At 64.9% G+C, this 56,079-nt stretch carries 54 protein-coding genes (1 of these 54 running past the window's edge); 21 read left to right on the top strand and 33 right to left on the bottom strand.

The features are described from left to right. Positions 1–103 precede the first annotated feature (103 nt). Both ACYVGE_RS07730 and ACYVGE_RS07725 read right to left on the bottom strand, forming a co-directional pair. Positions 104–358, bottom strand: coding sequence for a hypothetical protein (locus ACYVGE_RS07730; RefSeq protein WP_310055311.1), 255 nt, complete (start codon positions 356–358; stop codon positions 104–106). Further along, a complete protein-coding gene (locus ACYVGE_RS07725; RefSeq protein WP_460728677.1) occupies positions 355–1,476 on the bottom strand; it encodes an MBL fold metallo-hydrolase in 1,122 nt (373 codons plus the stop codon). The genes ACYVGE_RS07730 and ACYVGE_RS07725 overlap by 4 nt, the downstream gene beginning before the upstream one ends. A 148-nt stretch (positions 1,477–1,624) precedes the next feature. Here ACYVGE_RS07725 and ACYVGE_RS07720 point away from each other — a divergent pair, with 148 nt between their 5' ends. Continuing rightward, positions 1,625–2,251: a TetR/AcrR family transcriptional regulator gene (locus ACYVGE_RS07720; protein ID WP_460728676.1), complete on the top strand. Its 627-nt coding sequence runs from the start codon at positions 1,625–1,627 to the stop codon at positions 2,249–2,251. A 9-nt stretch (positions 2,252–2,260) separates the two neighbouring features. On the opposite strand, the gene ACYVGE_RS07715 is transcribed toward ACYVGE_RS07720, so the two are convergent. After that, a complete protein-coding gene (locus tag ACYVGE_RS07715; RefSeq protein WP_460728674.1) occupies positions 2,261–2,647 on the bottom strand; it encodes a YajD family HNH nuclease in 387 nt (128 codons plus the stop codon). Between the two features lie 107 nt (positions 2,648–2,754). Here ACYVGE_RS07715 and ACYVGE_RS07710 point away from each other — a divergent pair, with 107 nt between their 5' ends. The 3 genes from ACYVGE_RS07710 to ACYVGE_RS07700 all read left to right on the top strand — a co-directional run bounded on the left by ACYVGE_RS07710 (position 2,755) and on the right by ACYVGE_RS07700 (position 6,076). Next, positions 2,755–3,453, top strand: a complete 699-nt coding sequence (locus tag ACYVGE_RS07710) for a glycosyltransferase (protein WP_460728673.1) — start codon at positions 2,755–2,757, stop codon at positions 3,451–3,453. 292 nt (positions 3,454–3,745) lie between these two features. Continuing rightward, positions 3,746–5,341 (top strand): murein biosynthesis integral membrane protein MurJ, encoded by a 1,596-nt coding sequence (gene murJ, locus ACYVGE_RS07705; RefSeq protein WP_460729111.1) that lies wholly within the window; start codon positions 3,746–3,748, stop codon positions 5,339–5,341. Between the two features lie 273 nt (positions 5,342–5,614). Further along, positions 5,615–6,076 (top strand): fasciclin domain-containing protein, encoded by a 462-nt coding sequence (locus ACYVGE_RS07700; RefSeq protein WP_460728671.1) that lies wholly within the window; start codon positions 5,615–5,617, stop codon positions 6,074–6,076. Positions 6,077–6,127: 51 nt separating this feature from the next. Here the strand turns inward: ACYVGE_RS07700 and ACYVGE_RS07695 are convergent, their stop codons facing one another. The 4 genes from ACYVGE_RS07695 to ACYVGE_RS07680 form a co-directional block, all read right to left on the bottom strand. Next, a complete protein-coding gene (locus ACYVGE_RS07695) occupies positions 6,128–6,526 on the bottom strand; it encodes a DUF1801 domain-containing protein (RefSeq protein ID WP_460728669.1) in 399 nt (132 codons plus the stop codon). A gap of 147 nt (positions 6,527–6,673) precedes the next feature. After that, the gene (locus tag ACYVGE_RS07690) at positions 6,674–7,195 is read right to left on the bottom strand and encodes a hypothetical protein (protein ID WP_460728667.1); all 522 of its coding nucleotides are present in this window, start codon (positions 7,193–7,195) and stop codon (positions 6,674–6,676) included. A 4-nt stretch (positions 7,196–7,199) separates the two neighbouring features. Continuing rightward, positions 7,200–8,021: an MbnB/TglH/ChrH family RiPP precursor modification enzyme gene (locus ACYVGE_RS07685; protein ID WP_460728665.1), complete on the bottom strand. Its 822-nt coding sequence runs from the start codon at positions 8,019–8,021 to the stop codon at positions 7,200–7,202. An 81-nt stretch (positions 8,022–8,102) separates the two neighbouring features. Next, entirely contained in the window at positions 8,103–8,351 is a 249-nt protein-coding gene (locus ACYVGE_RS07680; RefSeq protein WP_460728663.1) for a hypothetical protein, read from the bottom strand. 255 nt (positions 8,352–8,606) lie between these two features. On the opposite strand from ACYVGE_RS07680, the gene ACYVGE_RS07675 reads away from it, so the two are divergent. Next, positions 8,607–8,999, top strand: coding sequence for a helix-turn-helix domain-containing protein (locus ACYVGE_RS07675; protein WP_460728661.1), 393 nt, complete (start codon positions 8,607–8,609; stop codon positions 8,997–8,999). Positions 9,000–9,089: 90 nt separating this feature from the next. Here the strand turns inward: ACYVGE_RS07675 and ACYVGE_RS07670 are convergent, their stop codons facing one another. The 8 genes from ACYVGE_RS07670 to ACYVGE_RS07635 all read right to left on the bottom strand — a co-directional run bounded on the left by ACYVGE_RS07670 (position 9,090) and on the right by ACYVGE_RS07635 (position 17,376). Continuing rightward, a complete protein-coding gene (locus tag ACYVGE_RS07670) occupies positions 9,090–10,859 on the bottom strand; it encodes a TIR domain-containing protein (protein ID WP_460728659.1) in 1,770 nt (589 codons plus the stop codon). Positions 10,860–11,262: 403 nt separating this feature from the next. Next, a complete protein-coding gene (locus tag ACYVGE_RS07665) occupies positions 11,263–11,919 on the bottom strand; it encodes a hypothetical protein (RefSeq protein WP_460728657.1) in 657 nt (218 codons plus the stop codon). Between the two features lie 497 nt (positions 11,920–12,416). After that, complete coding sequence (locus tag ACYVGE_RS07660; protein WP_460728655.1) at positions 12,417–13,247, bottom strand: hypothetical protein; 831 nt, start codon at positions 13,245–13,247, stop codon at positions 12,417–12,419. 104 nt (positions 13,248–13,351) lie between these two features. Beyond that, positions 13,352–13,807, bottom strand: a complete 456-nt coding sequence (locus tag ACYVGE_RS07655) for a hypothetical protein (RefSeq protein ID WP_460728653.1) — start codon at positions 13,805–13,807, stop codon at positions 13,352–13,354. Then, positions 13,807–14,676 carry an FAD:protein FMN transferase gene (locus tag ACYVGE_RS07650; RefSeq protein WP_460728651.1) on the bottom strand — a complete coding sequence of 290 codons (870 nt, stop codon included), beginning with the start codon at positions 14,674–14,676 and terminating at the stop codon, positions 13,807–13,809. Before ACYVGE_RS07650 ends, ACYVGE_RS07655 begins: the two co-directional genes overlap by 1 nt. Before the next feature lie 5 nt (positions 14,677–14,681). Next, the gene (locus ACYVGE_RS07645) at positions 14,682–15,221 is read right to left on the bottom strand and encodes an FMN-binding protein (RefSeq protein ID WP_460728649.1); all 540 of its coding nucleotides are present in this window, start codon (positions 15,219–15,221) and stop codon (positions 14,682–14,684) included. Between the two features lie 18 nt (positions 15,222–15,239). Next, complete coding sequence (locus ACYVGE_RS07640) at positions 15,240–16,103, bottom strand: DUF6662 family protein (protein ID WP_460728646.1); 864 nt, start codon at positions 16,101–16,103, stop codon at positions 15,240–15,242. A gap of 145 nt (positions 16,104–16,248) precedes the next feature. Continuing rightward, a complete protein-coding gene (locus tag ACYVGE_RS07635; RefSeq protein ID WP_460728644.1) occupies positions 16,249–17,376 on the bottom strand; it encodes an RCC1 domain-containing protein in 1,128 nt (375 codons plus the stop codon). A 720-nt stretch (positions 17,377–18,096) separates the two neighbouring features. Between ACYVGE_RS07635 and ACYVGE_RS07630 the strand changes: the two genes are divergently transcribed. Continuing rightward, on the top strand, positions 18,097–18,708 hold the full coding sequence (locus ACYVGE_RS07630) for a hypothetical protein (protein WP_460728642.1): 612 nt from the start codon (positions 18,097–18,099) through the stop codon (positions 18,706–18,708). Positions 18,709–18,808: 100 nt separating this feature from the next. On the opposite strand, the gene ACYVGE_RS07625 is transcribed toward ACYVGE_RS07630, so the two are convergent. The 8 genes from ACYVGE_RS07625 to ACYVGE_RS07590 all read right to left on the bottom strand — a co-directional run bounded on the left by ACYVGE_RS07625 (position 18,809) and on the right by ACYVGE_RS07590 (position 24,139). Continuing rightward, positions 18,809–19,861: a serine hydrolase domain-containing protein gene (locus ACYVGE_RS07625; protein WP_460728640.1), complete on the bottom strand. Its 1,053-nt coding sequence runs from the start codon at positions 19,859–19,861 to the stop codon at positions 18,809–18,811. Between the two features lie 82 nt (positions 19,862–19,943). Then, entirely contained in the window at positions 19,944–20,789 is an 846-nt protein-coding gene (locus tag ACYVGE_RS07620) for a helix-turn-helix transcriptional regulator (RefSeq protein WP_460728638.1), read from the bottom strand. Then, complete coding sequence (locus ACYVGE_RS07615) at positions 20,786–21,016, bottom strand: hypothetical protein (RefSeq protein ID WP_460728636.1); 231 nt, start codon at positions 21,014–21,016, stop codon at positions 20,786–20,788. Before ACYVGE_RS07615 ends, ACYVGE_RS07620 begins: the two co-directional genes overlap by 4 nt. Before the next feature lie 166 nt (positions 21,017–21,182). Further along, entirely contained in the window at positions 21,183–21,581 is a 399-nt protein-coding gene (locus ACYVGE_RS07610; protein ID WP_460728634.1) for an MmcQ/YjbR family DNA-binding protein, read from the bottom strand. A gap of 67 nt (positions 21,582–21,648) precedes the next feature. Then, positions 21,649–22,374, bottom strand: coding sequence for a hypothetical protein (locus ACYVGE_RS07605; protein ID WP_460728632.1), 726 nt, complete (start codon positions 22,372–22,374; stop codon positions 21,649–21,651). A gap of 129 nt (positions 22,375–22,503) precedes the next feature. Then, positions 22,504–22,674, bottom strand: coding sequence for a hypothetical protein (locus tag ACYVGE_RS07600; RefSeq protein ID WP_460728630.1), 171 nt, complete (start codon positions 22,672–22,674; stop codon positions 22,504–22,506). Between the two features lie 42 nt (positions 22,675–22,716). Continuing rightward, positions 22,717–22,896: a hypothetical protein gene (locus ACYVGE_RS07595; protein WP_460728628.1), complete on the bottom strand. Its 180-nt coding sequence runs from the start codon at positions 22,894–22,896 to the stop codon at positions 22,717–22,719. Positions 22,897–23,149: 253 nt separating this feature from the next. Beyond that, positions 23,150–24,139, bottom strand: a complete 990-nt coding sequence (locus tag ACYVGE_RS07590; RefSeq protein ID WP_460728626.1) for a patatin-like phospholipase family protein — start codon at positions 24,137–24,139, stop codon at positions 23,150–23,152. Between the two features lie 233 nt (positions 24,140–24,372). On the opposite strand from ACYVGE_RS07590, the gene ACYVGE_RS07585 reads away from it, so the two are divergent. Then, positions 24,373–24,558 (top strand): hypothetical protein, encoded by a 186-nt coding sequence (locus ACYVGE_RS07585; RefSeq protein ID WP_460728624.1) that lies wholly within the window; start codon positions 24,373–24,375, stop codon positions 24,556–24,558. Positions 24,559–24,683: 125 nt separating this feature from the next. On the opposite strand, the gene ACYVGE_RS07580 is transcribed toward ACYVGE_RS07585, so the two are convergent. After that, positions 24,684–24,815, bottom strand: a complete 132-nt coding sequence (locus ACYVGE_RS07580) for a hypothetical protein (RefSeq protein ID WP_460728622.1) — start codon at positions 24,813–24,815, stop codon at positions 24,684–24,686. A 33-nt stretch (positions 24,816–24,848) separates the two neighbouring features. Next, positions 24,849–25,088 (bottom strand): hypothetical protein, encoded by a 240-nt coding sequence (locus ACYVGE_RS07575; RefSeq protein ID WP_460728620.1) that lies wholly within the window; start codon positions 25,086–25,088, stop codon positions 24,849–24,851. A 114-nt stretch (positions 25,089–25,202) separates the two neighbouring features. On the opposite strand from ACYVGE_RS07575, the gene ACYVGE_RS07570 reads away from it, so the two are divergent. The 6 genes from ACYVGE_RS07570 (at position 25,203) to ACYVGE_RS07545 (ending at position 33,308) form a co-directional block, all read left to right on the top strand. Continuing rightward, positions 25,203–25,559 (top strand): helix-turn-helix domain-containing protein, encoded by a 357-nt coding sequence (locus ACYVGE_RS07570; protein ID WP_460728618.1) that lies wholly within the window; start codon positions 25,203–25,205, stop codon positions 25,557–25,559. Between the two features lie 197 nt (positions 25,560–25,756). Then, positions 25,757–27,787 carry a DUF2075 domain-containing protein gene (locus tag ACYVGE_RS07565; RefSeq protein ID WP_460728616.1) on the top strand — a complete coding sequence of 677 codons (2,031 nt, stop codon included), beginning with the start codon at positions 25,757–25,759 and terminating at the stop codon, positions 27,785–27,787. Positions 27,788–27,806: 19 nt separating this feature from the next. Next, positions 27,807–28,706: a nuclease-related domain-containing protein gene (locus tag ACYVGE_RS07560; protein ID WP_460728614.1), complete on the top strand. Its 900-nt coding sequence runs from the start codon at positions 27,807–27,809 to the stop codon at positions 28,704–28,706. Positions 28,707–28,808: 102 nt separating this feature from the next. After that, the gene (locus tag ACYVGE_RS07555; RefSeq protein ID WP_460728612.1) at positions 28,809–29,774 is read left to right on the top strand and encodes a hypothetical protein; all 966 of its coding nucleotides are present in this window, start codon (positions 28,809–28,811) and stop codon (positions 29,772–29,774) included. Between the two features lie 152 nt (positions 29,775–29,926). Further along, positions 29,927–31,246, top strand: coding sequence for an SIR2 family protein (locus tag ACYVGE_RS07550; protein ID WP_460728610.1), 1,320 nt, complete (start codon positions 29,927–29,929; stop codon positions 31,244–31,246). Then, positions 31,236–33,308 carry an ATP-binding protein gene (locus ACYVGE_RS07545; RefSeq protein WP_460728608.1) on the top strand — a complete coding sequence of 691 codons (2,073 nt, stop codon included), beginning with the start codon at positions 31,236–31,238 and terminating at the stop codon, positions 33,306–33,308. Before ACYVGE_RS07550 ends, ACYVGE_RS07545 begins: the two co-directional genes overlap by 11 nt. Positions 33,309–33,475: 167 nt before the next feature. Here the strand turns inward: ACYVGE_RS07545 and ACYVGE_RS07540 are convergent, their stop codons facing one another. Beyond that, complete coding sequence (locus ACYVGE_RS07540; RefSeq protein ID WP_460728606.1) at positions 33,476–35,353, bottom strand: S8 family peptidase; 1,878 nt, start codon at positions 35,351–35,353, stop codon at positions 33,476–33,478. A 76-nt stretch (positions 35,354–35,429) separates the two neighbouring features. Then, entirely contained in the window at positions 35,430–37,505 is a 2,076-nt protein-coding gene (locus ACYVGE_RS07535) for a YadA-like family protein (protein ID WP_460728604.1), read from the bottom strand. Positions 37,506–37,739: 234 nt separating this feature from the next. Between ACYVGE_RS07535 and ACYVGE_RS07530 the strand changes: the two genes are divergently transcribed. Then, complete coding sequence (locus ACYVGE_RS07530) at positions 37,740–39,113, top strand: sensor histidine kinase (protein WP_460728601.1); 1,374 nt, start codon at positions 37,740–37,742, stop codon at positions 39,111–39,113. A 9-nt stretch (positions 39,114–39,122) separates the two neighbouring features. On the opposite strand, the gene ACYVGE_RS07525 is transcribed toward ACYVGE_RS07530, so the two are convergent. Both ACYVGE_RS07525 and aceE read right to left on the bottom strand, forming a co-directional pair. After that, complete coding sequence (locus ACYVGE_RS07525; protein WP_460729109.1) at positions 39,123–39,815, bottom strand: response regulator transcription factor; 693 nt, start codon at positions 39,813–39,815, stop codon at positions 39,123–39,125. Positions 39,816–39,853: 38 nt separating this feature from the next. After that, positions 39,854–42,544: a pyruvate dehydrogenase (acetyl-transferring), homodimeric type gene (aceE, locus tag ACYVGE_RS07520; RefSeq protein WP_460728599.1), complete on the bottom strand. Its 2,691-nt coding sequence runs from the start codon at positions 42,542–42,544 to the stop codon at positions 39,854–39,856. 328 nt (positions 42,545–42,872) lie between these two features. On the opposite strand from aceE, the gene ACYVGE_RS07515 reads away from it, so the two are divergent. The 4 genes from ACYVGE_RS07515 to ACYVGE_RS07500 all read left to right on the top strand — a co-directional run bounded on the left by ACYVGE_RS07515 (position 42,873) and on the right by ACYVGE_RS07500 (position 47,423). Next, positions 42,873–44,039, top strand: a complete 1,167-nt coding sequence (locus tag ACYVGE_RS07515; RefSeq protein WP_460728597.1) for an O-antigen ligase family protein — start codon at positions 42,873–42,875, stop codon at positions 44,037–44,039. Positions 44,040–44,402: 363 nt separating this feature from the next. Continuing rightward, entirely contained in the window at positions 44,403–45,347 is a 945-nt protein-coding gene (locus tag ACYVGE_RS07510; RefSeq protein ID WP_460728595.1) for a UDP-glucuronic acid decarboxylase family protein, read from the top strand. After that, a complete protein-coding gene (locus ACYVGE_RS07505; RefSeq protein ID WP_460728593.1) occupies positions 45,344–46,243 on the top strand; it encodes a glycosyltransferase family 2 protein in 900 nt (299 codons plus the stop codon). Before ACYVGE_RS07510 ends, ACYVGE_RS07505 begins: the two co-directional genes overlap by 4 nt. 43 nt (positions 46,244–46,286) lie before the next feature. Next, positions 46,287–47,423: a glycosyltransferase family 4 protein gene (locus ACYVGE_RS07500; protein WP_460728590.1), complete on the top strand. Its 1,137-nt coding sequence runs from the start codon at positions 46,287–46,289 to the stop codon at positions 47,421–47,423. Between the two features lie 128 nt (positions 47,424–47,551). Here ACYVGE_RS07500 and ACYVGE_RS07495 read toward each other — a convergent pair whose 3' ends face one another. The 4 genes from ACYVGE_RS07495 to rsgA form a co-directional block, all read right to left on the bottom strand. Then, on the bottom strand, positions 47,552–48,529 hold the full coding sequence (locus tag ACYVGE_RS07495; protein WP_460728588.1) for a polysaccharide pyruvyl transferase family protein: 978 nt from the start codon (positions 48,527–48,529) through the stop codon (positions 47,552–47,554). A gap of 45 nt (positions 48,530–48,574) precedes the next feature. After that, the gene (locus ACYVGE_RS07490) at positions 48,575–50,848 is read right to left on the bottom strand and encodes an NADP-dependent malic enzyme (RefSeq protein ID WP_460728586.1); all 2,274 of its coding nucleotides are present in this window, start codon (positions 50,846–50,848) and stop codon (positions 48,575–48,577) included. Between the two features lie 94 nt (positions 50,849–50,942). Beyond that, on the bottom strand, positions 50,943–52,211 hold the full coding sequence (locus tag ACYVGE_RS07485) for a flavohemoglobin expression-modulating QEGLA motif protein (protein WP_460728584.1): 1,269 nt from the start codon (positions 52,209–52,211) through the stop codon (positions 50,943–50,945). 87 nt (positions 52,212–52,298) lie between these two features. After that, positions 52,299–53,432 carry a ribosome small subunit-dependent GTPase A gene (gene rsgA, locus ACYVGE_RS07480; RefSeq protein ID WP_460729107.1) on the bottom strand — a complete coding sequence of 378 codons (1,134 nt, stop codon included), beginning with the start codon at positions 53,430–53,432 and terminating at the stop codon, positions 52,299–52,301. Positions 53,433–53,616: 184 nt separating this feature from the next. Between rsgA and ACYVGE_RS07475 the strand changes: the two genes are divergently transcribed. From ACYVGE_RS07475 to ACYVGE_RS07465, 3 genes are all read left to right on the top strand, one after another. Beyond that, a complete protein-coding gene (locus ACYVGE_RS07475) occupies positions 53,617–54,867 on the top strand; it encodes an aminotransferase class I/II-fold pyridoxal phosphate-dependent enzyme (RefSeq protein ID WP_460728582.1) in 1,251 nt (416 codons plus the stop codon). A gap of 202 nt (positions 54,868–55,069) precedes the next feature. Then, positions 55,070–55,702: an SGNH/GDSL hydrolase family protein gene (locus ACYVGE_RS07470; protein WP_460728579.1), complete on the top strand. Its 633-nt coding sequence runs from the start codon at positions 55,070–55,072 to the stop codon at positions 55,700–55,702. After that, a protein-coding gene (locus ACYVGE_RS07465; RefSeq protein ID WP_460728578.1) for a methyltransferase domain-containing protein crosses the window boundary here: on the top strand, positions 55,699–56,079 show its 5' portion. 318 nt of this gene lie beyond the right edge of the window; 381 of the gene's 699 nt are visible here — the first part of the coding sequence; the start codon lies at positions 55,699–55,701; its stop codon lies off the right edge, out of view. The genes ACYVGE_RS07470 and ACYVGE_RS07465 overlap by 4 nt, the downstream gene beginning before the upstream one ends.

Raw genomic sequence — 56,079 nt, 5'->3', positions numbered from 1 at the left:
TCTCCACGCCCAACCGCAGTGACAAGGCCCGGCGAGTGTTGCCACTCGCCGGGCCTTCTGCATGTTGGCATTGGCAACCGCGCGTGGGTGGCGATGCCGGCCTTCAGAACGCGAGGACTTCGCGCCGCGAAGGCCGCGACACCGCGTCGACGAGCGTGCTGTCCACCACCGAGGCCACTTGGTAGCCACCGCGCGCGATCGCCGCCTTGGCATCGGCCAGGGTGTAGCGTCCTTCGATGCGCACCAGCTGCGCGTCGAGGTCGAAGTTGATGCGGCCGCCGATATCCACCTGCAGCAGCGCGTGGGTGATGCGGCGGATGCCGTCGTGGTCCTGGAGGCCCTGCAGGCGCAGCTTCATCGTTCTGGTCCCCAGTCGGCCCCGGCTAATGCGGCATCCGAGGGTTCGGCGGCGCCATCCGACTCGCGCCACCATCGCGCCGCCGGATGTGGCGCGGACAGGTCCAGGCGTTCGCCCATGCGCGGCGTGGTCAGCGCGATGCCCTGCTGCGCGCTCAGCGTGGACACGCGCTCGAACGGTTCGGTCCAGGCGTGCATCGCCAGGTCGAAGGTGCCGTTGTGGATCGGCAGCAGCCAGCGGCCACGCAGGTCCAGGTGGGCCTGCACCGTATGCTCGGGTTGCATGTGCACGTATGGCCATTGCGCGTCGTAGGCGCCGGTCTCCATCAGGGTCACGTCGAAGGGGCCGAAGCGGCGGCCGATTTCCTTGAAGCCGTCGAAGTAGCCGCTGTCGCCGCTGAAGAACACCCGCAGCGTGTCGGCCGGCGCGTTCGCATCTCCAGCGGCATCCACGATCGTCCAAGACGCCCAAAGCGTCTTGTTGCCGTCGAACATCCCGCGCCCGGAGAAGTGCTGCGCCGGCGTCGCGGTGAACTGCACGCCATCGACGGTCGTGCCCTGCCACCAGTCGAATTGCCGAACCTTGTCCGCGTCCACGCCCCAGGCGATCAGGCGGTCACCCACGCCGAGCGGGGTGAGGAAGACGTCGGTGGTCTGCGCCAACTGCATCACCGTGTCGCGGTCGAGGTGATCGTAGTGGTCGTGCGAGAGGATCACGCCGCGCAGCGGCGGCAGGTCCTCCAGCGCGATCGGCGGCGCGTGGAAACGCTTCGGCCCCATCCATTGCACCGGCGATGCGCGCTCGGCGAACACCGGGTCGGTGATCCAGAAGCCGCCGCGCAATTTGATCAGCATCGTCGAGTGCCCGAGCCGGAACAGGCTCCTGTCGGGCGCGGCTTCCAACTGCGCGCGGGTCAACGCGAGTACGGGCGGCGCAGCCGCGGGCACCGCATCGGCTGGCTTGTTGAGCAGGACGTTCCAGATGATCCCCAGCGTCTTCAGCAGGCTGTCGGCCGGTTTGGGCACGGGGTTGCGGAACACGCCGTCGACGAATTGCGGCGAGTCGGCATGGGGGCCGAGGGGACGGGGCTTGGCGGCGGACAGCAGGCAGGCACTCATGATCGGGGCAGCTCCGGACAGGGCGGCGAGGCGAAGCGGGCGGGGAAAACAGGCCCGGGCACCGCGCATTGGGGGGGCAAAGGAAGTACACGACACAGTGTAGTTTCTGTTCGAGCGAAAAGTAAACCCCTCGGTGTAAACTTTCCGCATGAGCAGCCTGCCCGCCCCCGCCCCCGCCCGCCTGACCGACCGCAAGCGCGCGGCCATCCTCGATGCCGCCGTAGCCGAGTTCCGCCAGTCCGGGTACGAGGCCACCAGCATGGATCGCATCGCCGCGAGCGCCGGCGTGTCCAAGCGCACCGTGTACAACCACTTCCCCAGCAAGGAGGCGTTGTTCGCGCAGATCCTCCAGCAGCTGTGGGAGCGCAGCATGGACGGGCTCGACCTCGCCTACCGCAGCGACCGCCCGTTGCGCGCGCAGCTGCTGGAACTGGTGAAGCAGAAACTGAGCCTGCTGCAGGACGCCAACTTCTTCGACCTGGCACGCGTCGCGATCGCCGCCAGCATCCACTCGCCGGAACGCGCGCAGGAGATGGTCGCGCGCATGGGCGACCGCGAAGAAGGCCTCACCACCTGGATCCGCGCCGCCGCCGCCGACGGCCGCCTGAAGACCGACGACCCGCTGTTCGTCTCGATGCAGCTGCAGGGCCTGGTGAAGGGTTTCGCGTTCTGGCCGCAGATCACGCTTGGCCAGCCACCGCTGAGCGCCGCGCAGCAGGACCGCGTGGCGGAAGCGACGGTGGACATGTTCCTCGCGTATTACGGCCAGGCGTAACCAGGCCGATCAGTCGTCGCGTTCGCGCTTCAGCAACGCCTTCAGGTTGGCGAACGGATTGCCGGTCGCCGCGGCCGGCGCGTCCCCTGCGGACAACGCCGAACCGGCGGCATGGTCGATATGGCGCGAGTGCTCGTTGTCGTGGCAGTACACGCACAACAACTCCCAATTGCTGCCGTCGGGCGGGTTGTAGTCGTGGTCGTGGTTGCGGTGGTGCACGGTCAGCTCGCGCAGGTTCGCGCGGGTGAATTCGCGCCCGCAGCGCCCGCACACCCACGGATACATCTTCAGCGCCCGCTCGCGATAACCCTGCTCGCGCTGCTCGGCATCGCGCCGTGCCTCGGCTACGACGCGATCGAGTCTGGCGTTGTCCAGCGTCGGTTTGCGGGTTGCCATCTGCAGTCTCGTCAGGCGCGGTTGCGTTGCGTCGACACTATCGCAAATCCGCGTCGCGTCGCGCCACATTGCCATCGCCCTCGCCCCGGTTCTGCGATGATCGTGCGGTGATTTCCTTCATCATTCCCGCCCACGACGAGGCGCGCCTCATTGGCGCCACGCTCGTGTCGATCCAGGCGGCGGCCGGTGCGCTGGGGCTCGCCCATGAATGCATCGTGGTCGACGACGCCTCCGGCGACGACACCGCCGCGATTGCCCGCGACCTGGGCGCGCGCGTGGTCCGTGTCGAGTACCGCCACATTGCGGCCACCCGCAACGCCGGCGCGCGTGCCGCGCGCGGCCAGCGATTGTTCTTTGTCGATGCGGATACGCAGGTCGATGCCGAGCTCCTTCGCGCCGCCTTGCAGGCGCTGGATGCGGGCGCGGTCGGCGGTGGCTGCACCGTGCGGCTGCATGGTCCGCTGGCGTGGCACGAACGCCTCGCGGCGGCCGCAGCCGTGGCTGCGCTTCGCCTCGCGCGCATCGCACCAGGTTGCTTCCAGTTCTGCACGCGTGCCGCCTTCGAGGCCACCGGCGGCTACGACGAGCGCTGGTTCGCCGCCGAAGACATCGTGATGAGCCGCGCCCTGGCCCGCGTCGGCCGGTTCGTGCTGCTGCGCAATGCGGTGCATACCTCCAGCCGCAAGCTGCACACCTTCAGCCCGGGCGAACACGGACGCCTGATCTGGCACTTTCTGCGGCACGGCCGCGCCATGCTGCGCTCACGCGACCGGTTGGCGCTTTGGTACGAGAAGCGCCGGCACTGATCGGCACGCGGCGCACCGCAATCGCCTGGCCGACGCAGCGGATCAAGGAGAGAGGCGAAGCCGCTTGTTCGCGACAGCGTCGAGCACTGGTTCGTCAGGGCGCAACGCGGCGTTCGTGAACTTCGCCAAGCGATACCCTCTGGGTGGGCTAGCTTTGTAGCCGTGCGCTCAACCTGACGATCCGAACTTGAGGTCGCTGCGTTGTAGCGTCGCGCCCCTTCTGGCGTGTCCATCGGAACGGACATTGAATCGATCCATGAATGAGCAAGCTCCGCCCAACACGGGCCCCGGCATGTTGCGCGGCATTCTTTCTTTCAGCGTGATGACTCTGCTCAGCCGGGTCTTCGGGCTGGTTCGTGATGTTTCCTTCAGTCACGCATTTGGCGCCAATTGGATGACCGACGCCTTCTGGGTGGCATTTCGCATCCCCAACTTCATGCGGCGCCTGTTTGCGGAAGGATCATTCTCCACGGCCTTTATTCCGATACTCACGGAAGTTAAAGAGACACGCCCGCACGCTGACCTGAAAAACCTGGTATCCCGAACCGCTGGGACTCTAGGCGCAGTTTTGTTGCTGATCACCGCGCTCGGCATGCTGTTTTCACCGCAGATCGCGACCATGTTCAGTGATGGCGCGAATTCGGAACCCGGTGAGTTGAGTTTGATAGCTCAACTGCTGAGGGTGACCTTCCCCTTCCTGCTGTTCGTGTCGCTTACTGCGTTGGCGAGCGGCGCGCTGAACAGCTTCCACCGCTTCGGCTTGCCGGCATTGACGCCGGTGATCCTCAACCTGTGCATGATCGCTGGCGCCCTGCGGGGTTCACGACACTTCCATCCGCCAGTCATGGCGATGGGCTGGGCGATCCTGGTCGCCGGCATTCTGCAATTGCTGTTTCTGCTGCCGCAAATTGCGTCATTGGACTTGTTGGCATTGCCGAAGTGGGGATGGAATCACCCCGATGTGCGCAAAGTGGCGAAACTGATGCTGCCCACGCTGCTGGGTTCTTCGGTCGCGCAACTGAATTTGCTTTTCGACACCTTCGTGGCGACACGCCTGGTACACGGATCGCAGACGTGGCTCTCACAGGCCGATCGATTCCTGGAATTGCCCCTCGGTGTATTCGGAATTGCCCTGGGCACGGTCATCCTGCCTGCCCTCTCCCGCCATCACATCAATACCGATCGCGCCGCCTTCTCCAGATCGCTGGACTGGGGGTTGCGAGCGACGTTGATCATCATATTGCCCGCAGCGACTGGCCTCATGCTGCTGTCGACACCCTTGGTCGCGACAGTATTCCAGCACGGCAAGTTCACGGCGCACGACACATGCATGACGGCGATCTCGGTATTCGGCCTGAGCTTTGGATTGCCGGCTTTCGCACTGGTGAAAACGCTGCTGCCGGCGTTCTATGCGCGCCAGGACACTGCGACTCCGGCGCGTGCTGGCATAGTGGCGTTGGTGGCCAATATGCTCCTCAATGTATTGCTGCTATGGGCGCTTTACGCGATAGGGTTTGCTGCGGATCAGCGCGCTGGCCATGGCTTCATGGAAGCGATGGCTCACAGGCCGGGCATGCATATCGCGCTTGGAATAGCGAGCGCGCTTTCGAGTTACATGAATCTATGCCTGCTCTGGCATTTTCTTCGTCGTTCCAGAATCTACGACCCACAACCCGACTGGGCGCGATTTGTCACCAGGAGCGTGATCGCGAACGCGCTCATGGCGGCTTTCATAATTGCAATGAGGCAGCAGGGCCCGGATTTTCTTGTGGCGAGCGCGGCAGTGAAGATCTTGTGGCTAGCCGGGATCGTCGTTGGTGGAGCGGTTGTCTATGGAGCCGTGATGTTGTCCTTGGGCTTCCGCACGCGCGATCTTGGAAAGCACTAAAGAAGGCCTGAAAAGCGCGGCCAGATCGCCGCAGGCGAATGCATGCGAGATGACTGGTTTCGGCAATCGCATGTCAGATAACGAATAAGTAACAGTCGCGGGCGCACTGTGCGCTGGCACTACGACGCAATGTCGTAACGGCCACTCAGCCGCGCTGCACTTTCCCCTCCTTCTCCGCACTGAGCCCCGCGTCCCCGCTTTCCGCAGGGACCACGGCTTCGGCCGTTTTTCGATTTCGCAATCCGCGAATCACACCCAAAAGGTACGCATTCCATGAACACCATGAGCACCCCGAGCACCATCCCGAACAGCAAGAACCTCCTCGACACCGCCGCCGCCAACGGCTCGTTCAAGACCTTTGGCAAGGCCATCGAACGCGCCGGCCTGGGCGAGACCCTGCGCGGCGCAGGACCGTTCACCATCTTCGCCCCGACCGACGCCGCGTTCGACAAGCTGCCGGCCGGCCGCCTGGAAACTCTGTTCAAGCCGGAGAACAAGGAAGAACTTGCTTCCCTGCTGAACTACCACGTCGTCACCGGCCACAAGATGGTGGCTGATGTCGGCAAGTGGGAAGCGGCCAGGACCGTCAATGGCCAATCGGCGCCGATCAAGCTGACCGACAACAAGGTCAGCATCGACGGTGCGATGGTCACCTCGCCCGACATCGGTTCGAGCAATGGCGTCCTCCACGGCATCGACAAGGTCAATATTCCGACCAAGCCGACCAAGCAATAACTCGTTGCTGAGTTACGGAACGGCGGGGCTCTGGCCCCGCCGTTTTTTTATCTACTCTGCTTTGAGCCGTCGTTTCATATCGGCGTAGGCAATGTGGACGAGCTCTCTCAAGGCCGCATCATCGATCTTCTGGCCGGGCCTGAGCTTGACGTGCCGCATGAACCTGCCCGTACCTTCCAGAAAGCCGCTTGCATCGGGAAGTTCGGCACCACGAAAGAATCCTACGTTCACGTGATCCCTGAACGCATTGACGTAACCGAATGCGGCATCTCCGACACACGCCGTTGGATGACCGTCATGCAACAGCTCCCTGACGTCGTCTCCACAGGCCCGCATGACAGCGAACCAGTACCGGGCGATCTCCCCCAACCCGCTGGCATGCCCACGCATCCAGGCCTCGATGGATGGCTCTCGCTCCACTGCGCTGGGAAACCGCAGGAACTGGCTCATTGGGCTGCTCGCGTCTCCGCGCAGTGTGACCTGGTGAAAACCCGCCTGCATGCACTAGTGCCCTGGACCGTTCTATGCCGCTGCGAATCGCGGATCAATTGTCCTCGCAGTCAGGCACGCCTTGCGACGGCCGGGTAGCGCGCCGGCCTACGCCAAGGCACGGATTTCGAAGCGTTTGGGAAGCTCCCCCGAAATAGTGATGCGGTAAGCCCCTGGCGTGGGCTCGCCGATGGCCTCGCCACGCGCGAGGCGATGCAGCACCGGCGTCGGCTCGACTGGCCAGTCGAACGCATGGGTTCGCGCGTCGCCGTCGCGGACCAGCAGCAGCGCGCGTTCGAACTGCGCCACCAGCGCCACCAGTCCATCGCGATGCGTGGCCAAGGCAGCCAGGAACGCTGGCGCCTGGGTTTCGCGGAACGGCGAAATGTTGTGCCGCGCGATGAAACCGCTAACCGCATCAGCGAGCAGTCCGCGTTGCCTGAGCAGGACGAACGTCAGCGGGCACGTGCGTTCGAGCACGTAGACGCGCCACAGGAACACGTTCCGGCGTGCTTCCTGCAGGTAGGGCGAGCAAGCGACGCGCTTGAAATACGGGTCGTCGTTCGCCTCCAACGGACGATTGTCGCGAACTAGCGCCAGCAGCCTGCGCTCATGCGTCGCCAGGTCCATGGCGCTATCCGTTCAGCGCGAGCCGCAAGCGGGCCAGTTCGCCGACGATCGCATCGTGACCCAGCAACGGCACCGCTTCCGGCATGAACTCGTACACCGCCACGTCCGGGCGCGCTTCCGCCCGGGCCAGTACGCGGCGCGCGATCTCCACGGTCGAGTCGCAGGTCAGCCTGGAATGCACGTCGAGCCGGATGCCGTTGTGCTCCACTCCACCGGCCAGGTGCATCTCACGCACGAGACCGATATCGAGCTCCTGCAGGAAGCCTGTGATGTCCAGGTCGTGGTTGTGGGCATCGCATTCGAGGTTGTGCGGATCCAGGATCAGCCCGCAGCCGGTACGCCAGCCGATCGCATTGAGGAACCCGGCGGGCGAATAGTCGCCCGGCGCATCGGGAACGACGTGGACGATATGTTCGAGCAGGAAAGGCAGTGGATAGCGTTCCTGCATAGCCAGGACACGATCGCATACCAGCTCCAGCGCCTCTTCCGTCCTCGGCAGCGCGAGCATGATTCCCAGGTGTTGCCCGTCGACCTTGGTATAGCCCAGATGCTCGCTGTGCCAGGTCACCGGGACCTGGTCGAGGAAGTCGTCCAGCAAGCGGAAGTACGACGCCGACCACCCTTCGTGAGAGCCGATCGACAGGCTGACGCCATGCACGATGATCTTCGCGGCCGACCCGATGTTCTTCAGTTCGCACATCACGTCCTTGTCGAGCGACAAGCGATCGCCCTTCAGTTCCGCCATCGTCTCCAGCGTCACCTCCAGGTAGTCGACCAGGGGAAGCATGCGTTCAAGCAAGCGCGGGTCGCGACCTTCGTAGGACACACCCAACGCCAGCCTGTCGCGCTGTGCTCCGGTCCCACACGCCGGCCCTGCATCGACTCCTGGAAGGACACACGACATCGATCAGCCCCTGGTGAACACTCCACCCTGGATGTTCGGAATTTTCGTCAGCTCCGCGAGCCCGCCCAGGTGCGGATCGCCGCGCACGAAGCTCAGATCGAACCCGGTCAGGCCGCAGTTGCAACCGCCCTTCACCACTTCCTTGATGGCGCGTTCCAGCGCGGCGTGCAGGTCCTCCAGGGTGACCTTGCCTTCCGCCACCACGATCCTGAGATGGGCGGCATCGGATTTCCTGATGACTTCCTGTTGCATGGTCTGATTCTCCTCGTCGTGATGAATGCGCCGCGGACGGGTCGAACAGGCGGACGCATTGAGGACTACGCAGCGGCTCCCGCGCACAGGTCAATGACGGCTGCGCGAACGTTGTCAGCGCCACTGTGCACGGATAGCACATGGCCGCGCGCCTTGCGGGATTGCGTAGAACACAGCAGGACTGAGCAATTGCGCTCAATCCCGCTGATGACTCAGTAGCGCTGCTTGCGGCGGGGTGCTCCAAGGAGGGCGAACATGGAATGGCAACAACGCCGGGGCCGCACGCCCGATGTCTCTGCCCCCCTGTCCATCCGCATCCGCCATGCGCGGCGCATCGCGCAGCTGACCCAGGCCGAGCTCGCCCGGCGCATCGGCGTGGGACCGAGCGCGGTCGCACAATGGGAACTACCGGAGGGCACGTCGCCCACCGTCGATCACCTGATCAAGATCGCCGCGCTCTGCGGCACGGCATTCGAATGGCTTTCCACCGGCCGCGGATCGGTCACCTCCGGCGAACAGGACGTGCCGGCCGTGAGTGGTTCCGGGCTCGCACTGGACGAACTGGAAGACCGGCTGCTGATGGCCTTCCGCAGGATCCCCGCGCGCAAGCGTTCGCACCTGGTGCGCTGGATGGAAGATTTCTTCTGATCCGCGACAGGCGCTCTGTTTGCCGGCAGCGTCCCGGTTATTGCGACCTACGCGCGACACCAGGCGGATGGCGCGACAGCTTGCCCGCTACTACTCCGCCGCAAGGCGCGCTTCGGCCGCGGCGATCATGGCCTGGAAGCGCGGGTGCTCGTGGAGGGCGGTCAGGTCGGGATCGACCTTGGCGTAGTTGAGGATGCCGACCGTCGCCTTTTCGAACACCGGGGCGAGCAGGTCAAGGGCCGCCTCCAGCTCGTGCAGGAAGATGATCAGCACGCAGGAGAAGTTGTAGCGCATGTTCCAGTTGTCCGGATCGATCAGCAGCGCGCGGTTCATCCGCTCCTTGGCGCGCTCGGCCTCGCCCAGCGCGGCATTCGCGTAGCCGCTGTAGCCCAGTACCGTGCCGTTGTTCGGATCCTGCGTCAGTACTTTCTCCGAGCGCGCCAGGGTCAGTCGCGCCGCGCGCTGTGTGCCCTGGGCATTGCCAACGGTGTGATAGCAGCTGACCAGCATGGCGGCCGAATTCAGATCCGAGTCCATCAGCGCCGTCGACTTCTCGAAGTAGCGGACGGCGTCGTCGAAGCGGTTCTCCCGGTAGCTCAGGTACCCGGCCCAGCGGTTGACTTCGTAGGACTCCGGATCGAGCTCCAGGGCAATATCGATCTCGGCCGCCGCCTCGTCCCGGCGGTCGGTTTCCCCGAGGATCCTGGCTTTCACCGCATGCGCCTCGGCCAGGCTGGGATCCAGCACCAGCGCGCGCTCGGCCGCGGCCAGGCCGTCTTCGCCGCCGCGTCCCAGTACGAAGCGCGAGGTCATCTGCCCGAAGGCCATCAGCGCCCATGCGCGTGCGTAGCCGGGGTCGAATTCGGTAGCGCGGACGCACAGGCGGATGATCGCTTCGGCCCGGCGCGAGTCGCCTTCATGGCCGGTGACGTAGAGCTGGCGTGCCATCAGGTAGAGGTTGTACGCCTCGACATTGACGGTGCCGCGCTGCTCGATCGCCTTCTTCTCTTCGGGCAACAGCTTGAGCTTCAGCGCATTGACGATCGCCTGGGAGATCTCGTCCTGCAACGCGAAGATGTCGTTGAGGTCGCGGTCGTAGCGCTCGGCCCAGACATGGTCGTTGCTCGTGCCGTCCACCAGCTGGGCGGTGATGCGCACGCGGCCGCCGGCCTTGCGCACGCTGCCTTCCAGTACATGACTGACGTTGAGCTCGCGCACAACCTTCGGCACGTCGACCGGCTTGCCCTTGAACACGAAGGCACTATTGCGCGAAGTCACCGCCAGCGCCGACACCTTGCTCAGGTCGGTGATGATGTCCTCGGTGATGCCATCACTGAAATATTCCTGCTCCGCGTCGCCGCTCATGTTGACGAACGGCAGGACGCAGATGGAAACGCGCGCATGCGCGCGTGGGATGGAAGGGCTCGCCGCCACCGCGTTCGCGCGCGGCGCCGCCGCGGCAGCGCCGCTGCCGGCGATCATCGTCTCCAGCGCGCGCAGCACTTCCTGCAGCTGCGGACTGTGGGCATCGCCTGCCACCCCATCCAGGTCGGTGGTATGGAAGGTGCGCACGTCGATGGGCAGGCTGGCCTGCTCGAAGCGCACCGGCACGAGGATGCCGCGCTCGGCCGCCTCACGCGCCTCGCCGCGTACCCAGCGCGATTCAACCGACTTCGGGGTCCAGACCACCAGTACCGACTTGGCGAGCTTGAGCTCGGTGGCGATCTGGCGGTCGAAGTCCTGACCGGTGGCGATGTCCGGGTCCCACCAGACCGACCAGCCCTGCGCCTCGATCGCGGCGACCAGCGGCGCGACGCGCCCTTTGTCGCTGCGGGCGTAGGAAACGAAGACGTCGGCCATACGGGGACCTCATGCCGGAGCGGTCCTGGCGATCTTACGCCTCGATTCGGCGCGGCCGGGGTGCGAAAGTCCAATAGGGGTCTGCCTGGACAAATACACCTGCCCCCTTCCCCCTGATCAGATGTCCCTCGAAAAAAGCCCCGCACTTGGCGGGGCTCTGGTGTCACAGCGGACCTATTTCACTCGTGCACTTACAACAACTTGGTCCGACGCGCAAAAACACCCCCGCAGCCATCCCTAGAACACCAACACTAAAGATGAGATTGCGATGGCAACAACGTTCTGGCTCCATCCAGCGGCATATCCAATAATCGACATCAGAGCGAAGAAGCCGCTTGATAGAAAGAATGCGACACCTACCAGCTTCATGGTTCACCTCACAGCGATTCGCACCTTCCAGCGCTTACTTGGCCCCAGGCGCCTGTCCATTGAACGTAACGCCACGCACGGTTGGATCGAGGGACATCACGAAGCGCTGTTCGTAGCTGCCATTGCCCAAGTCGACGCGATAATCCAGCAGGCTCCCACCTTGGGGGCCGTTCTGCAGGAAGTCATCAACGATTCCATCGTAGAACGCCGTGTTGCCCCCCAAGCCGATGGTGCCTGCGCAAACACTCAGGCCACATGCAAACTCTCCAAGGGACGCCTTGTCGCCCAACTTGCCCTCCCACCGCTTGCGTTCCGCGAGGGTGAGATCCTGAGCCAGCGGATCTGCGGCCGCGTCAGACTTCAGCCGGTCCACGAACTTATCGAACTTATCCGTCTTGATGATCTGGGTGACCTTGGCAGCGGACAGACTGTCGCTTTCCATAAGGGTCCGTTCCGAGCTCAACAGGGCCGGGAATCGCGGCTGTGGCGCGGCCGTGTTGCCAGCCGCTGGAGCCTGAGCTGGCACGGTGACTACGACCGAGTTTGTTGCCTGGACCTCGGCCAGAACATCTTTCATTTCGGCGGGTGCTTCCGTCGCTGCGGTCGCGCCTCGATCTTCTGTCAGCCCTTTGTTGCAGCCTGCGCAAGCAAGTGCGCTGCCAATGGCCAGCATAAGTAATAGCTTGTTCACTATGTCGTCCTTGTTTGCGGTGATCCACAAAGTAAGAGCGTTCGGGAAGACTCGAACGCCCGGTTGAAGACCGGCGGTTACTGCAACTGGAACCTCACCCGCCCACCGCAGCAGTCCCGCACGGTGTAATTGCCATTCGAAACCGTGACACTGCACGTATGGGTGCAGGTGTACCTGGTTCCGTTGAAAATCACCGAATCTGCCGTCGCGAACATCGGGTACATCGCAGCCAAGGCAAGAATTGCGGTGCTCAACTTCATCTTATCCATGATGCCTCCTTGTTGACCTGGTTTTGCAGGGCCAGTACGCACCGGCGATCCGACCGTTCCTGACGCTGCGCCCCAAAAGCCAACTGACAGAAGAACTCATCGTTCAAGGCAAGACACGAACATGAAGTTGCAGTTTTGCGAACGAATCGCCCCTCGCTCCGAGGTCAGTCGGGCGCAACCCCGGAGCAAGCGGGACGCATGCCCTCCAGTGGAGCGAGTACGCGCGGGCTACCGTCCCGGGCCTTGTGCTCCCGATGCAGTCGCCGGGGTCTGACCGCCCGCAGGCTTGGCGGGAGGCAGGTGCAGGCCCAACAAGGCCTGGCGGGTATCGATGTCGATGCGGTTCTCCGCGCCGGCCTGGCGATAGGTGATCGCCACGGTGTTCGGCGACGGCATGATCGGGTAGAAAAGATCCAGCATCTTCTCCTCGCCCGGCGCGAGCGTGACCGGCAGCGGCGTGTGCCGGGCGCGGATGCGCTTGTCCATCTTGTGGGCGCGCACCGCGCGCACGACGCCGACGGTACCCAGCACGGGGCCGGTCACCATCAGTCCGGCCGCGGTACCCAACGCCGCGGAACTCGAACTCGCGCCGCCCATGATGCCCAGGCTCAAAGTGCTGCCGTAGGCGAGGCCCGCGACCGTCGAGCCCATGCCCAGCGCGGTCATGCCTGCACCACCCAGGCCGGTGTAGACCGCAACGCCCTGCTCCTTGTAGCGCTTCGCCGTTTGTTTCGACGCCTTGATCAAGGCGCTGCGCGAATCCATCGTCGTCGCCACCTGACCACTCGAGTCCTCCACAACCACGCCGCTGATTTCGACCGGCAGCGACGAGATGTTGCGCACGCGGACGAGGTATTCGTCCCACACCGCTTCCTCAGCCCACGAGCCGGGGCTTTCCGACACCAGCACCCAGGTCAACTGCGCCTGCAGATGCGGCGAACTGGCTTCGGCCACGATCCGGTCCGTCGGCGGTGGTGGTGCGTTCTTGACGATCTTGGCGCCACAGGCGCTGAGCGCCAGCGCCATCAACAGCACGGCGCCGTGCAGACGGATATTCATGGCTGCCCCCCCAGGCATGCGACGCGTCGATGCGCGTCGCCCGCATGCTACGTCAGAACCAGCGGCCATAGGCCAGCGACGGCCCCGGCATCGATGCGCATCTCTTATCCGCCTCTCGCCTTCCGACGCCCGACCCAGATGTGGAACGGCAGCCAGAACGCGGCGAACAGGCCCAGCGACCAATGCGCGAGGCTCACCCAGCCGCGCCACTGCTCATCGCCCAGGTAATAGAGTCCGGCCGCGCTCACGGCGAGCCACAGCATCAGCGCGGCCATGGTGCCGCCTACCCAGCGGTGTCGGGGCCTGCTCCAACCGCGGCGCACGTGCGGAAACCACACCAGGCCAAGCACCCACAGCAGCAGGAGTCCGCACACGCCGTGCATGACCAGGCTCGGGTGCTCGAAAGGTGAGGGTTCCGGACCGAACTGACCTTCGTGACGAACGAAGTGGTGCAGCAGCAACCAGGCGGCACCGCTGAGCGCGCACAGCGGGCCGACGACATAGACCCAGGCGCGTACCCATGCAGGCAGGCGCAGGCGTTCGTGTCCGTGGTGTTTCATCACGACAGTGTCCGCACGTGGCCGGTGGAGTCAATCAGCGCGGCATGCGCGCGCAGGCGTCGCAACAGAGGGAGCGCGCCGTCTGGGTCGACCAGCACGACCTTGGTCAGCGCATCGGCCCACAGCGCGCGCGGTGCGCAGACGCTGGCCGACATGCCGTGGCCAAGCGTGCCGTTGCTCCGCGGGTCGACCAGCGCGCTGCGGCCGTGGCGGGTGCTGAAGTAACCGGCGCTCGTCGCGACGGCTCCCTCGCGCACCTGCAGCAGCGGGAGCGAGCGCGCGGGATCGCGCGGGTCGCGTACGTGTACGGCTTCCTGGGCCGCACCGAAGACGCGCAGATCGCCGCCCGCATTGACGACACCCGAGTGCACCCCGTGCTGGCGCAGCACGGCGACGGCACGATCAACCGCATGGCCCTTGGCGATGCCGCCAAAGTCGAGCCATACCGGGCGGCGGAAGCGCGCGCTTTGATGTGGAAGCAGCTCGATGTCGCGCCAGGTGGCGTCCGGGTCGGGCGACGGTGCGTCGGGTCGGGGCAGGTGCCCGGAGTGCACCAGGCGCGCCGCGACGGTGGGATCGAAACAACCATCGCTCGCACGCGCCAATGCAAGGCTCGCACACAGCACGCGCCACAGATCGGCACCGACGCGTTGCGGCGAGAGGGCCGCCTCGCGGTTGAGGCGCGCGAGTTCCGACGTGGCGTCGTGGAAACTCATCGCGCGATGCACGGCCTCGATGCGTGCGAACGCGGCGGCGAAGGACGCTTCCGGGTCGCCGTCGCAGGCATCGATGCGGATCGCGACGAACGTGCCGAGCAATGGCCGGACGCGTTGCGTGGCAACCACACCGCACGCGTCGTTCGCGCCCACGGCCGCTATTTCCCCGCGACGACTAGCTGATGCGTTGCCAGCAGGCGACGCACGCCTTCGGTGACGTGCGCGCTCGAGATCGTGGCGCCGGACAGGTTGACGATATCGACATCGAGCTTGAGCGGCGCGCCGAATTTCTTGCCGGTGAACTGCGCACGCCACTTGGGATTGCGCACCTCGCCGCCGTAGGTTTCGCGGTAGTCGAGGATTTCCAGCCCGGCCACGGCACCGCTGGCGTCCAGCGCCAGCGCGTAGGTGATCATCTCGTGCTTGCCCAGCACCTGGTCGACATAGAACCAGGCGCCGTTGGCCGCGCGCCATACCTGCAGCTTCGGTTCGCGAACACGCAATCCGCTGGCCTTCTGCACGGCCTTGGCCTGCGCCGGCGTCAGCGTGATCGCGACCGGCGTCAGCGCCTGTCCTGGAAGCAGCTTCTGCTGCGCCTGTTCAACGGTGAAGTACGTCGTCGCCATTGCCGGCGCCGCGACGAGCACGGTGGCGGCAGAGAGCAGCCATTGCACGTGGAAGTCGCGGCGCATTGTCATGGCCTCACTGGATGCGGATCAGAAATTGATGCCGGCCTTCAGGCGCACTTCGTTGCGTTCGCGCTCTTCCAGGTGCAAGCGGTCGGAGCGCTCGGCGTCCGTGGGGCCGCCCTTGATCTGCGGCATCCACGTCAACGTGGCCCAGTACTTCTGGCCGCCGTAGTGCAGGGTCGGACCGACGTACCAGGCCCAGAACTCGCGCGAGCCGTATTCGGGATAGGCCATGTCCAGGCGCGTTTCGACGCCGGCGAACCAGTTCGACGCGAAACGGTAGGACGCACCCGCGCTGTTTTCGACGTACAGCTCCGACTCCCACGCGCCGTCTTCCTGCTCCCACTCGGGTTCGAGGGTGAGGTTGTAGACCGTGACGACCTGGCCGTCGAGGAAGTTCTTCTGCAGGATCAGCTTGCTCTCGATGCCGACTTCCTTGAAGCGCTCGCCATCGGGACGGTGCTGCGTCAGGTATTCGGGCTCGAGGTACAGCGCGAGGCCGTAACCGTTGCGCTCGGGGCTGCGCAGGCTCCACTTCATCGACGCCTTCACGCCGTCGAAGTCGAGGTTGCGATCCAGGGTTTTGGCTTCGCCCGTTTCCTCATCGACGATCGCGCCGCCGGAGTAGTCGTAGGTGCGGCCGGTCAGGTAGAACGAGGTCTGGAACGTGTCGGTCCAGCCGTGCTCGTATTCCAGCTGGACGTCGTTGGCGCGGTAGTCGCCTGCGCCCTTGCCGGTGCGCTGGGTCCACCAGAGGTAAGCCTCGTTGCGGCCGGCCGGCAGGGTTTCCGAGCCGTAGGAGTAGCCGAAGTAGTTTTCGTCGGCCTGGGCGGCGCCGGAAAATGCGAAGAGGGACAGCAGGCAGGCTGCAGTAAGGCACCGCGCGCGCATCGGGACACCTGGACGGGGAGTTTAGGATGCGAATCATTCGCATTTATGGCGTCGGTGTCAATCGTGAGAACAAACAGCGGGGCCAGAGCAGGTTCCTGGAAGGACCAGCACTCTGACCCCGTTTCCTGTCTTTACCTTCGCTCCCTCAAATGCCGCGCCAATGCCCGCAACCCATCATGTGAAGGACGTCGCGCGTCTGCGCTACGAGATAGATCACACGGTCCGGATAAATAATGACGTCGGGAGCAGCGGCCAGCTCGGCGAACGATCGCATCGCCGTGCACGCCAGCGGAGTGCGATGGGCGCCCATGGCCCATGCCGTCAGATCCAGGTAGCCATTGAGTGAGCTGCGGTTCGCGTCCTCGATCGCCACCAGCGAATTCAGGTCGACGCGCATGTCGGCAACCGCTTCGCCCGGTGTGATCGCACCTGACACCAGCGCGAAGTTGACGGCGAAGCCCATCGACAGCTTCATCACATTGCCCAGCCCGGGCGGCAGGGCCTTGCCTTCCTGGAACCCCCATTCGCGGATCGTGCCGTCGGTCAGAACGGCCGCGGCCTGGCGCCAGTCGCCTGCACCCAGCGCTCGCGCCGGAGGCAGGTCCAGCGGCACCGGGCGCGGGTTGTCGAAAATGTCGCCCCACGCCACCACCGTGCCGTCGGATTTCAGCGCCAGGTTGTAAGCGTTGCCGACGTCGATGGCGACCACGTCCGCCAGCCCGGGGGGAATGTCGAGCTCGCCGTCGATGTTGCCGCCCCACGCCACCACCGTACCGTCGGATCGCAGCGCGAGTGCGTGGCTGCGGCCGGCCGCGATCGCCATGACGTTGCTCAATCCCGTCGGCACATCGGTCTGTCCGGACGTGTTGTCGCCCCAGGCCACGACGTGCCCATCGGAGGTGAGCGCCAGGCCAAAGTTGGCGCCGGCGGCGATTGCCACTACGCCTGAAAGATCCGCCGGCACCGAGGCCTCGCAGGTGGGGTCGTCGCCGCGGGCAGTCACCGTGCCATTGCGGCGCAGGATCAGCAGGCAGCTCAAGGACGCGGCAATGGCCTTGGCGTTCCGCGCCCGTACCACCGGCGGCATGGTGCCGATCTCGATCACCTCGCCATTGGCACGCAGCACGTACGGCACTGAAATGGCGACCGCGTCGTCCAGCGAATAAGGGATATCGAGCGCCGTGTTGCCTACCTCACCGCCCCAGGCGACCACGCGGGTCCTGGCCGGGGCGGCGAACGCCGCGGAAGAACACAGCAGCAGGCAGACCGCCAACACCCCGCACCACGCCCGAAGACGCGCGCGGCCCGGCCCGGCTCGGCCAGCGTGTGCGGTGATTGCGATCGTTGACAGGGCAACCGTTGACATAGCGTCTCCTCCATTGAGGTGGTCCTTGGCACATGGCCGGCAGTCCTTGCTGTGGATGCTGTCTATCCGACTGCCAGATCGATTCGATTACGCGAAGCGATGACTGAAATTACGCAGGAATCCGAAGGCACCGGACACTGTGATGGCGATGAATTCCTGAACCGGCTGGAACACTGGGTCGCAGTGCGAAGTGGCACTGGAGTGCAGAGAAATCTGAAGGCTTCATCAAGTCTGGTAGCGCTGGTGCAGCTGGTCGAAGTCCGGATTCGTGTTGAGCATGGCGTACGTACCAGCACTCCATGTCGAGGGCGACGCCGGCGCGGCGGTTCGATTCCGCACCTGATCGACGGTGCAGAACTTGCGCTTGGCGTTTGTGCACGCGATCGTCGCCGCCCCGCTTCGCCTGGGCTTTTTTCCGCGGCGCTCATGCAACTCCATTGCATCGGCTGCAGCACCTGGCGCCCCGGCTGGAAGGCGACCGTGCGGGCCAGCCCCCATCCGGGCCATATCGAAGCTTTCGCAGTCCGCGTAGAAGGGCGGGCACGGCAGGCCTCCGTTCAGACGAGGCCGCCGTCCCGAGGGGGCCGACATCACGACAGTCATGCGAACTGTCAAGGGAGAAGACCCGTGTTTACGACGAACCCTGTCCGCGCCTCCCGGCACGTCCCTGACCGGCTGCGAGCCACGACACTCTCGACTGCCCTGACGGCAACGGTGTTTGCGGTCCTGTTGATGCCCGCGAGTGCGGGAACCACGCAGGTATCCGGAATCGGCGTCTTCAACGTCTCGTGTCAACCGCCAGCCGGGAGTCCACCTGCCAACCTGGGGGATTACCCGCCGATCGATCTGTCCGGGAGCCTGGACGGCTGCTGGTACACCTACGTCTCCGCATCCAAGTTCAACCCGAGCGGCACGTACATCGAGCAAGGGACCGAGCTCTTCGTCGGCTGCCTCAATGGCACGACCTGCGGAACATTCGAGACGACCTATACCTTCACCGGGAAGTACACGGACGACACGTTCGCTGAGGAGATCCACGGACGCTGCGAACACGCGGTCGTGGGCGGCACGGGGGACTTCGCAGACGCGAAGGGTGCGATCAAATTCAAGGACGACGTCGTCAACCTGAAGTTCGACTACCGGGGGCACATCAGCGTCGCGTCGCCAGGTGCGCAGGGTGCCGCAGCGGCACGTGAAGCCGCAAAGCAGCTTGAAGCAGCTACCCGCAGCGGTTGCTAGCTGCGTGGCGCCTTTGATCTGGCGCGACGCGAAATATCCAAGGCCGTAGGCTGGGTTGGCTCCACCAACCCAGCGATGGTTCGGACCCGATGCCGGGCTGCTATCGGATGCCCGGCAGAATCTGCTCCATCAGCAGCTTCGCCGTGATCCGATGCGGCTGCTGCACGTTGTAGTTGGTAGTGGTGATCACCACGACCACGCGTTCGGCGGGAAAGACCTGCACGGAGTTTCCGCCGCTGCCGTTCATCGCGAACGACTTCCAGACCTTGTCGCCTACCGGGAACTGCATCAGCCACCACAGGTAGCCGTACTCGACGCCGTCGTCGACGTGGGCGTGCGCGGTGGTCGAGGCCTGCACCCAGGCGCTTGGCACCAGCGTCTTGCCGTCGTGCTTGCCGCCGTCGAGGTACAGCTGGCCCAGGGCGAGCAGGTCGCGGCTGCGCAGGCCCAGGCCACCACCCGCCTGCGGCAAGCCCAGCGGGGAGAACTGCCATTCCGGTTTGTCGATGCCCAACGGCGTGAACAAACGACGCTGTGCGTAGGCATCGAGGCGTTCGCCGGTCGCGCCCTGCAACGCGGCGCCGAGCGTGGTCACGCCCGCCGTGCAGTAGCGGAAATTGCGCCCATACGGCGACTTCTCCGGTGTCGGCATCCACGCGGGAAAGCCCTGGATCGGCAGGTCGACGTAGAACTTCACCCAGTCCTCGACCAGGTACATGCGTTCTTCGTTGCCGCGCGAGTATTCGTTCTCGTCGTGGCATTCCAGCAGTGAGGACATGGTCATGACATCTTCGAACGTGATCTTCGCCTTGCGCGGATCGTCGTTCTCGATGGGCTTGTTGTAGTGCAGGTACGGCAGCAACGGAACCTGCGCGTTCGGCAGCTTGCCATCGGCGATGGCCAGCCCCACCAGCATCCCGGCGACGGTCTTGGTGGCCGAACGGGTGTTGCGGCGCGCTTCCGCACCGCCGTCGTCGAAGTAGTGCTCGTAGACGAGCTTGCCATCACGGGCGACCAGGACGCTGGTGATCTGCTTGAACTCACCCGCGGCCACTGTGCGGGTCACGTTGTCGAATGGCGCCTCGGTGGCGGCCGTTGCCACCAGCGGCGCTGCCAACAGACACGCCGCGAACACAACCGTTTTGATGCACATGACAAGCTCCGATCGGGAATGCGCGAACCGTAGCAGGCGCATCGCGCCGTGCCTTGTATGTTCTGAACCTGCTGCTGGCGCGTCAGCCCAGCGCGCGATATTGCGCGGGCGTACAGCGATGCTGGCGCCGGAACGCATGCGTGAAGTGGCTCTGGTCGACGAAGCCGCAAGTCGCTGCGATGTCCGCCAGCGCTTTGCTGCGGTCGTGCAGCAAGGCGATCGCGCGCTCCATGCGGCAGCGGCGCAGGTACTCGCCCGGCGAGCAGCCATAGCGCCGGCGGAATGCGCGTGCGAGATACACCGGATGCACGCCGGCGGTATCCGCCAGCTCCGCTAGGTCGGGCGTGCGGCGCCACTCGTCGTGGAGTTGCTCGCGCGCGCGTTCGAGCCACATCGGGCCGTCGCGTTCGCACGGACTCTGTTGCGCGGCGGCATCCAGCAGAAGCTGCAGGCCGGCCTCGACGGCCAGCGGCGATGCGCCGTCCCAGTTGCGCAACTCGTGCCATAGCCGCGTGGCCAGCACCAATGCGGTCGCGGGCAAGAGCATCGCGTCCTGCGTCAACTTTCGATATTCGGTCGATGCGCGCCATGCACCGGCGGGAATGGAGAGCGTGAAGAAGCGCCCGTCGAGTCCGCGAAAACAATCGCGATGCGTCGTCCCCGGCGGGTTGAGCACGAGCGCCCGCGTCGTGCACACCTCGGGCATGCCGCGCGCCGTGCTCAGGTACATGCCATCAAGCAGGAGCAGGAAGTGGGCGTCGTCGTGGGTGTGCGTGTGGACGTCGTGCTCGGGCACCGTCGGGCGCATTTCCGCCAGCGCGAGAGCGCCGACATTGCGCTGCTCGCGGTAGTCGCCGTAGAAGGCGCCGTGTCCCAGTCGCGAACCCCGATGCACGCCAGCCGATGGGACGTCCACAAGGACAGTCATGCCGCCGCGCGATGCGCGTGCTGCCCGGGACGTCTGCCCAGAAGGCGGGCAGGAAGCAACAGCAGCGCCTGCAGGAACGCGAACACTGCCGAGAACGTGATGCCGACCAGGCGGAACGGCAGGGCAAGCAGCCAGATCACCGGCCACAGCACCAGGGCCAGCAAGGCGAGCGGCCAGCACAGGACGAAGAGCAGGCACCAGGCAACGATCGCGAGCAGCGTCTTCATCGGGGGTTCTCCGCGGCCGGGGGAAGCCGCACGGGATGGACCGGTACACGTTGCGATCCTCGGAGCCCCCGGGCAACCGGCCTGCGACGAACCCGCCCGGGCACCCGACCAAGCCGCGAATACGGCGACGAAACGCGCCGCGTCCGCTTCGTCCTCGTCGCCGGGCTCAACGACGCGGCAGCCGCCCGATCGGCTCCAGACCCGCCATGTCGCCGGCCAGTTCCCGCTGGCGCTTGCGGCTCAATGAGCCCAGGGCGCGCCGGTAGGACCACGTCACCAGCTCCGTCAGGTAAGCCTCCGGCATCCGCCTGACATCCACGATGGTGACCCAGTGGAATCGCGCCATGAAGCGGGCGGGTTTGACGCCGGGCATGTCGGTCAGTTCGAGGAACCGATCCGGCGTGACACGGATGCTGAAGCGCCAACGCTCGGGCTCACTGGTCTTGAAATAGGCGAAGGTCTTTTCGCCCAGGTTGTAGACCAGGATGTTCATCGGCGGCGGCCGCAGGTGTGCGACCGCACCGGGGAACGACGCGCACAGGCGCTGGACGCCCTCGATATCCATGCCGTGGATTCTGCCGCAAGGAGCACGAGCTTGAGTCGTGGAGACGCAACGCTCGATGCTTCGCGACTCAGAGCTCCACTTCCTCGTCCAGCATCAGCAGGGCCGCGGCGGCGGCGGCCAGGTACACGCGCTCGTCGGCGGGCAACCCACGGTCGAAATGCACGCGCCCGGCATTGAGTCGATCGACAAGCGCCACCGGCCGCTGCCCGCGCGCCACTTCGAAGCCGTTCGCCACCGACGAGGAGATGCTGGACCCTTCGAAGCCATGCAGGCTGCGCAGCGTGTATACGCCCCACGGCGAATCCATGCGGCCGTGGAAGCCTGTGCCGTCGCGCGCGAGCTCCAGAGGCAGCGCCGCCCCGTCATCGAAGCGCAGTCCACAGGCCAGCATCGGCCCCGCCAACGCGGTCAGGTCCAGCTCGACGCCGTGATCGCTGTCGCCACCGAACGTCCAGGTACGGGCGCGGCACTGCACTTCGACCGGCGCCTGCTCGCGCGCCACCAGGGTGAACGCGAACGGACGGGAACGCCGACCCAGGTCCGCCACGCCGAGCGGAATCGCCCAGGCGAACGTACTGCCCTCGCGCATTTCGAGCGCGCTATAGGGACCGAAACGCACCGGCTCGTTGAAGCGCCGCGGCGAATGCCCGCTCACCTCGTAGCTATCGGCCTGCCCGGCGAAACCATCGGGAATGCGCATCTGCGCCGGCACGCACGCGGCCAGGGCCAATGACAGCAAGCCGCTTATGGCCCAGCTGGAGTGGTGTGCGGATCGGGATTCGGTTGGCTTCATGGCGGACCAAGGATTCCGAAGGAGCCCTGAGGATACGGGCATCAGCTTCAATTGCGCCCCAGGACCCACCCCGGGTGTGCTTCGCTTACCCGGCGACCGTCCTTGGCACGTGGTCGCAATCGCCTTCGACTACTTTTTCTTGGCAACGATGACGGCTTGATAGAGCTTCACAAGCGACAATGCCGTTCCGACGCCAAAGCAAATGACTCCAAGAGTGAAGGATTGGCGTATCGCGATAGCGCCGACAACGATTAGGCCCCCCAGCGCTCCGCTGTAGGCCTGGTTGCTGATGGTTCGCATGCGATACCTCCTGAATCTCTAGTGGGGTTAGCTATAGCCAGCTTACGACTCGGGTTCCCTCTTGATGGCTGCCTTGATGGCTGCCAGCCCGGCTGCGTACCAGGCAAGGCTGATCACGGCAAATTGCATTCCGTGGTGGCCCACTCCAGCAACCCTCAGGATGAGCAAGCCCGCGGCTGAGATGCAGATACCCGTTAGCGGAAACAGCAGGTCGACTTTCATCGCAGGTGTCCTTGGCAATGCCGCGTTACCCGCGGCGGCGCCAGCGTTTTTAGCAAAGCGCTCGCGACTCGACTGACGTTTATTGCGAACACATGGTTGCCAAAAAACGAACCAGCTAGCGCATTGAACGCGAGTGGCGATAGCGGCGGATCGTCGCCTTCGACAGAGCGCGCGGCAGGCGAGCGAGGAACAAGGGCCGATCCCTTTAGGCCAGAGCCCACCCTACAATTCTGCGGAGCCTGCAAGCCCGTGCTTAGTTAGCGGGGATTGAATAGGTTGCACGGTGTCCGAGCGCCGAACCATGCGCAATCAGCCATTCGTCGGCGCGTGCCCGCCCTAGTGAACACAGCGCCCGCAGCATCGCCGGGCGCGTATCGAGCTGCGCATTCACACCGGCATCGGCGAGTGAGCCGCCGGGCTCGATCAGATGCAGTCGCAGCGACTGAAGACGCCTCCCCAGCGCGGTCGATGTCAGCTTTCCCCTGATCAGCCGCTGGTTTTTCGCCAGGGCTTCCAGTTCGCGCAAAAAGGTGGCCGAGAATGCGAAGTCCATGGCCCGTGCTTCGATCTCGCGTGGGCTGACCGGCAGGCGCGGCCGCTGCAGCGGTTGCACCAGGATGCACAGAAGATCAGGGGCCCGCGCTTCATAGAAGAGCGGCGCCAGCGCAGGATTTCCGGCATAGCCGCCATCCCAATAGGCTTCACCCTCAATCTCCACGGCATGGAACAGTTGCGGCAGGCATGTCGATGCGAGGACCGCATCGCGTGTCACCTGATCGCCGCCGAACAGGACCAGCGCACCGTCACGCACGCGCGTGGCCGCCAGGTGAAGCCGGAACGGCCGCATCGCACGCAGGCGATCGAAGTCGATCAATTCGTCGAGCAAGTCGGCCAGGGGATTCAGGCCCAGCGGATTGAATTGCGCGGGCGTGAAGTGACGCGCGAGTTCATCCAACCACGCGCCGCTGACCGATGGCGCAAAGCCCCACGACGCCAGCGCACCCTTCTCACCAATGCGTTGCCACATGCGAGCGAGGTGGGCGCGCGCTCCCTCCCGTCCGTCCTCGATCCAGCCGTGAGCCATCGCTACGGCATTCACGGCCCCGCTGCTGGTCGCGCTGATCGCCTCGATCCCGATGCCGGGTTCTTCCAGCAGACGATCGATCACACCCCAGGTGAAAGCGCCATGGGCACCACCGCCCTGGAGCGCGAGCAGGAGGTTGACGGATCGCGGTCGCGGCATGGTCTTTATGAGCTTCTGACGGCAGCGAAGGGGACTCGTCCAACTAGCATGGTTTGAGTTACGGAACGATCATGGTGCGCCACCGCTGGACGCTAAATTCGATTACGGACGTCGTACATCACTCCGCCCTCCGTTCTTCCCAACCTGCGACGCCGAGCCACGACATGCGTCACGGCTCCGCTGCTGGGCGCGCCACTACCCTGTGCCCATCACCCCGTCACGAGACATCCCGAATGAAATATCTGCTCGCCGCCCTGCTCGTCCTGCCGCTGTCCGCCTGTGAGCTGTTGCCGGTGCAACTGGCGAGCCTGGGCGGAAAGGACGTGGTCTGCCACAAGGGCAAGAAGACGATGGAACTGCCGCGTGATGCGATCGGTGCCCATCTGGACCATGGCGACCACCGCGGCGCGTGCCGCTGAGGGCTGATGCGCTGCTGGGTGGACGGCGCGACCACCCGCGCGACCATCGCGGTCAGGCCTGATCCACAAACGGCAACACGCAGCATGCAAATGGTCGGGGGAACGCGGCCTTTGCTTTTCTGGGCTCAGTCGAAGTGCTCGATGTCGTCAGGCAGGCGCACCCATGGATGCCGGCGCGCCTCGTACACCGACACCCGCGGCGGCGGAAAGCCTGGATCGACGAAGGCGCCGACCGGGATGGCAATGAATCCCGGCACGGCGTCCATCCAGTAGTACAGCTCGGCCCCTTTCTACTGCCCCGTCGCGAACAACAGTTGCTGGATCAAGCGCACCACGATGCGCTGCTGCCGCTTCGTAAGCAGACCGAAGCCGAGGATGGCTTCCGCGAGCAGGTCGCCATCGGCGAACAGGTACGGCAGCGGGACCTGCAGGTGCTCGGCCAGGCGCTGGGCGCTCTTCAAAGAGAACGGCTCCCCCGGCTGCAGGTAGCGGGTGATGCGCATGCTGGGGGAAATATCGGCGTGGGACATCCTTTTACTCCGATGGGTGCAGACAATTGGGTCCGCACTGACTATCTCAATCGGATAGACTCGTGTCAACGCTTCGGATAGCACATGCCTGACCATTTTGGTCAGACTTGGCGCATGGACACTTTCGCCTCAAGGCTCCGCGCCGTTCGAGAAGCACGGGGTTGGTCACAGGAAAAGCTGGGCATCGAGCTCGATGTCACGGGCGCGACTATCTCCAAGTGGGAAACGGGTCGCTCCGAGCCCAGCCTGGCCAACCTAGAGATCTTTCTGAGGATCTTCGCGCGCGACAACGTAACGCTGGACTGGCTTATTGCGGGCGGGAAGGCGGGCGCAGCTAGTAGCAAGCCACGCAAGTCCGCACCGCCGTCGCCCAAGACCGCTGAAAGCCAAGACGAACTAGCCCTACTCGCCCGCTACCGCCGCCTCCCACCCAAGAAGCAGACGGCACTGCTCGGCCTGCTAGAGGACTAGTCCTACACGGCCCTGGCGCTCGATGCGGACGTGCTTGGACGCACTCAGACCAAGCGCGAATCTGGAAGGCTGCGCGGTCCTCAGCGGTACTAGCTGACTTATTCACACAAGGGGTTCGCGTTGCCGCACGAGTCTTATGTGCGCCTACCTGCTACCCTCGGCCGGCGCTGGGGGAGCGCGTGGTGGGGCAAGGAAGAATGGAAGGCGGCAATCGATCCGCGGTAACTGCTGGTGTCGTGTATCGCTGGATGTATAGCGACACGTTCGATAACTTCGTTAGGCGCAGTAGCGACGAGATCCTTGGTGAATTGTTCCGGCGAGCGGGCGGCAACGTTGAGCTGACCCAGAACAACGCTTGGCAGGAGCAGATCGCGATCCTTAAGGCGCTGACACTTCCGGATGGGGAGCGCGACAACGCCAAGCTGTACTTCGAATACACGATTCCGCGCCTGGGCCGGCGCGCCGACGTCATTCTGATCGTTGGACACGTGCTTTTCGTATTGGAGTTCAAGGCCGGCGAGGCCCAGTTCCAACCCGCCGCGCTGGACCAGGTCTGGGATTACGCGCTCGATCTCAAGCACTTTCACGAGTCCAGCCATGATCTGTGCATTGCGCCGGTCCTGATTGCCACGAAGGCGGACCCACAGCCGATTGCGCTCCAAGCCACCCTGCACGCGGATGGGTTGGTGCGGCCGATTCGCTGCAGCGTGAGCGCCTTGCAGGACGTCGTTACCGAGGCGCTTGCATTCTTTTCCACGCCTCGCATTGATATCGACCAATGGGAGCGCGGGCGCTACCTGCCAACCCCAACCATCGTCGAGGCGGCTCGTGCGCTCTATGCCGGCCACTCTGTGGAGTCCATCTCGCGCAGCGACGCAGGCGCCAAGAATCTCGCCGTCACCTCCAAGGCCGTCGATCAGATCATCGAGCGCGCCAAGGCCAACGGAAAGAAGGCGATCTGCTTTGTTACCGGTGTTCCCGGCGCCGGCAAAACACTTGTGGTCCTGGATGTAGCCAATCGCCACCTGGATAAGGACAGTGCGACCTACAGCGTTTTTCTTTCCGGCAATGGCCCCCTGGTGGCTGTACTTAGAGAGGCGCTCGCACGCGACAAGGTCGAGCGCACTGCGCGCGAGGGCGGCGTTCTCCGCAAAGGCGACGCGAGGAAGGAAGTAGAGGCGTTCGTTCAGAACGTTCACCACTTCAGGGATGAATGCCTAAAGGACTCCCGCCCACCGCCCGAACACGTCGTGTTGTTTGACGAGGCACAGCGCGCCTGGACGCTTGAGCAGACCACGACGTTCATGGCCAAGAAGAAGGGCAGGCCGGGATTCAACCGATCCGAGCCCGAGTTTTTGATCTCGTGTCTTGACCGGCATACGGATTGGGCCGTAGTGGTCTGTCTTGTCGGTGGCGGTCAAGAGATCAATACAGGCGAGGCCGGTATCAGCGAATGGTTCACCGCGATCCTCCAGCGCTTCCCCGATTGGGAAGTGCATCTCTCGCCACACTTGATCGAATCGGAGTATCGCAGCCAAGCCTCACTCGATAAGGTCCTAGCACTTCGGGCTACCAAGCCCGACCCCAACCTGCATCTAGCCATCTCGATGCGCTCGTTCCGAGCGGAATCGCTGAGCCGTTTTGTCCGCGAGGTGCTGGACATCGAACAGTCCGCGGCCAGGCAGACCTTGCAGGAGCTGACTGCGCGCTATCCGATTCGGCTGACGCGCCGACTGGATCTCGCCAAGCAATGGTTGCGCGAGCAAGCCCGAGGCACTGAACGCTACGGTCTCGTCGTGTCTTCTCAGGCGGAACGCCTGAAGCCGCATGCCATCGACGTGCGTGTCAAGACTGATCCGGTGAAATGGTTCCTGGACGGCAAGAACGACATCCGCTCGTCCTACTACTTAGAAGACGTAGCCACCGAGTTCCAAGTGCAGGGGCTTGAGTTGGACTGGGCCTGCGTGGTCTGGGACGGCGATCTGCGCTTTAGCGGTGACAGATGGTCGCACCACGAGTTCAAGGGCACGCGTTGGAACAACGTCAACAAGGCCGAGCGCAAGCGCTATCTAGAGAACGCCTACCGGGTGCTTTTGACCCGGGCTCGGCAAGGCATGGTGTTGGTTGTTCCTAACGGCGCAGTGGACGACCCGACTCGGGCTGCCGACTTCTACGACCCCACTTACAACTACCTCAAGTCGCTCGGTCTTTCCGAGCTTGAGGGCTGATCACGGAAGGCAGGAAGTCATGAATTGGATTAATGCTCTGATCGTTATGGGCTCGGTCTGTATTCCGACATTTATTGCAGTGGGACTCTTCTTTGGGTATCGAAAGTGGCAGGACCGTGATGGTCGGCGCTCGCCCATCGAAAACCGCGCGATCTACGGAGCAGGCGAGCAACTGCGCAGACGGGTGGAAGCGCATACCGACGAGGTAATGCTCGGCCTGACCATGCTCTTCTTTCTCGGCCCATTCTTTCTCGCCTTTTGGGCCATGCAGCGTATCCAGTGGTCACGCGTGCAGCTCAACTTCTGGGATTGGTTCCTAGCTGGTATGTTCCTGCTCATGGCGGGCGGCGCGATTTGGCGCATGTTTAGCCACGGCAAGCAGCGACGCATGGCGAACGCCGGCCTCCAGGCCGAGCTCTACACGGCACAGGAACTCAACCGGCTAATGGCGCTTGGTTGCACGGTACTGCACGACGTGCCCGGCGAGAAGTTCAACATCGACCATGTAGTGATCGGACCACGAGCGGTCTACGCCGTGGAAACCAAGTCGGTGCGTAAGCCCCGCGCCACCGAAGCAAAGGATCACTTCAAGGTAGTGTATGACGGGCAGTCGCTGCGCTTCCCTGACTTCACGAACACGAAGAAGCTTCATCAGACGAAGCGCCAAGCCGAGTGGCTGTCGGCTTACCTGCGGAAAGCAACTGGCCAATCCGTACCCGTGATTCCCGCGCTTGCCCTTCCCGGCTGGTGGATCGATTCCGGCCAGGCATCGGCGGCAGAAGTGCGTGTCTTTAACCCTGCAGGACGGGGAGCCCAGTTCATGGCGGAACGCGCAGGAAGCGTGCTCGATGCGGGAACGACTGGCCTTGTCACACAAGCGCTCGTGATGCGGTATCCCGCAGAGGGAGCGACTAAATAAACCTGATCCACTTCTTCCGTACGAACCCGCCCTTTTCCGGTATCCAGTCGATCAATCGACAAGGATCGGTAGATTGATGTTGCCTTTGCCCTGAGGGACTCCATGGCGCTCTATCAACTTCAAAAATTTCCCCCGGCTGTAATTACAGCGCCTCCACCTGCCAGCCTGCCGAAGATCCACGATCTGTGCAGATCTATGCTCGTAGTGGGATATCCGAGTAGAAAGTCGGCGAGCACTCTTGGCGGACCATGGCGAGCCGCCCTTTTGAACAGCATGGTGCAAGGTTACGTTTCACCAACTTTCAGACCAACCGGCTATTTCGACAACCTCGAACAATCAGAGCGGGGGGCGATGTCATTTTTGCTTGCTCAAGCGCTCACGCATCTTGCTGCCACCCAATGCCTCGGAGCCAGATACCTGGTTCACGTGCAGGGCCTCTCAAAGAAAGCAAGGTGGTCAATCAGCACGGCAACGACGGGCGCAAAGGTTCCAGGCCCAACAAGATCTCGACCGGATTTCATTGGTCGAACGAAGTCTCGCGGGCATATTGTCTTTGAAACCAAGGGCCGCACAGGCGGAATTTCAGACGCCCTGAAGAAGAAGGCGCTCAGTCAGGCTGCGAAGATCGCGACAATAAATGGAAAGGCCCCACTAGCGCACGTGGCGTCTTGCTTCTCTTTCGCTCGGAAAAAGCAAATCCAAGGCATTTTGATTGACCCTCCTGCGAGCCGCCATGCGTACGACCTCAAATTCAGCGATGCCGCTGCTGTTTGCAAGGCCTACAGCTTTTTTCTCGACCCAACCGTTTCAACATCCCTGGTCCAGAAGGACACATGGCACACGATTACGCTTGCCGATGGAGTTGAGTACGGAATTGAAACCAATGTACTCAAAGCGCTTCAGCGTCTGAGCCATAACTTGCGGCAAGAGCTTTCAGACGAGCCAGTCTTAGAGGCATTGGATAAGAATGAGAACATTCGTTTGGAGCAACGCTATAGCGGCGCCAACATTGGCGATGACGGTGTCTTTGTTGATCTCGAGCGATCTGCCCTGCAGGCCTCGGAATAGCGAACTACCGTCGGAAGAACCGCACTCTGAACTTTTCTTCAGAACCCGAAGATTCCACAGCGGACAAGTGCTGCCCTTCTTCAGGGCCAGATAAATTCGCCAATCAGTAACGGTACAACCAAGTTACTCCGCATGTAGCAACAGGAGCCCCGATGTCTGACAGCGCGAAGTCAAAAGAAGGAAACCCGGTCTTTTCATTCCTGAAGGGAGGCTACGACGCGATTGCATCTAAGGAAGGCATCGATTTCGATTGGGAGCGAGCTGCGGGACGAGTAAGAGAACAGATGAATGACGCGATGAATGCTAGGCATTTGAGCTTTCTGCTCGGATCCGGGTGCTCATCTTTCTACAAGAATGGGCAGCAAGTCGGGGTTCCGACTATGGGACCTCTTGCATCGGCCTTCATCGGCAATATAGGCAGCCCAGGCGACGCCAACTATGTCACGCAGACCGAGCGTGATCTGCTTCGCGAAAAGCTTGGGTTGGACATTGGTGAAGCGGAATACTCGCGCAACCTGGAACGATTGATGGAAGCGTTGTTTAGCTTTCAGTTCATCGTTAATCGAAGTTCTCAGCCTGAGATCAAAGCTGCAGCGACAGTAGTGAAGGATGTCATCGACAAAGTTACGCGCCACATCCTTCGAGCGTGCCTCGCCGGGGAGTTCGTTGTCGACGATTCCGTAATTGAGCTCTATCAGTCCTTCTATAGGAAGCTCGTCTACCGCGACCGAACGTTGCCGCGCCCTTGGATATTCACGACCAACTACGATCTCTTTAACGAGACCGCAATGGACTTGGTCGGCACACCGTATACAAATGGATTTGCAGGGGTCGTCCAGCGACGCTTCAATCCCGCTACATTCCGCTACTCGCTGGGCGAACAGCTGGACCTCTCTCGCCAACGATGGACATCCGTCGACAACTACATCTATTTATGTAAGTTGCATGGATCTGTTAGCTGGACTGAAGACGGCAAGACCCTCTTTCCGATTCGGGAAGTTCCTGACCCGAAGCCGTCCACAACAAACAGAGTCATGATCTACCCGACACCTGCCAAGCAATCTGCGAGTTTTGGGTCGCCATACTCAGATCTATTTAGGGAGTTTCAGTCCCACATCGTCCGCGAGCAAAGCGTATTGATCGTATTGGGTTATAGCTTTGGCGATGAGCATGTCAACAACATAATCTTTCAAGCGCTGACAATTCCCAGCTTCAGAATGATTGCATTCCTTCCGCCAGATCTAATGGGCGTAGCGCAAACTTTGCGCGAGCTCGAAGACCCACGAATTTGGATCATCGGTGGAGAAGGACCACTTCCAGGACAGAAGGCTCACTACTTCGACACTTTCGTTGAGAAGTTCATGCCAGAGCTGCCCGGCAACAAGGTTGACAGTGCCGTGGCAAAGGTCCTGGAGAGGCTTCTTACCAAGACAAGCGAAGGCTCAACCGAGACTGATCAAGATGACGACTGACGATCGCCGACGTGCCATAGGAAAGATCATTTCGGTCTCCGCTGACAAGTTCGTTCTGGAGCTACACCACGGCAGCGATAACTTCACAGTCGTCGGATTTGATGATGTGCATTACATCGCTCGTCTTGGATCGTACGTCATGATTGCAGTGCAATCCGAGTACGTAGTTGCGGAGGTCGTTGGCCTGCGAGAGAAGGACCCGAGCTCGCCGCGTGAGGCCCGTGAAAGCGCTGGCGAACTGAATAAGGCCTCATCGGCAAAGTACTTGGATCTCGTCCCGGTCGGGACGCTCCCGCAGCAAAGAGATGGCGGCTTTCGCTTCGGCGTCTCTACTTTTCCATCCTTGTACGCAGACGGCATGTACGCATTGGATGACGAGCTAGATCGGATATTTGAAGTTAATGACTGGATCGAGAAGTCCCCCGGTGAAGTTGGATCAACCAGGTACAAGGCCCTAACAATTGGAACTTCTGTGGTTTTTCAGGACTACACAGTAAAGGTAAAGATAGATGAGTTTTTCGGTGGGCATGTTGCAGTACTAGGCAATACTGGCAGCGGAAAGTCCTGCACGGTTGCTTCGATAATGCAGTCTCTTTTTGAGAAGCGCGATGAACACGCTGCGCGAGGAGCAACGTTTCTATTTCTCGACGTGAATGGTGAGTACCGTCAAGCCCTTTCGGAACTGCCAGCACCTATCAAACGCCTATGGCTCGAAATTCAAACGGCGACGAAATGGGCAGCAGACACCCCCATTGGAGCAAACGAAGAAACAGCATTTTTTCGCCTACCCCATTGGTTTATGTCCGTAGAAGAGTGGGAGCTACTCTTGCGCGCAAGCGAGAGGACGCAGCAACCCGTCCTGCGGACCGCACTGGGCTTAACTACGCTATTTTCTGCACAGTCTGGCGAGCAACTTGATGAGATTCGTGACCACATCCTAGCTGCCTGTATAGGCTGCATCTTGAACGGCGATACCGCCAGTCCATCCAAAGCGGACCGGATTCGTGGTCTCTTGTCTAGATTCTCCACCAAGAAAATTAGCCTTGAGTCAGTGAAGAGGCATATAGCAATCAGCTACGGCGAAATGGCCAGTGTTGAGAAGTTGACCGCCCTACTAGATTCGTGCCTGCTAGAGGAAGTGGTTCTACCTAGCTATGCCCATCAAGAGTTTGATTTCAATGACCTTGGCGCCGCACTAGATCTGGCTCTGCTGTACGAAGAGGCTCATGGAAATCGCCAAATTCGCGATTACTGCTCCCAGATGCTGACTAGGTTCAAATGGATCAAGGAGCGCGAGGAATTTGCCTTTCTCCGCACACCCCCTGACGACCTGCAACCTGTCGAGAGACAGATCGACTTGTATGTCGAACGGCTCTTGGGATTGGTTCGCCACGGATCACATTTTTCTAAAGAGACACAGATTGTCATACTTGACATGAATGAAGCTGCGGACGAAGTAGTTGAGGTTGCTTCAGCAGTTATTGCACGACTTATCTTTGATCGCCTGCGCCGCACCGACCCTCGCAACAAGCTGCCGGTTAATCTAGTTCTTGAAGAAGCTCATCGATACGTGTCAGAGCGCGCTTCAGGCCACGCGATAGATGCAAGCAAGATCTTTCAGCGCATAGCAAAAGAGGGGAGAAAGTACGGCCTATTCCTCACTGTCGCATCTCAGCGACCGAGTGAACTCTCCAAGACGGTGCTTTCGCAATGCTCAAATTTCGTAGTTCATCGAATTCAGAACCCGGATGATTTGGCACATATCCGACAGATGACTCCATTTGTATCGGACAGCGTTATGAAGCGGCTGCCGACCCTCCCAAAGCAGCACGCCCTGATTTTCGGAAATGCCGTGAACCTGCCGACAACATTTCGTGTGCGTGATGTGAGGCCGCGCCCAAAGAGCGATGACGCAGCTATTCGTGAGCTATGGTTCCGGGCGGCAACAGCCCCCATTGAAGTTACGGTTCCCAAGAGCAAACCTGGATTACCGGAAACTATTGTTGAGGATTACGAGCCCGATCCAGATGCCTATAGGGATGATCCAGATTTCGAACACTGACATAGTTTGATGATCAATTTCTCGAAATGAGGGCGGCCATTGGCCGCCCTTTTTCTATCGCTCATTTTCAAAGCTCAAACTCAAAAGATTCGCCTTCTTACTATCACTTGATAGCCCTAGCCATATCCTTCGTAGTCATCTTCTATGGCAACCGGGGTCGCTGCCGTTTACTGCCGAGCCACGATCGTCACCCCACTAAACGACACCGTCCCCACCAGCTTGATGTAGTACGTGCCGGCCTGCGGTGCGGTGATGCGGATGGTCTCCGAGTTGCCGGCGCGTACCGAACGAAACTGGTACGACGCGGCGCTGGGGCCGGCGTTGAAGCTGGCGTACATGGAGGCGTCGCCGATGCCGCCGAAGGTCATGAACGTCACCGGCACGCCGGCCTGGGCGACGAACTTGTACAGCACCTCGCCACCGGTGGGCGCGCCCTGTGCGGTGAGGTTGACCTTGTTGAACAGCTCGGTCGCGTTGAGGCAGGCCTGTGCCTGCGGATCGCACGGCGGTTGCAGTGCCGTGGCCAGCGCGTTGCTTGCGTCGAGGATGCCGACGCCGATCGGCTGGGTGGCCGGGATCGACACCGGGAACGCACGCGCGGTGCGCTTGAGCAGGGCCTCCATCTCGGCCGGGGTCAACGGCGGGCGGCCTGCGGCCACGACGGCGCTCTGCACCAGTGCGGCGGTGGCGCTGACGTGCGGCGCCGCCATCGAGGTGCCGGCCATGTAGTAGTAGGCCGGGCCGGTCACCGGGTCCAGGTCGGGGGCGGTGCTGCTGCGGTTGCCTGCCTGCAGGATGTAGCCGTTGGGCACGCCGTCCGCCTGCGGGTCGCCGCCGGGCGCGGCGATGTCGACGATCGCGCCGTAATTGGAATACGAGGCCTTGCCGCCGTTGACGCGCGAGGCGCCGACCGCGATCACGTTCTGGCAGTTGGCGGGCGAGAACAGCGAAGTGTCGGTGGAGGAGTTGCCGGCGGCGACCACAATCGTGGTGCCGCGCGCGACGGCGCCGTTGATCGCGTCCTGGGTGTAGGTCTCGCAGGGGCCGAAGCCGCCGAGGCTGAGGTTGATCACTTCGGCCGGGGTCGGGTTGTCGGGCACGCCGGCGACGCTGCCGCCGGACGCCCAGGTGATCGCATCGGCGATGTCGGAGGTGTAGCCACCGCAGCGGCCGAGCACGCGCACCGGCAACACCTTGGCGTTGTGGGCGACGCCGGCGACGCCGACGCCGTTGTTGCTCACCTCGGCGATGGTGCCGGCGGTGTGGCTGCCGTGCCAGCTGCTATCGCTCGGGCCGCTGTAGGCGCCGCAGTCGTCGGTTTCGGTGTAGTTGCCGTTGGCGTAATCGCCATAGTCGAGTGCGCCCGGCACGCGGTCGTTGGTGGGGCGGCGCGAGACGAAGGCATCGGTGATGAAGTCGTAACCCTGCATCAGGTTGGCGTTGAGGTCCGGATGCGGCACCACGCCGGTGTCGAGGTCGGCGACGATCACGCCGTCGCCCCTGGACGTATCCCACGCCACGTCTGCGCGGATGCCGCCGACTTGGTTGTACAGATTCCACTGCTCGGCGATGTACGGGTCGTTGAGGTCCCACCACACGGTGGGCTGCATCATGCGGTCGACTTCGACGCTCTGCACGGTCTGGTCGGCCTTGAGCTGGCTGACGATCTTGTCGAGCTCGGCCGGGTTGAGCATGCGCCCGAGGGCCATGAGGTCGCGGCCGCCTTTCAGCGCGCGCACGCGCGTCGCATGCATCGGCGTGGTCGACTTGGCGGTGCCGGTCATGCGTACGTTGGCGCGGGCCGCGGCGGCTTCGACGATGGCGCGCTTGCGCGTGGTGTCGGTGGGCGCGACCACGTTGGCGCGATAGGTGACGATCAGGCGCGACGAGCTGCGGTTGGTCGTGGCCATCTTCTGCATCGGCATGACCTTGGCCTTGGCGGCGACGCCGGCGGCGAAGGCGACGGGCGTGAGCACGGCGACGGCGAGCAGGCTGCCGGTCAGTGCCGTGACGATCTGGGCCTTGGTGTTCTGCTTCTTGTTCATGACTGCTGTATTCCCCGAGTGATGTTGGGGCGGCGCTCCATCGGGAGCGCCGCCATCCGCTTGGCGTGAAGTGCGCTTACCAGCCGAAGCCCGCGCCGATACCGATCGAGTTGTCGTCGCCGCTGATCGCACCGCCCACGGTGAACGTGGCGCGATCGCTGATCGCACGCTGGTAGCCGATCGACAGCGCGGCCTCGCCGTTCTGGGTGCCGATGCCGACGCCGACGCGGTTCTGCGTGCGCACGCCGGCGGCGCTGGTGGCCATGTTGAGCATCGCGGCGCTCATCGCGCCCTGGCGGTCGATGCGCTGGTCCTGTTTGCCGAGGCGTTGTTCGACATCGCTGCGCAGCTGTAGGAGGTTGTCGTCCCACGCGGCGAAGCGGGCATCGGTGTAGGCGTTGGCGGAGCTCAGCGTCTGCGTGGCGGTGGTGTCGGTGTAGGTGCGCGCCGACGCCAGGGTGGCGGCATCGCCGGTGTCGGCCATGGCCTTCGCCTGGGTGACCGCGGTACCGACCACGCCAGCAACTTCCTGGTCGGTGTAGGTGTTGGCCTGGGTCACGGCGGTGCCGACGGCGTTGTTGGCCACGGTGAGGGCGGTGTCCGCGGTCGCCTCGGCATTCGTCGCCGTGGTCATTGCGGTGTCTGCGGTGGATTGCGCCGTGGTGGCCGTGGTCAGCGCGGTGTCGGCGGTCGTCTGTGCCGTGGTGGCCGTGGTCAGTGCGGTGTCCGCGGTGGTCTGTGCCGTGGTGGCCGTCGACAGTGCGGTATCCGCGGTGCCCTGCGCGTTGCTGGCCGCGGCCAGCGCGGTGTCGGCGGTGGTCTGTGCGGCGTTGGCGGCGGTCAATGCCGAATCGGCCGTGGTCTGTGCCGAATCGGCCGTGGACTGTGCGTTGGTGGCCGCGGTGATCGCGGTGTCGGCCTTGGTCTCGACCGCGCTCAGCTGGTCGAGGTTGACCGCATCGGTGCCCTCGGTGCCGGCGGCGACGTTGGTGATCTGGCGATCGATCGCGGCGTGGGTCGCAAAGGTGACGTCGTCGGTCCAGTCCGCGGATGCGCCGACCGAAACCGTGTTGGCGCGGTCGGCCACCGAGCCCGCACCGATCGCGACGCTGTTGGTGCCGGTGCTGGTGACCTGGGCGAAGCGCCCGATCGCGACGCCGTCGTCGCTCTGCGCCCACGCATTGGCGCCCATCGCCACGCTGCCGGTGTTGCGCGCCCAGGCGTTGTAGCCGAACGCGGCGCCTTCCCAGTTCGCGCCGGACTCGCTGCCCAGCGCGGTGCCGTTGACGACGTGGCCGCCGATGTCGGCGTGTTCGTCGTTCCAGTCCATCACCATTGAGTGGTAGCCGACCGCGGTGTTGCCGTCGCCGAAGGCGAGCGAATACGAACCGAGTGCGGTGGCTGCGACACCGGTGGCATTGGCGGTGGAACCCAGCGCGGTGCCGAAGAAATCCGTCGCCAGCGCGGCGTTGCCGAAGGCGGCGCTTTCCCAGCCCTGGGCCACGCTGAAGGAGCCGATCGCGGTTGCGAACGGCGAGGTGGTGCTGGCGTTGCCGCCGATCGCCATGCTGTAGAAGCCCATGGCGTGGGTGTTGGCACCGATGGCCACGCCGCCGGCGCCTTCGGACCAGGCCAGCGTGCCCAGCGCGACGCCGAAGCCGTAGTCGGCTCGCGCGCCGGCGCCGACCGCCGTGGTGGCGACGTCGTTGGCCTGGGTGTAGTAGACCGTGCCGTCCCAGCTCACATAGGCGCCGCCGATCGCGGTTGAACTGGCGCCCGCGGCGTAGCTCTGCGAGCCCATCGCCAGCGCGTTTTCGCCAAGCGCGGAGGCATTGAAGCCGAAGGCGCTGGCCCAGTTGGCGAACGCGAGCGAGCCGGCGCCAAAGACCGAGGCGCCGTTGCCGATGGCATTGGAGGCTTCGCCGGCGGCGGTGGCTTCTTCACCCTCGACATAGGTGCCGACATCGTCGGCGGGATCGGTGCGGCCGGTGGCATCGAACTGCGACTGCGCCAGCGCCGGCAGCGCGGCGCCGCACAGGACGGCTGCCAGGGCGATTGCCATTGCCGTCCTCGGCAGGCGGGTGGTCGGCGGCATGCTGGTCGGCAGCAGAGTGGTCGGCGCGCTCTCCGGCGCTCGGTAGGACGTGTTCATCAACGTGTTTTCCCCAGGGTTTGATCAAGACGCACGGGCAGGCCGTGTCTGCCGAACTCTGGGCAGCGGGGTGGGCGAAGTCATCCACGGTTCTTTCGCGAAATTTCGCGAAATTTCGCGCTTGGCACGGACCTTTTTTGACGGGCCTCGCGACGCTGACGAGAATGCAGACAGCCGCCCCTTCGGGCGGACCGCTCCATGGGGAGTTGGCTGCTGGCACCTGGGAGAGGAAGCGTGATCCGTCGTACCTGGCAAGCCGTGGCCGCGTGGCTCAACCGCGTGCCGATCAGCGACCCGGTCGATCGCAAGAACGCGCCGTTCATGCAGGTGGTCCTGCTGTTCTTCGGCGTGTACCTGCCGATCAACCTCTACCACTACCTGTTCGTGTCGGGCTTCGTCAGCCGCGCGCCCGCCGTTTCCACCTGGCTCAACGCGGCCACCGACGTCGCGATCATTGCTTCGGCCTGGATCGGTGTCTGGTTGATCCGGCGCGGCCGGCTGCGGCCTGCCGTGGTGTTGTTCCTGTCGGCGATCCTGGTGTCGCTGACCGTGGTGTTCCTGCAGACCGGGCTGCGCGGCTTGGTCATCGACACCACCTACCCCGTGCTCTCGCTCGTCATCGGCGGACTGGTGCTCGGGCGCGGCGCGTTGTGGAAGGTGTTCGCGTCGCTGGTGCTGATGCTGGTGCTGGGCGCGTTCGTCGATGCGTTCCGGCCGGCGCTGGCGCCGGCCAAGGCCTATGCACCGAACTGGGCGATGTCCGCGTTCCTGCTGTATGTGCTGATCACCATCGTGCTCGACCGCACCATCCGCGCCTTGCGCAGCAGCCTGGACGAAAGCGAGCAGAAGAGCCGCGCGCTGGCGAAGGCGAATGAGCGCCTGCAGCGCGAGATGGCCGAGCGCGAACGCGCGCAGGCGCGACTGATCCATGCGCAGAAAATGGAAGCGGTCGGCCGGATCGCCAGCGGGATTGCCCACGACTTCGACAACGTGCTCAACGTCGCGCTGGGCTATGCCGCCGACCGCGAGCGCATCGCCGACCACGGATCAAAGGCCTTGATCGACGCGCTGCAAGGCGTGGAGCTGTCGGTGCGGCGTGCGTTGTCGATCAGCCGCAAGCTGTTGAACTTCGGCCGGCAGGATCTCAGCCGGCCGGAGGTGTTCGATGCGGCGCAGGCCCTGCGCGAACTGCAGCCGATGCTGCGTCAGTTGTTCGGCGCCGGGACGCGCGTGCAGCTGGAGATAGGCGACGAGTCGTTGCCGGTGCTGATGGATCGCGGCCAGTTCGAGCTGATCGCGCTGAACATCGCCGCCAATGCGCGCGATGCGATGCCGGAAGGCGGCAGTTTCATCGTCAGCGCAAAACGCGCAAGCGATGCCGCCGAACTCGAGCTGGCGCTGTCCGATACCGGCTGCGGCATGCCGGAGTCGGTACGCGCGAAGGTGTTCGAACCGTTCTACACGACCAAGCCCATGGGCAGCGGCACCGGCCTGGGCCTGGCGGTGACGCATGACGTGGTCGAGAAGTGCGGCGGCACGATTGCCGTGGAGAGCGTCAGCGGCGAAGGGACGACGTTCGTGATCCGGTTGCCGTTGGCCGAGGGCTGACCGCGAGGTTCAACCGGCGAACAGGAACCCGACGCCGCGCGTGGCCACCAGCGGCAGCGTCGTCTCCGCGGCGGCTTCGGCCTTGCGGCGCAGGCGATGCACCAACGCATCGAGCCGGCGTGGATCGAAGTCGCGGTCGTCGCCGGCCAGCGCGGTGAGCAGCACTTCGCGTTCGACCGGCTGGCCGTTGGCGGCGAACAACAGTTCGAGCACGCAACGTTCCGAGGCGGTCAGCGCCAGTAGCGCGGCGTTCGGTGCGACCAGGCACCAGCCGTTGGTCTCGAGACGCCAGCGTGCGGGAGTCGCGAGCGCGGTCGCCGCTTGTCGAGTGCGCGTGGGCGACAAACGCCGCGCCAGGCTGTGCAGGGTCACCGCCAGCACTTCGCCATCGACCGGTTTGGCGAGGAATGCATCCGCGCCGTCGGCCAGCGCACGCACGTGTTTGTCGCGGCCGCTGCTGGCGGTGAGCATGACGATGCCGAGATTGGGCAGGGACGCGCGCAGGTGGCGGATGACGTCGAGCCCGTTTTCGTCGGGCAGGCCCATGTCGAGCAGCACGATGTCGAAGGTCTGTCCGACCATTCGGCGGTAGAGCTCCGCCGCGGTACCGGCGCCGACGACATCGAAGCCGTAGGCGCGCAGCGTGGGCAGCAGGAACGACTCGCGCAGCAGCTCGTCGTCTTCAAGCACGGCGACGCGCATGGCGGCGTTGCTGCTGCCCTGCGCCGGATGCGCAGGTGTCACACACCCACCGGGTTCGGCTTCTCGCTGTCGATCTTGTACTGCTTGATCGCGCGGGCCACGTCCTTCGCCGTCATCTTGCCGTCCGCTGCCAGCGCCGCGATGGCGGCGTGGGCGATGTGGAAGCGGTCGACTTCGAAATGGCGGCGCAGGTTGGCGCGCGTGTCCGAGCGGCCGAAGCCGTCGGTGCCGAGCACGGTGTAGCGCATCGGCACGAACTCGCGGATCTGGTCGGCGTAGATGCGGATGTAGTCGGTGGCGGCGATGGCCGGGCCCTGGCGGCCTTCGAGCAGCTGCGTGACGTAGGGCTTGGCCTGGGTCTTGGCTTCCGGATTCAGACGATTGGTGCGGGTGGCGTCGTGGCCGTCGCGCGCGAGTTCGTTGAAGCTGGGGCAGGACCAGATGTCGGCGCTGACGCCGAAATCCTTGTCGAGCAGTTCGGCCGCGGCGATGGCCTCACGCAGGATGGTGCCGGAGCCGAGCAGCTGCACGCGCAGTTCGCCCTTCTTCGGCTTGCCCGCGTCCTGCAACAGGTACATGCCCTTGATGATCCCCTCGGCGCTGCCCTCGGGCATGTCCGGGTGGGTGTAGTTCTCGTTCATCAGGGTGAGGTAGTAGTACTCGTCGCGCTGCTCGGTGAGCATGCGTTGCATGCCGTGCTGCATGATCGTGACGACTTCGAAGCTGAAGGTCGGGTCGTAGCTGCGGCAGTTGGGGATCAGGCCGGCCTGGACCATGCCGTGTCCGTCTTCGTGCTGCAGGCCTTCGCCGTTCAACGTGGTGCGGCCCGCGGTGGCGCCGAGCAGGAAGCCGCGCGCGCGCATGTCCGCCGCCTGCCAGGCGCTGTCGCCGATGCGCTGGAAGCCGAACATCGAGTAGTAGATGTAGAACGGCAGCATCTGCAGGTTGTTGGTGCTGTAGCTGGTCGCACACGCGAGCCACGAGGAGAACGCACCGGCTTCGGTGATGCCTTCCTCCAGCACTTGTCCTGCGGAATCCTCGCGGTAGTACATGAGCTGGTCGCGGTCGACCGGCTTGTACTTCTGGCCCTGCGGAGCGTAGATGCCGAGCTGGCGGAACAGGCCTTCCATGCCGAAGGTGCGCGCTTCATCCGCGACGATCGGCACGCAGCGCGGGCCGACGGACTTGTCGCGCAGGGTGATGTTGAGCATCTGCACGAACGCCATGGTCGTGCTGATCTCGCGGTCGCCGGTGGTCTTGAGCAGGCGGTCGTAGGCTTCGAGCTTGGGGACTTCGAGCGACTCGACCGACTTGCGGCGGCGCTGCGGCAGGTAACCGCCGAGGGCCTTGCGGCGCTCGTGCATGTATTCGACTTCCGGCGAGTCCTTGCCGGGGTGGTAGAACGGCACCTGGTGGTCGACGAGCTGCGCGTCGGTCACCGGGATGTTGAAGCGGTCGCGGAAGAGGCGGACGGCTTCGTCATCCATCTTCTTGGTGCCGTGGGTCGGGTTGAGCGATTCGCCCGAGGCGCCCATGCCGTAGCCCTTCACCGTCTTGGCGAGGATCACGGTCGGCATGCCGGTGACGTTGCGCGCGGCCTCGTAGGCGGCGTAGACCTTGTGCGGATCGTGGCCGCCGCGGTTGAGGCGCCAGATGTCGTCGTCGCTCATGTTGGCGACGAGCGCGGCGGTCTCCGGGTACTTGCCGAAGAAGTTGTCGCGCGTGTACTTGCCGCCGAAGGCCTTGCAGTTCTGGTATTCGCCGTCGACGGTTTCCATCATCAGCTTGCGCAGCACGCCATTGGTATCGCGCGCGAGCAGCGGATCCCAGTAGCTGCCCCAGATGGTCTTGATCACGTTCCAGCCGGCGCCGCGGAACTGGCCTTCGAGTTCCTGGATGATCTTGCCGTTGCCGCGCACCGGACCGTCGAGGCGCTGCAGGTTGCAGTTGACGACGAAGACCAGGTTGTCGAGGCCTTCGCGGCCGGCGACTGAGATCGCGCCGAGGGATTCGGGCTCATCGGTTTCGCCATCGCCGAGGAAGGCCCAGACCTTGCGGTCGGTCTTGGGCAGCAGGCCGCGGCCTTCGAGGTACTTCCAGTTGCGTGCCTGGTAGATCGCGGAGATCGGGCCCAGGCCCATCGACACCGTGGGCACCTGCCAGTAGTCGGGCATCAGCCACGGATGCGGGTAGGAGCTGACGCCACGGCCGTCGACTTCCATGCGGAAGTGGTCGAGCTGGGATTCGCTGATGCGGCCTTCGAGGAAGGAGCGCGCGTAGATGCCGGGCGAGCTGTGGCCCTGCACGCCGATGACGTCGCCGGGGTGGTCGCCTTCGGGGCCGCGCCAGAAATGGTTGAAGCCGACGTCATAGAGCGTGGCGGCCGAGGCGAACGAGGCGATGTGGCCGCCGAGGTCACCGGGCTTGCGGTTGGCGCGTACCACCATCGCCATCGCGTTCCAGCGGATCAGCGAGCGGATGCGCCATTCCATCGCGGCGTCGCCGGGCGACTTGGCCTCGAGGTGCGCGGGGATGGTGTTGATGTATTCGGTGGTGGGCTGGAACGGCAGGTGCGCGCCGGCGCGACGGGCGACTTCGACCATGCCTTCAAGCAGCTGGTGGGCGCGCGGGTTGCCTTCGCGGTCGATCACCGCCTGCAGCGATTCGACCCATTCGCGGGTCTCGGTGGGATCGGGATCGTTTGCGAGAAGCTCGTTCAGCCAGTTCATCGTGGGGGCTCCGCGCAGCGCGCCGGCTACGCTGTGGGTCTTTGGATTAGAGCCGCGATTCTAACAGGCGGACGGATTCGGCCGACCCACCGAGGTCAAGCGGCCGGTGCGAATACGTTTCCAGCGCGCGGCGCGATGCAGCGCGCAATGGTTGCGGCCATGCCGGCGCGCCCCCTCACGTGGCGGCAACCACCGTGGCGGGATCATGCCGGACCCGCCGGCGGCGCGGTGCGACCGCGCGACCAGGAAGCAAGGAGCAATGCAGACCAGGGCAAGCCAATGGCGCACGCGCGTCGAGCCAGGAGCCACGCGCGTCGAGTCAGGAGCAATGCCCCTGGCACGTGCACTGCTGGGCCTTGGCCTCGGCTGGCTGATGGTCGGCATGGCGATCATGCCGGCCAACGCCTCGCTCGGGCCGGGCCACGCCTTCATGGCCGGCCTGATCGTGCTGCTGTTCCTGCCCGCCTACTACGTCGCCTTCGCGCAGCAGGCGCGTGTGTGGCGACAGCTGTGGCCGTTGCCTGCGTTCCGCGTGTTCCTGGCGCTGCTGTCCTGGGCGGCCTTGTCACTGTGCTGGGCCACGCTGGAGAAACCGTTCGATGGCCTGGCGGCGCTGCTGAGCGTGCTCGCATTCGTGCTGGGCTGGCACGCCTTTGCGGCCAATGACGCGGGCCGGATCCGCTCGCTGCTGCTGGCCACGGGGCTGGGGCTGTCGCTGTGCGCGCTGGGCTTCATCATCCGATACGTGGTCGCGCCAATGCCGGACGGGCGCATCATCGGGTTCGGCACCATCGCCACGGCCAACTACGCCGCCATGCTGATGGGCGCAGTAGCGCTGTGGTTGAGCCAGCTGGACATTCCAGGCCGCGGCTGGTCGGTATTGCGCTGGGTGGCGGTCGGCTTCCCGCTGATATTCATTGCCCTGACCCAGAGCCGCGGCACATGGCTGGCGCTGGTTGCCTGCGTCCAGCTGATGCCGCTGTGGCGGCCGGAACGGGCGGTCCGCTGGCTGGCGCTCGGCACCTTGGCGCTGCCCCTCGTGGCGCTGGTGGCCGCCGCGGCAGGCTGGACCGTGCTGCTGGAACGGGGCATGTCGCTGCGCCCGGGCCTCTTCGCCCAGGCGGGGCAGCTGGTCGCCGCGCATCCGGTCAGGGGTCTGGGCCTGGGCGAATCCTTCACCCTATGGGTGAAGGGCCAGCCCTATGTGCATACCCACAACGTGTTGACCCAGGTGGCCGTGGAACTGGGGCTGCCGGGTCTGCTGCTGGCCGTGGCCGTGTGGCTGCCGGTGGCGTGGCAGGGCTGGCGGCACCGCGGCAGCCCGCAGGGTCGCATCGTGCTGACGCTGTGGACGTATGCCACGATCGCGCTGCAAATCGACATGCCGCAGGTGCTGGGCAGCGTACGCCCGACCTGGCTGCTGGTCTGGCTGCCGTTCGCGATGGCGCTGGGCCTGGCCGCGAATGGAAGTCGGGCGGATAAACGCGCTCGTTGAAACCGGGTAGGCGGCCAACACGCGGTGAGGACGGGTTGGGTTCTGTGAACGGCGGCGCGGGCCGGGAGTGCAAACCTTTCGGCCAAACGCTGCGAAGGGCATGATGCGCAAGTGCCAGATGGCGCTCATCCCACAACGGACTCCGATGCAAAAGATCCTGGTCACCAGCGGCCAGTACGTGCCAGCGGTGGAACAGGGCTTTGCGGGAACCGATCTGCTGGCGCCCCCGCCCGGCACGTACCCTGCGCGCCGGCCGGTTTGTGACCAGCCCGCGCGTTTCGCGCATTCCCGCTATCGGCCAATTCAGGCAAAGGGCAGGATCATGCGGCGCCCAGCGTTCCCTCGTGCTTTCCCCCAGGACCCATGCTCAAGACCCTAGTGACCGGCGGTGCCGGCTTCCTCGGCTCGCACCTTTGCGAGCGCCTGTTGCGCGACGGCCACGACGTGCTGTGCGTCGACAACTTCTATACCGGCGGCAAGCAGAACATCGCCCACCTGCTGGGCAATCCCTACTTCGAACTGATGCGGCATGACGTCACCTTCCCGCTGTACGTGGAAGTCGACCGGATCTACAACCTCGCCTGCCCCGCGTCGCCGATCCACTACCAGTTCGATCCGGTGCAGACGACCAAGACCAGCGTGCACGGCGCGATCAACATGCTCGGGCTGGCCAAGCGCCTGAAGGCGCGGATCCTGCAGGCCTCGACCAGCGAGGTGTACGGCGATCCGGAGATCCACCCGCAGACGGAGGACTACTGGGGCCGTGTGAATCCGGTTGGCATCCGCGCCTGCTACGACGAAGGCAAGCGCTGCGCCGAGACCCTGTTCTTCGACTACTACCGCCAGCACAACCTCGACATCAAGGTCGTGCGCATCTTCAACACCTACGGCCCGCGCATGCATCCCAACGATGGCCGCGTGGTGAGCAACTTCATCGTGCAGGCGCTCAGGGGCGAGGACATCACGATCTACGGCGACGGCCAGCAGACGCGCAGCTTCTGCTACGTCGACGACATGATCGAGGGGTTCGTGCGGATGATGGACACCGAACGTGGCTTCACCGGGCCGATCAACGTGGGCAATCCGTGCGAATTCACCATGTTGCAGCTCGCCGAGGAAGTCCTGAAGCAGGTGGGCGGGCGCTCGAAGCTGGCGTTCAAGGCACTGCCGGCGGACGACCCGAAACAGCGCCAGCCGAACATCGCGATGGCGCGCGACAAGCTCGGCTGGGAGCCGACGGTGCAGCTGGAAGACGGGCTGCGCGAAACGATCGCCTATTTCAAGCGGACGCTGATGGTGGCCGCATGAGCACCTCCTTCTCCGTCATCGTCACCAGTTACAACTACAAGGCCTTCGTCGAGGAGGCCATCGAAAGCGCGCTGGCGCAGACGCGCGCGCCGGCGCAGGTCATCGTGGTGGACGACGGCTCCACCGATGGCAGCGTCGAATTGCTCAGGCAACGCTACGGCCACGATCCGCGCGTCACGCTGCTATGCGGCGAGAACGGCGGGCAGCTGGTGGCGTTCCAGCGCGGGGTCGCCGCGGCAACGGGCGACGTACTGTGTTTCCTCGATGCCGACGACCGCTGGACACCGGATTACCTGCAGCAGGTCGGCGCGATCTTCGACGTGCGGCGTGATGTCGGTTTCGTGTTCAGCGACATCTGCCTGTTCGGCAACGAACAGCGCACGGTGGGCTATGCGGACCGGCCCACGGACCTGGGCCACACCGCCATCAGCACCTACGTGCTCACGTACTGGTACGGGGCGCCGACCTCGGCCCTGTCGCTGCGCGCGGACGTCGCGCGGCGCTGCCTGGAGCTGCCGGCGGACTACACGCGGACGTGGCGGCTGTCGGCCGACAACTGTCTGGTCTATGGCGCCAGCGTGCTGGGCGCGCGCAAGTACTACCTGCCGACCGGCAGCGTGGGCTATCGCATCCATGGCAACAACGGCTGGTGGTCGAACCGCACGCAGACGGCGAACTACCTCAATCGCTTGCATTCGCGCGCGCTGGTCGGGCATTACGCGCGCATGGCCGGCCTGGACGATTCCTGCCTGGAGCTGGCCAAGCTGGAATACCGGACCAAGCCGGATCCGTCGTGGGCGGAGAAGAAGCGCTACGCCTCGCTCGCGCTACGCGGCGCGGCACCCTGGTGGAAGCGGTATGAGCGTGCACTGAGCGTACTGACCGACCGCAAGTAAGGGTCGTGGCACGAAACCCCGCGGCCCCGACAGGTACTCCGGCATGAAACTGCTGTACACCAACTTCCACGACGGCGATGGCGGTGGCCATACCACCTACATCGTCACCTTGGCGCGTGCGCTGGCGACCCGGCATGAGGTGCATGTCGCGGCGCCGGCCAGCAGCCGCCTGCTGCGCGAGGCGCGAGGCCTGGCCGGCGTCCACGTGGCGGCGCAGGAATTCCCCAACGGCCTGAAGCAGCTGCGTTCGCGGCGGCGCGCGCGCCGCGCGCTGGCGGCGTTGCTGCGCGCGCACGACTTCGACGTGGTCCACGTCAATGGCTCGGCCGACCACCGGCTGGTGCTGGCGGCCATGCGCGGGCTGCGCCGGCGGCCACGGATCGTGCTGACCAAGCACAACTCCAAGCCGATTGCCGGCATCGGCCAGCGCTTGCGCGCCCGCGCCACGGACCAGGTGATCGCGGTGTGCGACTACACGCTGCGCGAGTTGCAGCAGTCGGCCTATCGGCGCTGTCATCTCGAAACGGTGCACAACGGCATCGACATCGCGCACTTCATGCCATGGCCGGAGGGCGCGGCCAGCGCGGAACGGCAGCGCTGGGTCGGTGATGCGCCCGCCCTGCTGATCGGCAGCATTGCGGGAACGGCGCTCTACAAGGGGTGGATGGACCTGGTCGAGGCGCTGCCGTTGCTGCCGGCGCCGCTGGGCGAGCGCGTGCACGTGCTGGTGGCGGGCAAGCCGCCGGCCGTGGAGCAGCGCCAACGCATTGCCGCGTTGGGCTTGGCCGATCGCGTGCATTTCCCGGGCATGCTGGCCGATGTGAGGCCGCTCATCGCGGCATTGGACGCCGGCTTCGTCCTGTCGCACGACGTGGAAACGATCTCCTTCGCGTGTCGCGAGATGATGGCGATGGGCAAGCCGGTGCTGCTGACGGACTACGCGGGGCTGCCGGAGAACATCACGCCGGGGCGCGAGGGCTGGGTCGTGCCGGTGCGCGACCAGGCGGCCCTGGCGCAGGCCCTGCAGCACATGCTGGAACAGCGCGAGCAGCTGCCGACCATGGGCGCGGCAGCGCGCGACCGGGCTGTCGCCGGATTCGGCATGGGACCTTTCATTGCCAAGACCGAAGGGATTTATCGGCGGCTGGTTCAGGCTGGGCTGGCGCCTGCCGTGGGATGAAGGCATGGCGTTCGTGCCGCTTCCCGGCGCCGGAATGCCCCCTCCCCAGCCCTCCCCCGCACGCGGGGGAGGGAGTCTCAGGCTCCTTCCCCCGCGTGCGGGGGAAGGTTGGGATGGGGGCACTGGTGTCAGGCTCCTTCCCCCGCGTGCGGGGGAAGGTTGGGATGGGGGTGGTGCGGGCGCAGGAATTGCAGCCCATGGTCAACAGCGAAACGCGCGCAGGCCTCGCGCATCCGTTCCTGCTGGCGGGCGCGAGCGGCGAGGTCGCTGAGGACGAAGGCGCCGCTCGCGCTGGCAATGTCGATCAGCTCCCGGCGCACGCGTTCGACGTCGGACGCCGTCGCGGCGCGCACGGGGCGTAGGTGGTTGCGTTCGTCCGGGCCGCCGACGAAGCGGGCGAGGCGGTTGCCGATGGTCTTGCCGGTCGACAGTTTGCGCTTGAGTTCGACGTGCACCTCGGCGCTGTTGAGCTTCATGCCGAGGGTGTCGAGCCAGTCCTGCCACTTGAAGTTGTTGAAGCGGCGCGCCAGTACCAGTGCGCGCCACGGTACGCCGAGGGTGTCGGCGAAGATCGCGCCGTGCAGGGATTCGGTGAGCACGCGCTCGCAACTGGCGATGGCGTCGGCGACAGCCTGCGGCGACTGGCGCGGATCGATGGGGTAAAGACCTGCTTCGCGCGCGAGCGTGTCCCAGTCCCAGCTGTCGTAGCTCTTGTGGTGCGGGACGAGGCCGATGCGGCCACTGACCGGTGATGGCGTTCGATGCAGCGGCGGCCACAGCACCGCGGCATCGCCGAGGCCGAGTGCGGGATCGAGATGGCACTTGGCCGCGGTGCCGGGACCGCGCACCCAATACACGCGCCAGTCGCTGCCGAGCTGCGGCGTGCCGCGATAGCCGCAACCGGAACCGAGCACGACCTTGGGGCCGTCCGGCTGGGTGCCGCCGAGGATGGTGCCGATGCCGTAGAGCCAGGTGTCGGGATGCTGCGCTTCGAGGTCCGGGAACAGGGCAGGCCACAGTTCCAGGTTGAGGTCATCGCCGAAATTGCCCTGCGGCAGCTTGCAGTACTTCAGGCGCATGCCCTGCTTCTCCCTATTCGGCTTCATCCCACGGGCATCGCGTCGCGACGCGATGCCCGTCGCGTGCCCTGCTTACTTCCGTGCCGCGCGGATCTGCGCATCCACCGCGGCGATCGCGGTCATGTTGACCACGCGGCGCGGGGTCGAAGCCGGTGTGAGGATGTGCGCGGGCTTGTCCAGGCCCATCAGGATCGGGCCGATCGCGACGCCATCGGTCATCACCCGCACCATGTTGTAGGTGATGTTGGCGGCGTCGAGGTTGGGCATCACGAACAGGTTGGCGCGGCCCTTGAGCGTGGAGTTGGGGAAGATGCGGTGGCGCAGCTCTTCGTCCCACGCGGTGTCGGCCATCATCTCGCCGTCGACCTCGAGCTTGGGCACGCGCTCGCGGATGATCTGGTACGCCTTGCGCATCTTCGCCGCGGAGGCATCGTCGTGGCTGCCGAAGTTGGAGTGCGACAGCAGCGCGACCTTGGGCTCGATGCCGAACAGCTTCATGCGGTAGGTCGCCTGCAGCGTGGCCTGGGCGATCTGTTCGGCGCTCGGATCGAACTGCACGTGGGTGTCGAGGAAGAACCACACGCCCTGGTCGTTGATCACGCCGGTCATCGCGGCAGTGCCGGTGACGCCCTGCTCGAAATCGAACACGCTGCGCATGTAGCCGAGCTTCTTGTGGAAGCGGCCGACCAGGCCGGAGATCATCGCGTCGGCTTCGCCGCGCTCGACCATCAGCGCCGCGATCAGGGTGGGACGCGAGCGCAGCAGGTTCTTCGCCGCCGCCGGGGTGACGCCGCGGCGCTCGGTGAGGGCGTGGTACTGCTGCCAGTAGGAATCGAAGCGCGGATCGGAATTGATGTTGGTCAATTCGAAATCGACGCCCGCCTGCATGCGCAGGCCCAGGCGCGCGATGCGCGCCTCGATCACCTCGGGGCGGCCGATCAGGATCGGATAGGCGAGTTCCTCGTCGAGCACCGTCTGCACGGCGCGCAGCACGGTCTCTTCCTCGCCTTCGGCGTAGACCACGCGCTTCTTGTCGGTGCGGGCGCGGTCGTACACCGGCTTCATCAGCAGGCCGGTGCGGTAGATGAACTGGGCGAGCTTCTCCTCGTACGCCTTCATGTCGAGGATCGGGCGCGTGGCCATGCCCGAATCCATCGCCGCACGCGCCACGGCCGGCGCCAGCATCACCAGCAGGCGCGGATCGAACGGGCGCGGGATCAGATAGTCGGGGCCGAACTTCGGGATCTCGCCGCCGTAGGCACCGGCCAGGTCGGACGATTCCATGCGCGCGATCTGGGCGATGGCGCGCACGCAGGCGAGCTTCATCGACTCGTTGATCTCGGTCGCACCGACGTCGAGCGCGCCGCGGAAGATGTACGGGAAGCACAGCGCGTTGTTGACCTGGTTCGGGTAGTCCGAACGGCCGGTGGCGATGATGCAATCCGGGCGCACTTTCTTCGCGTCTTCCGGGAGGATTTCCGGATAGGGATTGGCGAGGGCGAGGATGATCGGCTTGTCGGCCATCGTCGCCACCATTTCCGGCTTCAGCACGCCACCGGCGGAGAGGCCGAGGAACAGGTCGGCGCCGTGCATGATGTCGGCGAGCGTGCGCTTGTCGGTGTCGCGGGCGTAACGCTGCTTGTCCGGGTCCATGTGGCCGCGGCCGGTGTAGAGCACGCCATCGCGATCCACCGCGAGGATGTTCTCCGGCTTCATGCCCAGCGCCACGAGCATGTCGAGGCAGGCGATGCCGGCGGCGCCGGCGCCGGAGGTGGCGAGCTTCACCTCGCCGATCTTCTTGCCGACGATCTCAAGCGCGTTGAGCACGGCCGAGCCAACAATGATGGCGGTGCCGTGCTGGTCGTCGTGGAACACCGGGATGTTCATGCGCTCGCGCAGCTTGCGCTCGACGATGAAGCACTCCGGCGCCTTGATGTCCTCGAGGTTGATGCCGCCGAAGGTGGGTTCGAGCGCGGCGATGATGTCGACGAGCTTGTCCGGGTCCTTCTCGTCGACCTCGATGTCGAACACGTCGATGCCGGCGAATTTCTGGAACAGCACGCCCTTGCCTTCCATGACCGGCTTGCCGGCCAGGGGACCGATGTCGCCCAGGCCGAGCACGGCGGTGCCGTTGGAGATCACCGCGACCAGGTTGCCGCGCGCGGTGTACTCGCTGGCGAGCCGGGGATCGCGGGCGATCTCCTCACAGGCGTAGGCGACGCCGGGCGAGTACGCCAGGGCGAGGTCGCGCTGGGTCACCATCGGCTTGGTCGCGGTGACCTTGATCTTGCCGCGCGGTTCCGCGCGGTGGTAGTCGAGGGCGGCTTGTTTCAGGTCGTCGGACATCGCGGGCTTGAATTCGGCGGGGCTCGGGATTGTAGCCTGCCCCCTGCGGCGGGTTTTGTCGCGGAATCCGCGGATTCCGGCCCGGGCGCCGGCTTCAGACGTCGAGGTCGAAGAAGTCGCCACCCTTCGCCACCGCATCGAGGCGGATACGGTTGGCGAACAGCGAGAAGGCGAGCATGCCGGCCAGGCCGTTGGCCCGCACGATCCACTGTGGCATCCAGCGCGGCGGCACCAGCACGCCCTGGTCGAACAGGGGTTCCAGCCGCTGCACGTCGCCCAGGGTCATCTTGCCGGCGAACAGGCGCCGGCACAGCAGCAACTTGCCGTGGCTCATGGCCCAGCGGAAGAAGGTGTGCACGCTGATCAGGCCGCGCAGGTACACGGTGTCCTTGGTGAAGGCCGAGCCACCGGTGGGCGGCACGCCGCGGAACACGCGCTGCGCCGAGGTGAAGCTGTCGGAGTCGCTCTGGCCGGCGGCGCGGAAGTAATGGAACACCTCCAGGAAGTCGGCCCCGTCCAGGGCCATCGCCACCGCCTCGATGCGCAGGCTGATGCGCTTCATGCGCTCGATGTCGATCGAGCCGGTGATCTGTTCGGCGAACACGGCCAGGCCTTCCTGGGTCGCGGTGGTGCGCGGCGAGGACAGCGCCAGGCTCTGCAGGTGCGGCTGCTCGCGGCCGTTGAGCGCGGTGAGCGAGTGCACGAAGGCCTCGTGTTCGATCAGCTGGTGGCGGTCGTAGTCGCTGAAGGCGGCGCCGTGGCGCAGGCGGATGCGGGTGGCGCCGGCGGCGGCCTTGGCGATCAGGTCGGGATCGAGCACGACCTCGATGACGCGCTGGTTGAAGAAATCATCGAGCGCGGATTGCAGCTGCAGTTGCAGCGCGGTGGCGGAGATCGACACGCATTCGGCGGGCGAGAGCAGTTCGCGGTCGAGCTCGTCGGCGATGTCGATGAAGTGGCGCGCGGCCTCGCGTGTGGTCGGGCCCTTGCCGGGCAGGATCTCGTCGGGTCGCCCGAACAGCTCGATCGACAGGCCGGAGACGGCGTGGGTGCCCAGTACTTCCAGCAGGCCGGCGGCGATCGACCAGCTGCGCGCGGATTCGCAGATGTAGCGGCCGATGGGATGGTCGTGATCGGCTTCGTTGGCGACCGCGTCGAGTTCGCGCCGCTCTTCGTGGAAGTCGTACTTGGGGTATTCGATCACCGGCATCGGGTAGCGGCCCTGCGCGGCTTCGTCTAGGAACGACTTCTGCACGCTGGCGGGCCAGCTCACCTGCGAGAGCAGGCGGATGCCCTTGGCGGCCTTGACCATGCGCGCATCGAGCGCGGAATGGTGGGCGACATCGGGGCTGAGTTCGGTCATGGGTTTTGCTCCTTCCCCAGCGGGGAAGGCCCCCACCCCGGTCCTCCCCCGCGGCGCGGGGGAGGGAGTGCGGTGCGGGAGCGGAGTTCAGCGGCGCCCATATTTCTCGTCCGGGCGCTTGTTCGGCGTCTTGCCCGGGGCCTTGTCGTCCGCCTTCTGCGCGCGGCGGTTGGCGGCCTTGCTCGCGGCGGCGGCGACTTCATCGCTGAGCTTGAGGAAGTTGGCGAAACGCTGCGGGTCGAGCTTGCCGGCCTCGATCGCGGCGCGGACCGCGCAGCCGGGTTCGCGCTGGTGCTTGCAGTCGCGGAAGCGGCATTGTTCGGCCAGCGCCTCGACGTCGCTGAAGTTCTCGGCAACGTCTTCCTCGCCGGTCGGCTTGAGTTCGCGCATGCCAGGCGTGTCGATCAGGCAGGCACCGGTCGGCAGCGGGATCAGCGCACGGTAGGTGGTGGTGTGGCGGCCGCGCGAGTCGCTTTCGCGTACCTCGGCGGTCTTCATCCTCTCCACGCCGAGCAGGGTGTTGGTGAGCGTGGACTTGCCCGCGCCCGAGGAACCCACCAGCACCGCGGTGCGGCCGGGCTGCAACCAGGCGTGCAGGGCGGCGACGCTGGCCGCGTCCTTGGCATTGACCGCGCGCACGGCGACGTCCTGCGCGGCGAGTTCGAGCACGGACACGGCGGCGGCGCTGTCGGTATCGGCGATGTCGGACTTGGTCAGCACTACCACCGGCTCGGCACCGCCGCCGCGCACCAGCAGCAGGTAGCGCTCGATGCGGCGTGGGTTGAAGTCGGCGTCGAGGCCGCAGACGACGAAGACGGTGTCGACGTTGGCGGCGATGAGCTGCTGCTTGTAGTGCTCGCCGGCGGCGGCACGCTTGATCGCGGTGCGGCGCGGCAGCAGCTCGACGATCTTCGAATGTTTGATGGAACTGCCTTCGATCAGCACCCAGTCGCCCACGGCCGGGCGTTCTTCCGGGGCGCTGGCACCCTTGCGGTAGGTGGCCGGGCGCAGCCATTCAGGCAGGGATTCGACCGAAAAGCTGTGCTCGGGGCCATCGGCCACGATATATCCGCTGCGGTGTTGCTCGACTACGCGGGCCGGGCGGGCATGGGGGCGCAGGACCATGGCTTCGCGCCAGGCGAGCTCGACGGGCAGGCCGTCGTCGGCCAGGGGCCAGCCAATGGCCTGCAGGTCGGCGAGGTCGGGGGTCGCCGTCTCGATGCTCGACGTGCTCAAACTGGGACGCGGATGGAGGGCATGGCCCGATTCTAGCCGCCGCGCTGGCGGGAAAGGCCCCGCAGGCCTTTTCGGCCTGTGATATCGCGCCCATTGCGCTGAACCCGTGCCGCTGAAGCGGCGGGATATTTCGGCTAGTCTGGCCCGCCCAGCCGAAATCGTTGCGCCGATGTCCCTGCCCCCCGTGAAGACCCGCGAACGCCTGTCCGAAGTCCGTTATGAAATCCGCGGGGAACTGGCCCGCCGCGCCCGCGAGCTGGAAGCCCAGGGCCGCAAGCAGATCAAGCTCAACATCGGCAATCCGGGGGCGTTCGGGTTCCGCGCGCCGGAACACCTGCAGCGCGCGATCGCCGAGCGCATCGAGCAGACCGATCCCTACACCCACCAGCAGGGCCTGCCGGCCGCGCGCGAGGCCATTGCCGCCTTCCACCGCCAGCGCGGCACGCCCAACGCATCGCCCGAGCGGGTGTTCGTCGGCAACGGCGTCAGCGAGCTCATCGACCTGTCGCTGCGCGCGCTGCTCAATCCCGGCGACGAGGTGCTGCTGCCCTCGCCCGACTACCCGCTATGGTCGGCCGCGACCATCCTCAACGACGGCCGCCCGGTCTACTACCAGTGCAAGCCGGAGAACGGCTTCCTGCCGAGCCCCGAGGAAATCGAGTCGCTGGTGTCGCCGCGCACCCGCGCGATCGTGCTGATCAATCCGAACAACCCGACCGGCGCCGCCTACCCGCGCGAGCTGCTGGAGAAGATCGTCGCGGTCGCCCAGCGCCACAAGCTGCTGTTGATGAGCGACGAGATCTACGACTCGATCCTGTACGACGATGCGACCTTCACGCCGGTGGCGCCGCTGGCCGGCGACCTGCCGTGCCTGTCGTTCGGCGGCCTGTCCAAGGTGCATCGCGCCTGCGGCTGGCGCGTGGGCTGGGCCGTGCTCAGTGGCGATCCGCTCGCCAGCGGCGACCTGCACCACGCGATGGACCTGCTCGGCGCGCTGCGCCTGTGCGCCAACGTGCCCGGACAGTTCGCGATCGAAGCCGCGCTGCATGGCGAAGACACCATCGCGCCGCTGTGCGCGCCGGGCGGGCGCCTGTATGAAGCGCGCCGCGCGGTGAGCGAGAGCGTCGCCGCGAGCCAGCACCTGGAACTGGTCGCCCCGGCCGGCGCGCTGTACGCCTTCCCGGCGGTGACCGGCGATGCGGCGATCGGCTTCGACGATCACCGCTTCGCCCTGGAACTGCTGGAAACCGAAGACGTGCTGGTGGTGCCGGGTTCGAGCTTCAACGTGCCCTACCGCAACCACTTCCGCGTCACGCTGCTGCCGCAGCCGGACGACCTGCGCGAGGTGTTCCGCCGCATCGAGCGCGTGCTGGACCGCCATGCCGAGCAGAACCGGGCGAAGCGCACTGCGGTCGCGTAAGCCGGCGTAGGCCCGCCCTCCCTCTCTCGCTTGCGGGAGAGGGACAGCGTTGCGCAGCAACGCAGGGTGAGGGCCGTGCGGCGACGATCCCCCGGTGAAGCGCCCCCTAATCCCCCGCCCCCAACGGCCTGCCGGCCGTTTCGACCCGCCGACGACGCTCCGCGCACGGCACCTTGATCCGGCACCCGCATAGAATGCCGGCATGGACGCAGCCAACAACGGCAACACCCTGAGCTACCTCGCCCTCGGCGACAGCTACACCATCGGTGAGAGCGTCCCGGAAGACGGTCGCTGGCCGGTGCAACTGGCACGCGCACTGCGGGACGAAGGCGTCACCCTGGCCGATCCGCGCATCATCGCCGCGACCGGCTGGACCACCGACGAACTGGAATGGGGCATCGATTCGGTCCAGGACCTGGGCAAGTTCGATTTCGTCTCGCTGCTGATCGGCGTCAACAACCAGTACCGCAACCGTAGCGCGGTGGCCTACGGCGGCGAATTCCACACGCTGCTGCAGCGCGCGATCCGGCATGCGAACGGCCGCGCCGGACGAGTGCTGGTGCTGTCGATCCCCGATTGGGGCGTGACCCCGTTCGCCGCCAACGACCAGCGCGATGCGGCCACCATCGGCAGCGAGATCGATGCGTTCAACGCCGCCGCACGCAGGATGTGCGAGAAGGAAGGCGTGGCGTTCGTCGACATCACGCCGGTGTCGCGCGAACACGGCGCGAAAGCCGAGATGCTGGCCGCGGACGGCCTGCATCCATCCGCTGCGATGTACACGTTGTGGACGCAGGCGGCACTGCCGGTCGCGCGCACGTTGCTGGCGAAATGAGCGACGCGCCTGGCGCCATGCAGCCGCTGCCGGGCGGACAGGTGCGCGCGATCGCGGACGCCTATCGGCCCGGACACGTGCTGGGCAATTACTGGGACTATTGCTACACCCGCGCCAAGCTCGGCAGCGATCCGCTGTATCCGGGCGTGTGCGAAGCCTTGCGCGATACGAGCGCGCCGCTGCTCGACCTGGGCTGCGGGCTGGGCCTGCTCGCACATGCGCTGCGGGCACAGGGCATCGCCCTTCCATATCACGGCGTCGACAACGACGACGGCAAGGTCGCGCGGGCACGGCGCTCGGCGTCGCGCGCGGGGTTGCCGGACGTCGACTTCGCCACGATCGACCTGGCGCGCGAGTATCCGGCACATCGCGGCAGC

The organism is Lysobacter rhizosphaerae, from assembly GCF_054779795.1.
Note: the sequence above shows the minus strand (reverse complement) of the source record. Positions and strands in the feature narration are given on the sequence as shown.

Bases quoted from the DNA above. Each gene is read 5' to 3' on its own strand.
- ACYVGE_RS07730 (WP_310055311.1), bottom strand. From the start codon at position 358: ATGAAGCTGCGCCTGCAGGGCCTCCAGGACCACGACGGCATCCGCCGC.
- ACYVGE_RS07725 (WP_460728677.1), bottom strand. From the start codon at position 1,476: ATGAGTGCCTGCCTGCTGTCCGCCGCCAAGCCCCGTCCCCTCGGCCCC.
- ACYVGE_RS07720 (WP_460728676.1), top strand. From the start codon at position 1,625: ATGAGCAGCCTGCCCGCCCCCGCCCCCGCCCGCCTGACCGACCGCAAG.
- ACYVGE_RS07715 (WP_460728674.1), bottom strand. From the start codon at position 2,647: ATGGCAACCCGCAAACCGACGCTGGACAACGCCAGACTCGATCGCGTC.
- murJ (WP_460729111.1), top strand. From the start codon at position 3,746: ATGTTGCGCGGCATTCTTTCTTTCAGCGTGATGACTCTGCTCAGCCGG.
- ACYVGE_RS07700 (WP_460728671.1), top strand. From the start codon at position 5,615: ATGAACACCATGAGCACCCCGAGCACCATCCCGAACAGCAAGAACCTC.
- ACYVGE_RS07695 (WP_460728669.1), bottom strand. From the start codon at position 6,526: ATGAGCCAGTTCCTGCGGTTTCCCAGCGCAGTGGAGCGAGAGCCATCC.
- ACYVGE_RS07690 (WP_460728667.1), bottom strand. From the start codon at position 7,195: ATGGACCTGGCGACGCATGAGCGCAGGCTGCTGGCGCTAGTTCGCGAC.
- ACYVGE_RS07680 (WP_460728663.1), bottom strand. From the start codon at position 8,351: ATGCAACAGGAAGTCATCAGGAAATCCGATGCCGCCCATCTCAGGATC.
- ACYVGE_RS07675 (WP_460728661.1), top strand. From the start codon at position 8,607: ATGGAATGGCAACAACGCCGGGGCCGCACGCCCGATGTCTCTGCCCCC.
- ACYVGE_RS07670 (WP_460728659.1), bottom strand. From the start codon at position 10,859: ATGGCCGACGTCTTCGTTTCCTACGCCCGCAGCGACAAAGGGCGCGTC.
- ACYVGE_RS07660 (WP_460728655.1), bottom strand. From the start codon at position 13,247: ATGAATATCCGTCTGCACGGCGCCGTGCTGTTGATGGCGCTGGCGCTC.
- ACYVGE_RS07655 (WP_460728653.1), bottom strand. From the start codon at position 13,807: ATGAAACACCACGGACACGAACGCCTGCGCCTGCCTGCATGGGTACGC.
- ACYVGE_RS07645 (WP_460728649.1), bottom strand. From the start codon at position 15,221: ATGACAATGCGCCGCGACTTCCACGTGCAATGGCTGCTCTCTGCCGCC.
- ACYVGE_RS07640 (WP_460728646.1), bottom strand. From the start codon at position 16,103: ATGCGCGCGCGGTGCCTTACTGCAGCCTGCCTGCTGTCCCTCTTCGCA.
- ACYVGE_RS07625 (WP_460728640.1), bottom strand. From the start codon at position 19,861: ATGTGCATCAAAACGGTTGTGTTCGCGGCGTGTCTGTTGGCAGCGCCG.
- ACYVGE_RS07620 (WP_460728638.1), bottom strand. From the start codon at position 20,789: ATGACTGTCCTTGTGGACGTCCCATCGGCTGGCGTGCATCGGGGTTCG.
- ACYVGE_RS07615 (WP_460728636.1), bottom strand. From the start codon at position 21,016: ATGAAGACGCTGCTCGCGATCGTTGCCTGGTGCCTGCTCTTCGTCCTG.
- ACYVGE_RS07610 (WP_460728634.1), bottom strand. From the start codon at position 21,581: ATGGATATCGAGGGCGTCCAGCGCCTGTGCGCGTCGTTCCCCGGTGCG.
- ACYVGE_RS07605 (WP_460728632.1), bottom strand. From the start codon at position 22,374: ATGAAGCCAACCGAATCCCGATCCGCACACCACTCCAGCTGGGCCATA.
- ACYVGE_RS07600 (WP_460728630.1), bottom strand. From the start codon at position 22,674: ATGCGAACCATCAGCAACCAGGCCTACAGCGGAGCGCTGGGGGGCCTA.
- ACYVGE_RS07595 (WP_460728628.1), bottom strand. From the start codon at position 22,896: ATGAAAGTCGACCTGCTGTTTCCGCTAACGGGTATCTGCATCTCAGCC.
- ACYVGE_RS07590 (WP_460728626.1), bottom strand. From the start codon at position 24,139: ATGCCGCGACCGCGATCCGTCAACCTCCTGCTCGCGCTCCAGGGCGGT.
- ACYVGE_RS07585 (WP_460728624.1), top strand. From the start codon at position 24,373: ATGAAATATCTGCTCGCCGCCCTGCTCGTCCTGCCGCTGTCCGCCTGT.
- ACYVGE_RS07575 (WP_460728620.1), bottom strand. From the start codon at position 25,088: ATGTCCCACGCCGATATTTCCCCCAGCATGCGCATCACCCGCTACCTG.
- ACYVGE_RS07570 (WP_460728618.1), top strand. From the start codon at position 25,203: ATGGACACTTTCGCCTCAAGGCTCCGCGCCGTTCGAGAAGCACGGGGT.
- ACYVGE_RS07565 (WP_460728616.1), top strand. From the start codon at position 25,757: ATGGAAGGCGGCAATCGATCCGCGGTAACTGCTGGTGTCGTGTATCGC.
- ACYVGE_RS07560 (WP_460728614.1), top strand. From the start codon at position 27,807: ATGAATTGGATTAATGCTCTGATCGTTATGGGCTCGGTCTGTATTCCG.
- ACYVGE_RS07555 (WP_460728612.1), top strand. From the start codon at position 28,809: ATGGCGCTCTATCAACTTCAAAAATTTCCCCCGGCTGTAATTACAGCG.
- ACYVGE_RS07550 (WP_460728610.1), top strand. From the start codon at position 29,927: ATGTCTGACAGCGCGAAGTCAAAAGAAGGAAACCCGGTCTTTTCATTC.
- ACYVGE_RS07545 (WP_460728608.1), top strand. From the start codon at position 31,236: ATGACGACTGACGATCGCCGACGTGCCATAGGAAAGATCATTTCGGTC.
- ACYVGE_RS07540 (WP_460728606.1), bottom strand. From the start codon at position 35,353: ATGAACAAGAAGCAGAACACCAAGGCCCAGATCGTCACGGCACTGACC.
- ACYVGE_RS07535 (WP_460728604.1), bottom strand. From the start codon at position 37,505: ATGAACACGTCCTACCGAGCGCCGGAGAGCGCGCCGACCACTCTGCTG.
- ACYVGE_RS07525 (WP_460729109.1), bottom strand. From the start codon at position 39,815: ATGCGCGTCGCCGTGCTTGAAGACGACGAGCTGCTGCGCGAGTCGTTC.
- aceE (WP_460728599.1), bottom strand. From the start codon at position 42,544: ATGAACTGGCTGAACGAGCTTCTCGCAAACGATCCCGATCCCACCGAG.
- ACYVGE_RS07515 (WP_460728597.1), top strand. From the start codon at position 42,873: ATGCCCCTGGCACGTGCACTGCTGGGCCTTGGCCTCGGCTGGCTGATG.
- ACYVGE_RS07510 (WP_460728595.1), top strand. From the start codon at position 44,403: ATGCTCAAGACCCTAGTGACCGGCGGTGCCGGCTTCCTCGGCTCGCAC.
- ACYVGE_RS07505 (WP_460728593.1), top strand. From the start codon at position 45,344: ATGAGCACCTCCTTCTCCGTCATCGTCACCAGTTACAACTACAAGGCC.
- ACYVGE_RS07500 (WP_460728590.1), top strand. From the start codon at position 46,287: ATGAAACTGCTGTACACCAACTTCCACGACGGCGATGGCGGTGGCCAT.
- ACYVGE_RS07495 (WP_460728588.1), bottom strand. From the start codon at position 48,529: ATGAAGCCGAATAGGGAGAAGCAGGGCATGCGCCTGAAGTACTGCAAG.
- ACYVGE_RS07490 (WP_460728586.1), bottom strand. From the start codon at position 50,848: ATGTCCGACGACCTGAAACAAGCCGCCCTCGACTACCACCGCGCGGAA.
- ACYVGE_RS07485 (WP_460728584.1), bottom strand. From the start codon at position 52,211: ATGACCGAACTCAGCCCCGATGTCGCCCACCATTCCGCGCTCGATGCG.
- ACYVGE_RS07475 (WP_460728582.1), top strand. From the start codon at position 53,617: ATGTCCCTGCCCCCCGTGAAGACCCGCGAACGCCTGTCCGAAGTCCGT.
- ACYVGE_RS07470 (WP_460728579.1), top strand. From the start codon at position 55,070: ATGGACGCAGCCAACAACGGCAACACCCTGAGCTACCTCGCCCTCGGC.